57 protein-coding genes and 6 pseudogenes (1 of these 63 cut by a window edge) are annotated in these 55,880 nt (G+C 69.7%); 37 read left to right on the top strand and 26 right to left on the bottom strand.

Features of this window, described 5'->3' with window-relative positions:
• Positions 1–844: the 5' portion of an ISL3 family transposase gene (locus ACFV9H_RS14730; RefSeq protein WP_385397651.1), read on the bottom strand. 737 nt of this gene lie to the left of the window's left edge; 844 of the gene's 1,581 nt are visible here — the first part of the coding sequence; the start codon lies at positions 842–844; its stop codon lies beyond the left edge, outside the window.
• A 136-nt stretch (positions 845–980) separates the two neighbouring features.
• On the opposite strand from ACFV9H_RS14730, the gene ACFV9H_RS14725 reads away from it, so the two are divergent.
• Positions 981–2,603, top strand: coding sequence for an XRE family transcriptional regulator (locus ACFV9H_RS14725; protein ID WP_385397649.1), 1,623 nt, complete (start codon positions 981–983; stop codon positions 2,601–2,603).
• An 847-nt stretch (positions 2,604–3,450) separates the two neighbouring features.
• Positions 3,451–3,654: pseudogene (locus ACFV9H_RS14720) on the top strand (transposase); the annotation flags it as partial.
• Between the two features lie 54 nt (positions 3,655–3,708).
• On the opposite strand, the gene ACFV9H_RS14715 reads toward ACFV9H_RS14720, so the two are convergent.
• The 3 genes from ACFV9H_RS14715 to ACFV9H_RS14705 form a co-directional block, all read right to left on the bottom strand.
• Positions 3,709–4,329, bottom strand: coding sequence for an SMI1/KNR4 family protein (locus ACFV9H_RS14715; RefSeq protein ID WP_385397647.1), 621 nt, complete (start codon positions 4,327–4,329; stop codon positions 3,709–3,711).
• A gap of 210 nt (positions 4,330–4,539) precedes the next feature.
• On the bottom strand, positions 4,540–5,463 hold the full coding sequence (locus tag ACFV9H_RS14710) for a tyrosine-type recombinase/integrase (RefSeq protein ID WP_385397645.1): 924 nt from the start codon (positions 5,461–5,463) through the stop codon (positions 4,540–4,542).
• A gap of 1,246 nt (positions 5,464–6,709) precedes the next feature.
• Complete coding sequence (locus ACFV9H_RS14705) at positions 6,710–7,780, bottom strand: tyrosine-type recombinase/integrase (RefSeq protein ID WP_385397643.1); 1,071 nt, start codon at positions 7,778–7,780, stop codon at positions 6,710–6,712.
• Between the two features lie 74 nt (positions 7,781–7,854).
• Here ACFV9H_RS14705 and ACFV9H_RS14700 point away from each other — a divergent pair.
• From ACFV9H_RS14700 to ACFV9H_RS14685, 4 genes and pseudogenes are all read left to right on the top strand, one after another.
• A pseudogene (locus ACFV9H_RS14700) lies at positions 7,855–8,462 on the top strand (IS5 family transposase); the annotation flags it as partial.
• A gap of 242 nt (positions 8,463–8,704) precedes the next feature.
• Positions 8,705–9,946: an erythromycin esterase family protein gene (locus ACFV9H_RS14695; protein WP_385397641.1), complete on the top strand. Its 1,242-nt coding sequence runs from the start codon at positions 8,705–8,707 to the stop codon at positions 9,944–9,946.
• Between the two features lie 1,188 nt (positions 9,947–11,134).
• Positions 11,135–11,467 carry a DUF6233 domain-containing protein gene (locus ACFV9H_RS14690; protein WP_385397639.1) on the top strand — a complete coding sequence of 111 codons (333 nt, stop codon included), beginning with the start codon at positions 11,135–11,137 and terminating at the stop codon, positions 11,465–11,467.
• A 23-nt stretch (positions 11,468–11,490) separates the two neighbouring features.
• Positions 11,491–11,718, top strand: a complete 228-nt coding sequence (locus ACFV9H_RS14685; RefSeq protein ID WP_385397637.1) for a hypothetical protein — start codon at positions 11,491–11,493, stop codon at positions 11,716–11,718.
• Positions 11,719–11,810: 92 nt separating this feature from the next.
• On the opposite strand, the gene ACFV9H_RS14680 is transcribed toward ACFV9H_RS14685, so the two are convergent.
• The gene (locus ACFV9H_RS14680; RefSeq protein WP_385397635.1) at positions 11,811–11,978 is read right to left on the bottom strand and encodes a hypothetical protein; all 168 of its coding nucleotides are present in this window, start codon (positions 11,976–11,978) and stop codon (positions 11,811–11,813) included.
• A gap of 386 nt (positions 11,979–12,364) precedes the next feature.
• Between ACFV9H_RS14680 and ACFV9H_RS14675 the strand changes: the two genes are divergently transcribed.
• From ACFV9H_RS14675 to ACFV9H_RS14650, 6 genes and pseudogenes are all read left to right on the top strand, one after another.
• Complete coding sequence (locus tag ACFV9H_RS14675) at positions 12,365–13,816, top strand: ELWxxDGT repeat protein (protein WP_385397633.1); 1,452 nt, start codon at positions 12,365–12,367, stop codon at positions 13,814–13,816.
• Positions 13,817–13,996: 180 nt separating this feature from the next.
• Positions 13,997–15,209 (top strand): annotated as a pseudogene (locus tag ACFV9H_RS14670) (transposase); the annotation flags it as partial.
• 237 nt (positions 15,210–15,446) lie between these two features.
• Complete coding sequence (locus tag ACFV9H_RS14665) at positions 15,447–18,143, top strand: OmpL47-type beta-barrel domain-containing protein (protein WP_385397631.1); 2,697 nt, start codon at positions 15,447–15,449, stop codon at positions 18,141–18,143.
• 395 nt (positions 18,144–18,538) lie between these two features.
• Entirely contained in the window at positions 18,539–18,913 is a 375-nt protein-coding gene (locus ACFV9H_RS14660) for a transposase (protein WP_385397629.1), read from the top strand.
• Between the two features lie 258 nt (positions 18,914–19,171).
• Positions 19,172–19,459, top strand: coding sequence for a hypothetical protein (locus ACFV9H_RS14655; RefSeq protein ID WP_385397627.1), 288 nt, complete (start codon positions 19,172–19,174; stop codon positions 19,457–19,459).
• A gap of 128 nt (positions 19,460–19,587) precedes the next feature.
• Positions 19,588–20,028 (top strand): hypothetical protein, encoded by a 441-nt coding sequence (locus ACFV9H_RS14650; protein ID WP_385397625.1) that lies wholly within the window; start codon positions 19,588–19,590, stop codon positions 20,026–20,028.
• A 378-nt stretch (positions 20,029–20,406) separates the two neighbouring features.
• Here the strand turns inward: ACFV9H_RS14650 and ACFV9H_RS14645 are convergent, their stop codons facing one another.
• The gene (locus tag ACFV9H_RS14645; protein ID WP_385397623.1) at positions 20,407–20,688 is read right to left on the bottom strand and encodes a hypothetical protein; all 282 of its coding nucleotides are present in this window, start codon (positions 20,686–20,688) and stop codon (positions 20,407–20,409) included.
• A gap of 305 nt (positions 20,689–20,993) precedes the next feature.
• On the opposite strand from ACFV9H_RS14645, the gene ACFV9H_RS14640 reads away from it, so the two are divergent.
• On the top strand, positions 20,994–21,416 hold the full coding sequence (locus ACFV9H_RS14640) for a hypothetical protein (protein ID WP_385397669.1): 423 nt from the start codon (positions 20,994–20,996) through the stop codon (positions 21,414–21,416).
• A gap of 117 nt (positions 21,417–21,533) precedes the next feature.
• On the opposite strand, the gene ACFV9H_RS14635 is transcribed toward ACFV9H_RS14640, so the two are convergent.
• Positions 21,534–21,854 (bottom strand): hypothetical protein, encoded by a 321-nt coding sequence (locus tag ACFV9H_RS14635; protein WP_385397621.1) that lies wholly within the window; start codon positions 21,852–21,854, stop codon positions 21,534–21,536.
• 230 nt (positions 21,855–22,084) lie between these two features.
• Here ACFV9H_RS14635 and ACFV9H_RS14630 point away from each other — a divergent pair, with 230 nt between their 5' ends.
• The 4 genes and pseudogenes from ACFV9H_RS14630 to ACFV9H_RS14615 all read left to right on the top strand — a co-directional run bounded on the left by ACFV9H_RS14630 (position 22,085) and on the right by ACFV9H_RS14615 (position 23,901).
• Positions 22,085–23,155: an ArsR/SmtB family transcription factor gene (locus ACFV9H_RS14630; protein ID WP_385397619.1), complete on the top strand. Its 1,071-nt coding sequence runs from the start codon at positions 22,085–22,087 to the stop codon at positions 23,153–23,155.
• A complete protein-coding gene (locus ACFV9H_RS14625) occupies positions 23,116–23,496 on the top strand; it encodes a helicase associated domain-containing protein (protein WP_385397665.1) in 381 nt (126 codons plus the stop codon). Before ACFV9H_RS14630 ends, ACFV9H_RS14625 begins: the two co-directional genes overlap by 40 nt.
• A pseudogene (locus ACFV9H_RS14620) lies at positions 23,490–23,555 on the top strand (hypothetical protein); the annotation flags it as partial. The gene ACFV9H_RS14625 and the pseudogene ACFV9H_RS14620, both read left to right, overlap by 7 nt.
• A 25-nt stretch (positions 23,556–23,580) precedes the next feature.
• Positions 23,581–23,901, top strand: coding sequence for a helicase associated domain-containing protein (locus ACFV9H_RS14615; RefSeq protein WP_385397617.1), 321 nt, complete (start codon positions 23,581–23,583; stop codon positions 23,899–23,901).
• An 86-nt stretch (positions 23,902–23,987) separates the two neighbouring features.
• Here ACFV9H_RS14615 and ACFV9H_RS14610 read toward each other — a convergent pair whose 3' ends face one another.
• Positions 23,988–24,173, bottom strand: coding sequence for a hypothetical protein (locus ACFV9H_RS14610; RefSeq protein ID WP_385397615.1), 186 nt, complete (start codon positions 24,171–24,173; stop codon positions 23,988–23,990).
• The gene (locus ACFV9H_RS14605) at positions 24,145–24,744 is read right to left on the bottom strand and encodes a helix-turn-helix domain-containing protein (RefSeq protein WP_385397613.1); all 600 of its coding nucleotides are present in this window, start codon (positions 24,742–24,744) and stop codon (positions 24,145–24,147) included. Before ACFV9H_RS14605 ends, ACFV9H_RS14610 begins: the two co-directional genes overlap by 29 nt.
• 237 nt (positions 24,745–24,981) lie before the next feature.
• Between ACFV9H_RS14605 and ACFV9H_RS14600 the strand changes: the two genes are divergently transcribed.
• Positions 24,982–26,436, top strand: a complete 1,455-nt coding sequence (locus ACFV9H_RS14600; RefSeq protein WP_385397663.1) for an ISL3 family transposase — start codon at positions 24,982–24,984, stop codon at positions 26,434–26,436.
• Between the two features lie 141 nt (positions 26,437–26,577).
• Here ACFV9H_RS14600 and ACFV9H_RS14595 read toward each other — a convergent pair whose 3' ends face one another.
• Genes ACFV9H_RS14595 through ACFV9H_RS14580 form a run of 4 tightly spaced genes read right to left on the bottom strand, consistent with a single transcriptional unit; the run spans position 26,578 to position 31,577 of the window.
• Positions 26,578–27,009 (bottom strand): phage tail protein, encoded by a 432-nt coding sequence (locus ACFV9H_RS14595; RefSeq protein WP_385397611.1) that lies wholly within the window; start codon positions 27,007–27,009, stop codon positions 26,578–26,580.
• Between the two features lie 3 nt (positions 27,010–27,012).
• Entirely contained in the window at positions 27,013–27,663 is a 651-nt protein-coding gene (locus ACFV9H_RS14590; RefSeq protein ID WP_385397609.1) for a tetratricopeptide repeat protein, read from the bottom strand.
• 51 nt (positions 27,664–27,714) lie between these two features.
• Positions 27,715–31,077, bottom strand: a complete 3,363-nt coding sequence (locus ACFV9H_RS14585; RefSeq protein ID WP_385397607.1) for a tetratricopeptide repeat protein — start codon at positions 31,075–31,077, stop codon at positions 27,715–27,717.
• Positions 31,077–31,577 (bottom strand): hypothetical protein, encoded by a 501-nt coding sequence (locus ACFV9H_RS14580; RefSeq protein WP_385397605.1) that lies wholly within the window; start codon positions 31,575–31,577, stop codon positions 31,077–31,079. Before ACFV9H_RS14580 ends, ACFV9H_RS14585 begins: the two co-directional genes overlap by 1 nt.
• Positions 31,578–31,741: 164 nt before the next feature.
• Between ACFV9H_RS14580 and ACFV9H_RS14575 the strand changes: the two genes are divergently transcribed.
• Complete coding sequence (locus ACFV9H_RS14575; RefSeq protein ID WP_385397603.1) at positions 31,742–32,365, top strand: hypothetical protein; 624 nt, start codon at positions 31,742–31,744, stop codon at positions 32,363–32,365.
• A 34-nt stretch (positions 32,366–32,399) separates the two neighbouring features.
• Here the strand turns inward: ACFV9H_RS14575 and ACFV9H_RS14570 are convergent, their stop codons facing one another.
• From ACFV9H_RS14570 to ACFV9H_RS14560, 3 genes are all read right to left on the bottom strand, one after another.
• Positions 32,400–32,792: a hypothetical protein gene (locus tag ACFV9H_RS14570; RefSeq protein WP_385397601.1), complete on the bottom strand. Its 393-nt coding sequence runs from the start codon at positions 32,790–32,792 to the stop codon at positions 32,400–32,402.
• 233 nt (positions 32,793–33,025) lie between these two features.
• On the bottom strand, positions 33,026–33,574 hold the full coding sequence (locus ACFV9H_RS14565) for a DM13 domain-containing protein (RefSeq protein ID WP_385397599.1): 549 nt from the start codon (positions 33,572–33,574) through the stop codon (positions 33,026–33,028).
• 498 nt (positions 33,575–34,072) lie between these two features.
• Positions 34,073–34,480, bottom strand: a complete 408-nt coding sequence (locus ACFV9H_RS14560) for a RidA family protein (RefSeq protein ID WP_385397597.1) — start codon at positions 34,478–34,480, stop codon at positions 34,073–34,075.
• 145 nt (positions 34,481–34,625) lie between these two features.
• Here ACFV9H_RS14560 and ACFV9H_RS14555 point away from each other — a divergent pair, with 145 nt between their 5' ends.
• A complete protein-coding gene (locus ACFV9H_RS14555) occupies positions 34,626–35,006 on the top strand; it encodes a winged helix-turn-helix transcriptional regulator (protein ID WP_385397595.1) in 381 nt (126 codons plus the stop codon).
• Positions 35,007–35,119: 113 nt separating this feature from the next.
• On the opposite strand, the gene ACFV9H_RS14550 is transcribed toward ACFV9H_RS14555, so the two are convergent.
• Positions 35,120–35,326, bottom strand: coding sequence for a hypothetical protein (locus tag ACFV9H_RS14550; RefSeq protein WP_385397593.1), 207 nt, complete (start codon positions 35,324–35,326; stop codon positions 35,120–35,122).
• An 88-nt stretch (positions 35,327–35,414) separates the two neighbouring features.
• Between ACFV9H_RS14550 and ACFV9H_RS14545 the strand changes: the two are divergent.
• The 3 genes and pseudogenes from ACFV9H_RS14545 to ACFV9H_RS14535 all read left to right on the top strand — a co-directional run.
• Positions 35,415–35,726 (top strand): annotated as a pseudogene (locus ACFV9H_RS14545) (MarR family winged helix-turn-helix transcriptional regulator); the annotation flags it as partial.
• 208 nt (positions 35,727–35,934) lie between these two features.
• Complete coding sequence (locus ACFV9H_RS14540; protein WP_385397661.1) at positions 35,935–36,150, top strand: three-helix bundle dimerization domain-containing protein; 216 nt, start codon at positions 35,935–35,937, stop codon at positions 36,148–36,150.
• Positions 36,151–36,371: 221 nt separating this feature from the next.
• On the top strand, positions 36,372–37,592 hold the full coding sequence (locus ACFV9H_RS14535) for a PP2C family protein-serine/threonine phosphatase (RefSeq protein ID WP_385397591.1): 1,221 nt from the start codon (positions 36,372–36,374) through the stop codon (positions 37,590–37,592).
• Between the two features lie 245 nt (positions 37,593–37,837).
• Here the strand turns inward: ACFV9H_RS14535 and ACFV9H_RS14530 are convergent, their stop codons facing one another.
• The 4 genes from ACFV9H_RS14530 to ACFV9H_RS14515 all read right to left on the bottom strand — a co-directional run bounded on the left by ACFV9H_RS14530 (position 37,838) and on the right by ACFV9H_RS14515 (position 41,199).
• Positions 37,838–39,019 carry an MFS transporter gene (locus ACFV9H_RS14530; protein ID WP_385397589.1) on the bottom strand — a complete coding sequence of 394 codons (1,182 nt, stop codon included), beginning with the start codon at positions 39,017–39,019 and terminating at the stop codon, positions 37,838–37,840.
• Positions 39,020–39,131: 112 nt separating this feature from the next.
• The gene (efeU, locus tag ACFV9H_RS14525) at positions 39,132–39,959 is read right to left on the bottom strand and encodes an iron uptake transporter permease EfeU (protein ID WP_385397587.1); all 828 of its coding nucleotides are present in this window, start codon (positions 39,957–39,959) and stop codon (positions 39,132–39,134) included.
• 27 nt (positions 39,960–39,986) lie between these two features.
• Positions 39,987–40,568, bottom strand: a complete 582-nt coding sequence (locus ACFV9H_RS14520; protein WP_385397585.1) for a hypothetical protein — start codon at positions 40,566–40,568, stop codon at positions 39,987–39,989.
• Between the two features lie 4 nt (positions 40,569–40,572).
• A complete protein-coding gene (locus tag ACFV9H_RS14515) occupies positions 40,573–41,199 on the bottom strand; it encodes an iron transporter (protein ID WP_385397583.1) in 627 nt (208 codons plus the stop codon).
• Positions 41,200–41,461: 262 nt separating this feature from the next.
• On the opposite strand from ACFV9H_RS14515, the gene ACFV9H_RS14510 reads away from it, so the two are divergent.
• Complete coding sequence (locus tag ACFV9H_RS14510; protein ID WP_385397581.1) at positions 41,462–41,866, top strand: cupredoxin domain-containing protein; 405 nt, start codon at positions 41,462–41,464, stop codon at positions 41,864–41,866.
• A 642-nt stretch (positions 41,867–42,508) separates the two neighbouring features.
• Here the strand turns inward: ACFV9H_RS14510 and ACFV9H_RS14505 are convergent.
• The 3 genes from ACFV9H_RS14505 to ACFV9H_RS14495 form a co-directional block, all read right to left on the bottom strand.
• Positions 42,509–42,694 (bottom strand): hypothetical protein, encoded by a 186-nt coding sequence (locus tag ACFV9H_RS14505; RefSeq protein WP_385397579.1) that lies wholly within the window; start codon positions 42,692–42,694, stop codon positions 42,509–42,511.
• A gap of 250 nt (positions 42,695–42,944) precedes the next feature.
• A complete protein-coding gene (locus ACFV9H_RS14500; protein WP_385397577.1) occupies positions 42,945–43,187 on the bottom strand; it encodes a hypothetical protein in 243 nt (80 codons plus the stop codon).
• A gap of 183 nt (positions 43,188–43,370) precedes the next feature.
• Positions 43,371–43,688 (bottom strand): hypothetical protein, encoded by a 318-nt coding sequence (locus ACFV9H_RS14495; protein ID WP_385397575.1) that lies wholly within the window; start codon positions 43,686–43,688, stop codon positions 43,371–43,373.
• Positions 43,689–44,193: 505 nt separating this feature from the next.
• Between ACFV9H_RS14495 and ACFV9H_RS14490 the strand changes: the two genes are divergently transcribed.
• From ACFV9H_RS14490 to ACFV9H_RS14455, 8 genes and pseudogenes are all read left to right on the top strand, one after another.
• Complete coding sequence (locus tag ACFV9H_RS14490; protein ID WP_385397573.1) at positions 44,194–45,270, top strand: hypothetical protein; 1,077 nt, start codon at positions 44,194–44,196, stop codon at positions 45,268–45,270.
• A 53-nt stretch (positions 45,271–45,323) separates the two neighbouring features.
• The gene (locus tag ACFV9H_RS14485; protein WP_385397571.1) at positions 45,324–46,415 is read left to right on the top strand and encodes a hypothetical protein; all 1,092 of its coding nucleotides are present in this window, start codon (positions 45,324–45,326) and stop codon (positions 46,413–46,415) included.
• 703 nt (positions 46,416–47,118) lie between these two features.
• Positions 47,119–47,307: a hypothetical protein gene (locus ACFV9H_RS14480; protein ID WP_385397569.1), complete on the top strand. Its 189-nt coding sequence runs from the start codon at positions 47,119–47,121 to the stop codon at positions 47,305–47,307.
• A 598-nt stretch (positions 47,308–47,905) separates the two neighbouring features.
• Complete coding sequence (locus ACFV9H_RS14475; protein WP_385397567.1) at positions 47,906–48,364, top strand: HEAT repeat domain-containing protein; 459 nt, start codon at positions 47,906–47,908, stop codon at positions 48,362–48,364.
• A gap of 89 nt (positions 48,365–48,453) precedes the next feature.
• A pseudogene (locus tag ACFV9H_RS14470) lies at positions 48,454–48,546 on the top strand (HNH endonuclease); the annotation flags it as partial.
• A 120-nt stretch (positions 48,547–48,666) separates the two neighbouring features.
• Positions 48,667–49,452 (top strand): hypothetical protein, encoded by a 786-nt coding sequence (locus ACFV9H_RS14465; RefSeq protein ID WP_385397565.1) that lies wholly within the window; start codon positions 48,667–48,669, stop codon positions 49,450–49,452.
• A gap of 17 nt (positions 49,453–49,469) precedes the next feature.
• Positions 49,470–50,639: a sensor histidine kinase gene (locus tag ACFV9H_RS14460; RefSeq protein ID WP_385397563.1), complete on the top strand. Its 1,170-nt coding sequence runs from the start codon at positions 49,470–49,472 to the stop codon at positions 50,637–50,639.
• On the top strand, positions 50,636–51,334 hold the full coding sequence (locus ACFV9H_RS14455) for a response regulator (RefSeq protein ID WP_385397561.1): 699 nt from the start codon (positions 50,636–50,638) through the stop codon (positions 51,332–51,334). Before ACFV9H_RS14460 ends, ACFV9H_RS14455 begins: the two co-directional genes overlap by 4 nt.
• 130 nt (positions 51,335–51,464) lie before the next feature.
• Here ACFV9H_RS14455 and ACFV9H_RS14450 read toward each other — a convergent pair whose 3' ends face one another.
• Positions 51,465–51,761, bottom strand: coding sequence for a barstar family protein (locus ACFV9H_RS14450; protein WP_385397559.1), 297 nt, complete (start codon positions 51,759–51,761; stop codon positions 51,465–51,467).
• Between the two features lie 210 nt (positions 51,762–51,971).
• On the opposite strand from ACFV9H_RS14450, the gene ACFV9H_RS14445 reads away from it, so the two are divergent.
• The 4 genes from ACFV9H_RS14445 (at position 51,972) to ACFV9H_RS14430 (ending at position 54,585) form a co-directional block, all read left to right on the top strand.
• A complete protein-coding gene (locus ACFV9H_RS14445; RefSeq protein WP_385397557.1) occupies positions 51,972–52,313 on the top strand; it encodes a hypothetical protein in 342 nt (113 codons plus the stop codon).
• A gap of 629 nt (positions 52,314–52,942) precedes the next feature.
• Entirely contained in the window at positions 52,943–53,254 is a 312-nt protein-coding gene (locus tag ACFV9H_RS14440; protein ID WP_385397555.1) for a hypothetical protein, read from the top strand.
• A gap of 2 nt (positions 53,255–53,256) precedes the next feature.
• Positions 53,257–53,907 (top strand): hypothetical protein, encoded by a 651-nt coding sequence (locus ACFV9H_RS14435; protein WP_385397553.1) that lies wholly within the window; start codon positions 53,257–53,259, stop codon positions 53,905–53,907.
• Positions 53,908–53,928: 21 nt separating this feature from the next.
• The gene (locus ACFV9H_RS14430) at positions 53,929–54,585 is read left to right on the top strand and encodes a hypothetical protein (protein WP_385397552.1); all 657 of its coding nucleotides are present in this window, start codon (positions 53,929–53,931) and stop codon (positions 54,583–54,585) included.
• Here ACFV9H_RS14430 and ACFV9H_RS14425 read toward each other — a convergent pair.
• Complete coding sequence (locus ACFV9H_RS14425) at positions 54,567–55,115, bottom strand: hypothetical protein (protein ID WP_385397550.1); 549 nt, start codon at positions 55,113–55,115, stop codon at positions 54,567–54,569. The genes ACFV9H_RS14430 and ACFV9H_RS14425 overlap by 19 nt on opposite strands.
• Positions 55,116–55,471: 356 nt before the next feature.
• On the opposite strand from ACFV9H_RS14425, the gene ACFV9H_RS14420 reads away from it, so the two are divergent.
• Positions 55,472–55,864: a hypothetical protein gene (locus ACFV9H_RS14420; RefSeq protein WP_385397548.1), complete on the top strand. Its 393-nt coding sequence runs from the start codon at positions 55,472–55,474 to the stop codon at positions 55,862–55,864.
• Positions 55,865–55,880: the final 16 nt, after the last annotated feature.

Raw genomic sequence — 55,880 nt, 5'->3', positions numbered from 1 at the left:
GGGTCAAGGCCTGAACGGCTTCGAAAAGCCTTCGGGCGTGGCGCTCGGCTCGCGTGTCCGCGGTGGTGCTCTCGACGGCTTCCTCGACCCGGGCAGAAGCTCCATCGCCGATCGCAGGCAGTGCTGCGGGCAAGCAGCCGCGGTGGGCCGAGGCGATGTCCTGGACTCGGCGGGAGAGGCCCTGCCAAAGGTGAAAACGGTCGCTGACCTGCACGGCATCCGGGGCGCCGGCGGTGATCCCCTGCCGGTAGGCGAGGGAGCCGTCGCGGCAGGCAACCTCAACACCTGGGTGTTCACGGAGCCAGCGGCCGAGCCGTTCCGCGTCGCGTCCTTCCCAGAGGGTGATCGGAAGCCGGGTGGTGGCGTCGACCAGGAGAGTTCCGTAGGTGTCGCCGTAGAGCGCGAAGTCGTCCACCCCCAGCACCCGGGGCGTGACCAGTGGCGGAAGCGGCACCCGCATCAGCTGGGACAGGACCGCGACCCGCGAGAGCCTGATGTTCAGGATCCGAAGCATCCGGGAGCCGCCCCGCCCGGCCAGCACCACCCCGACGTCCTCCACCAGGCCTTGCAGTCGTGGCGTCCGCCGCTGGTAGCGCACGGTCAGCCCCGGCACTTGCTCCGCGAAGGTCACCTTCAGGCACGTCGTGTTCTCGCAGTACAGACGGCGTACGGACAAGTCGATGAGTAGAGGCCGGCCCGCGAGCGTGACGTCGGAAAGGCGCCGTGCATAGCGGCTGTGGCACCACGTGCTGAGCTGTCCGCATCCCGTACATCCCACTGGAACACCGGATGTCGTGCGGGCCCGGACCGCCACCACAGCATCAGAGACCTGTACTGAGACCACAAGCACATCAGACAACTGCGGTAACAGACTGACCAGTTCAACAGGGCACAGTCACAGGCTGCCCGCCGCGCCGGAGGGGAGACCATCTCACCGAGTTGATCTCCGCCTACGAAAATCTTGCCAGAGCCACGTTCACTTGTACGCCGACACCCGCCGGATCACGGTCCGCGCCACCGACCACCGGCCCGTCACCTGCGACCGCTGCTACCGCGGCCCCATCGACGAGTGTGTCGTCTGCGGCCGACGCCGCCACGGGGTCCGGGTCAGCCAGCGGGGATGGGCTTTCCACTGCCGCTCCTGCCAGCCCCGACCGTCCCGTCGTTGTGACGACTGCGGCGCGATCAGACAGGTCAAGGCGATCTGGCCGCTCGGAACCCTCTGCGGCACCTGCCACCAGCGGCGCAAGCGCAACCCCGAACCGTGCTCGCAGTGCAGCACCACCCGCGTCCTGGCCGGCCGCACCCCGGACGGCCACGGCCTCTGCGGGCCTTGCGCCGGCCGGCCGGACATCGACTTTGCCTGTCGTCGATGCGGCTTCCCCGGCGACATCTACGCCGACAGCAACTGCACCCGCTGTGTCGTCACCGATCAGGTTCACGACCTCCTCAGCGTCGAAGACGGCACGATCGCCCCACAACTCCTCCCGCTCGCCGAAGCCCTCATCGCGGTTGAGAACGCCTGGTCGATCCTCGACTGGCTGCGACGGGAGAACTCCGGGGCGAAGACCCTGCCCCAACTCGCCACCCGTCAGGACGAGATCACCCACGACGTCCTGGACTCGCTGCCGCAGGACGCGGTCACCCGCTACGTCCGCGCGGTCCTGGTTGCCACCGCCGTCCTGCCCCGTCGGCAGGAGCACTTCGCCCAGCTGGAACTCTGGCTCGACAGCGTGCTGGAACAACTTCCGACGCACCAGGCCCGGATCATTCGCCCATTCGCCGAGTGGCACGTCGTTCGCGATGCCCGGCGGCGCGCGGAGCGAGGCCGCTACACAGCCGGCTCCGCGTCCGCCGACCGCACCGACGTCCGCGTCGCCATCGAGTTCCTCACCTGGCTCGATGACCACCAGCTTGACCTCGCCACCGTCGCTCAGGAGGACCTCGACCTCTGGCTCACCGCCCATCCCACCCGGCGCCGGGGCCTTTCCTCCTTCATCCGCTGGACGGTCGCGCGCCGCCTCACCGCGAAGCTCTCCGTCCCTCCCAAGCGCAACAGCCTGCCCGCGAACTTCCTCACCGAGGACGAGTACGACAAACAGCTCCGCCGTTGCCTCAACGACGACACGCTGCCGGTCGAAGTACGCATCGTCGGCGCCCTGGTCCGGCTCTATGCCCTGCCCATCACCCGCATCCTCGAGCTGACCACCGACCGGTTCCACCGCGAGGAGGACGGCGCCTACTTCACATTCGACCGGAACCCCGTCCTGCTGCCCCCCAAGCTCGCCCACCTGATCGAGCAACAGATCACCCGGCCTCGCCACACTTCCATGCTCCGCCGGGCCTCGGACGCCGGCCTTCTGCTGCCTGGTCGGCCACCCACCAAGCCTCGAAGCGCCTCCAGCGTCACCAACCTGATGAAGCAGCACGGCCTCCCCGTCCTCGCCGCCCGCAACACGGCCATGCTCGAAGCGGTGAGCGAGCTGCCGCCCATCGTCGTCAGCGACCTGTTCGGCGTCTCCGCCAGCAACGCTCACACCTGGGCCGGCTTCGCACAGGACAGCTGGACCGACTACCTCGCGGCCTGCCAGGAGGACGGATAAGCCCGAGCTCGATCCGTGGGCCTCGTCCGGCCCGGCCACTTCAGATTTCGATGCGTCGTTGCCACCACGGCAGGTGCTGTGGAGCGAACGGGTCGTTGACTGTTCTACGGAGGATGCGGGCGTCGACGGGGGCCAGCGCGGCTCGCAGTTCTCGTCGGCCCCGGGACCGCAGGTTCCAGGCCGCCACTTCGAGCAGCGTGCGGATATGCCCGGTTGGAACATCCGAATACCCGTAGTGCCGCTCTTCAGCACTACGGGGTCGGCCGGCCCGCAGAGCCCAGCGCCGGAACGCGAGTGCGACATCGCCCCTTGGCAAGCCCCGTCCGCGCTCGAATGTGGCGATCTGTCGGTTTGCTGACGCAGACAGTCCCGGTATGACGGTTCGTCTGTCGTGCCTGGTGCCCCGAAGCGGCAGTTGGGACCTGATCTCGCCCGGTGTTCGGCGAGGCATGTGGACTTCCTGAAGATGCCGGTGCTGGCAGGTCCCTGAACGCTAGCCGAGCCCTCAACCATGATCAAGGTCCCACCTGAAGGCAGAGGCTCGAAGGTGCGCTTGTTCCGACCCGTATAGCGCAGGGTCGAAACACTGCCTGTTCCCCAGTCGAGCTCCAAGCCTACGAGGTCGCGGTCATCCGCGAGAAGCTCACCGAGATCCGCCGGTTCATCACCGGCGTCGTCGCCCCGCACGCGGCCCTGCAGCCCAAGGGCCGGTGGATCCGGCACCTGAACACCCAGCTCAACTCCGTCGAGTCCACCCTCGATGTGATCGCCGACTACATCGACGCATGATCCCGGTGGGGGTCGGCCGCGAAGCGGCCGGCCCCCACCCCCGTGAAGGGAGTGGACGTTGGCCCGGCACCGCTGCTACCCCTCGGACACCTACGACGACGAGTGGGCATTGATCGAACCACTCCTGCCGATCCCGGCCTGCGAGACCCCTCGCGGCGGGCGGCCGGAGAAACACCCGCGGCGCGAGATCGTGGACGCAATTCGGTACGTCGTCGACACCGGCTGCAAGTGGAGGGCCCTGCCCAAGGACTATCCGCCCTTTCTGTGGAATCTGTGGTGTCAAGTTCCCACGGCGGCTGAAGCCGCCGTGCCGTGCTCAGCGGGGGAACATGTCGGCGTAGGGGTCCAGTTCGTTAGTGAAGGGGTCCCGGCCGGCTTTCCATCGGATCTGCTGCTCGCGCCAGTGAACAAATCCTGGAGAGGCCTTGCCCCAGAGCGAGGCGTCGCTCAGGGGGCACGTGGCGAGGTCAGCGGTGAAGATCCGCAAGAGGAATCGGGCCATGCCGCAGTCGAACAGGGTCCAGCGCTCGGGGGTGTGCCGACCGCAGACCAGGACCGGCCAGTGGTCGGGGTTCGGGTCAGTGGTGAGCCAGCAGAGGAGATCAGGTCCGGATGTCTGGCCCCAGGGGAGGATGTGAGCCGGGTCGAGGTCGGGGCGCCATTGGGCCGGGGTGTGCTCCCACGTCGAGCGGGCGCCCAAGATCTCGTCCTCAATGGCGCCGGGGTCCCATTGGATGCCGTCCTGATGCAGAGGAAGGAGGACATTGAGCAGGTCGTCGATGCCTCCACCGCCGTAGAGCGACATGAACGCCTTGTAGTCGGTGGGCAGTCGGCAGCTCAGTCGCTCCTCAACCGAGGACCAGTCCAGGGCCTCGTCAATGCCGAAGGTCGGGGCCATGACCTGGGTCAGTGCTGCAATATCCGGATGCTCAGTCATGGGCCTCCCCTTCCAGTCGGTTGGCTCAACCTAGCGGCTTGGGCGGACAGCACGGCTGGCGGGTGCTCTCTTGGGCCCGCGCATCGATCGCAAGGAACGGTAGTAGTACAGCGCCAGGAGGCAGGCCGAGCTCGCGCGGGGTGGGCCCGGCTGGCGTCGGGACGTCGGCAAGCCGCTCAAGCAGCCGGTCGAGGGCAGCTTGGCCGTTGTCTACGGCGGCGCGTTCGTCGTCGGTGAGCGGGATGGCGGCGAGCATCTTCTGCAGGTTCTCCTTGGCCTCCAGGAGCTGGCCCTTGCTGGAGCCTTGGGGGTGTAGAAGTCGCAGCGTGCGCAGGCCATGCGGTGCTGGCAATGCTCGAAGAACGTGTAAGTGCACCAGCCGTGGCTGAGGTCGTAGTACTGCCAGGGGGCGCCGTTCGCGGCGGCGCCGGACGTGACGGCGTCGCGGTCGACGAGGACTTCGACGGTGCGGACGTTGCGGGCGAAGTAGCCAGCGTCGTTGTAGGCCCGGGCGAGCGTGTTCGGGGTGATCTTCGCGTAGTGGGCGGTGGCTTCGGGAGTCCGGTGTCCGAGCCACTCCTGGAGCTCGAACAGGGTCATGGGCTCTTTGGCGTTGTAGAGCTGGCTGGCGATGGTGGAGCGGGCTCGGTGGCTGGTGATGTTGCCGCGGACGTCGGCGGTGGGGACGCCGGCCTTGCGGCAGAGCATCGGGATGATCGTGCCGTTGATGTAGTGCTTGGAGACCCGGCGAGCGCGGAAGGCGAACAGGAAGTCCACGCGCTCGTTGGTCTTCGGGTCGAGGATGGCGGGCTGGTCGGGGCGGACAGCCCGCCAGGCCTCGATCGCCTGCCCCAGCAGCGGGTCAACCGGCTTGGTGAACGCGGTGCCGGTCTTGTGGGTGGGGACGTCGAGCAGGCAGACAGCGTCCCGGGCCAGGACCTCGCCGGAGTCGCCGGGGATGGGCAGGCCGTCGTGCTGCCAACGGATGCACCCGACCCGGAGCCGGGCGACTTCGTCGCTGCGCTGTCCAGCGGGAACAGCCAGGTTAGGGTGATGGCCCGGATCAGCTCGGCCGGGTAGGTTCGGCCGTCCGCGGTCGGTAGGTCGCCGGACTCGACGTTCAGCCCGGCCCACAACAGCTTGGCCCAGATGTCGTCCGCGATCACGCGCGGGTCGGGACCCATGAGGGCCTGGACGCTGCGGGGCGTCCTCAGCGCGTGGGCCGGGTTGAACCGTTGCGGGATCCACTCCCATTCGTGCAGGTCACGGAAGAACGCGCGGGGCACTTTCAAGTAGCCGGACTTCGCCTGCGGGGTGAGCGGCTTGCCGATGCGGCCCTGCGACCGCATGCCCGCCGTCCACTGGGAGTAGTCGCCGACCGTCGTGCGGTCGACCGCGGCGACCCAGGACGCGCAGGTCTGGCGAGTCCAGAGCTCCGGCCCGGTGACCTCTGGATGTTCGGCGGCCGGCCAGCGTCCGATCTTCGCGAGGACACTGCGGTAGCTGCTGCGGACGCCTGGCGTCAGCGTCGAAGTCGCGTGCCAGCGCTCAACCCAGTTGGCCCAGTTGCCCGTTGTACCCTCGATCGCCGTGGGCCCGGGGCCGTGCGGGGGCCGCGGCGGCGGATCGGCGTGGCCGAGAGCAGCAACGGCGCGGTGGATCCCGTGGAGGTCGCTGGCCCACTCGCTCTCCTGCATGGCAGCCGACGCGCGGACCGCGTCCGGGGCCCGAGTGGACAGAGCCTCCAGCCGGGGACTGCGGTTCAGCAGCAGGATCTGGCAGACCGCCGAGGTGAGCCGGCTGGGACGGCGCTGGTAGCCCCAGTCGCCGAGGACCGCAAGAACCTTCCCGACCGCGGCGTCGACCGCGCTCTCGCCGAAGACCCGGTGGGCGAGAGTGGGCCGCTGGAAGCGTCCGACCTGCTCGAACGCGGTAAAGCCGCCGAGGAGGTAGGCGTAGGCGATCACGAACGGGCGGGCGTTCGGGCCGATCTGACCGCCCCACCGACGTCGGAAGTCGGCCCCGGACCGGTCGATCAGGTCGGCCCAGTCCTGGTCGGACCAGCCCCAGTAGCTGCGGCCGAGTTCACCACAGCGGACCAGGACAAGGCCGGCCGCGTCGCGGGCGAACCGTCGTTGGTGGCCGGTGCCTGGAGCCCAGCGGAGGCAGTCCCGGGCGTGGGCCAGCGGCTCGACCAACCGCCTCGGGGCTGCCGCCGGCGTCAGTCCCAGGCGTCTGACCTGCTCGATCCCCAGGGCACCGAGCGCCTTCGACTCGGCATGGGTCAGCAGGGCTCGCCGGTCGTAGCGGGCGAGGTCAAGCGGCCATATCCAGTCCGCTGCATCCGCGCTGCCCGCGGACAACGCCGGGGTCGTCGCCGTCAACGGTTCACCCCGCCCGGATGGCCGGCGCGGGTGAGCATGTCGATGCGCCAGGAGTGGATCTGCTGCATGCCACGGTTCAGCTTCTCCGCGAGGTCCCGTCCGGACAGGTGGATGTAGGTCATGGTCGAGTCGGCGTGGCGGTGTCCGGCGAAGGTCGCGATGGCATGCAGTTCCCAGCCCATCCTGGCCAGGTCGGTCAGGCAGAGGTGGCGGGTTGTGTGGGTCGAGAAGCGCGGCAGATCGGCGGCCAGGGCGACGCGGCGGACCACCTTCGACCAGGTCCACAGGCTCAGCGGCTGACCGTGGTTGCGGCGCGACTCCGACAGGAACAGCGGGCCGCGGGCCCGACTGATCGTCGCCCTGTGCGCGAGGTAGCCGGACAGCAGCACGCCCGTCGGCGCGGAGTACGGGACCACGCGCTCGCGGCGGGTCTTCGTCGTCTCCGCCCTGATCCGAAGCGTTCGGTGGGCTGGATCGACGTCGTCGGTCCGCAGGGAGCACAGTTCCTCGCGTCGCAGAGCGGCGTCGTAGGCCAGGGCGAGCATCACCCGGTTCCGTGCCGACTCCTCGCGTACGACGTCCAGCAGGTCGAGCCACTGCTGTTCGCTGGGGATCCACGGCAGCTTCACCAGGCGCGGCACCAGGCCGCGTTCGTGGCTGCCGAACTTCCGGCCTGGCGTGTAGCGGCCTCGGCCGACCGGGTTCGACTCCCGCAGCCCTTCCTCGATCAGGTAGTCGTAGAACAGGCGGACCGGCACCAACCGCTGCTGCAAGGTCGCGTTCGCCAGACCCACCCCGGAGTCCAGCGCGACCACGTTCGCTCCACGGCGGCTCGGCCGCGTGGACAGGTCCTTCACGAACGCGGCCACGTGCAGCCGGCCCGCCGTGATCGGATCGACGTCCTCCCGCTCGCAGATCAGCAGGTACTCGGCCAGACCTCGCGCGTAGGCGTCGATCGTCCGCGGAGCCCGCCCGAGGTCCGTCCACACCCGCAGCCACTCGGCCGCCCGCTCATGGCGGCTCAGGACCGGCCATTTCTCCTCCAACACCACCGCGCTGCCCAACACGCCTCCTCAGCCCATGGGGACGCCGCAGGATACGAGACGCATCCTGCGGCACGTGATTCCACGTAACTGATAGGCGAACCTGCTACAACTTCATGGCCCGCTGGGCCGCCGCCGGAGTGATCGGGCAGATCCGAGACCAGCTCCGCAAGCGCGTCCGCCGGGACATGGGCCGCTCCCCTGGAGCGGTCGCCACCATCATCGACTCGCAGTCCGTCAAGGCCGCCGAGACCGTCGGCAAGGACTCGCGCGGCTACGACGCGGCGAAGAAAATCAACGGCCGCAAGCGCCACCTGGTGGTCGACACCAAAGGCCTGCCGCTGTTCGTCATGGTCACCCCGGCCGACATGACCGACCGCGACGCGGCCAAGGAAGTCCTGTTCAGACTGCGGCTCATGCACCCCGAGATCACGATCGTCTGGGCCGATTCCGCCTACGCCGGACAGCTCGTCGACTGGGCGCAGAAGCACCTGAACCTGACGCTGAAGACCGTCAGCCGGCCGAAGAACGCGGTCGGGTTCGTCGTCCTGCCCCGCCGCTGGGTGGTCGAGAGGTCGCTGGCCTGGGTCATGCACGCCCGCAGACACGCCCGCGACTACGAACGCCTCATCCAGCACTCCGAATCACTGATCACCTGGGCCGCGATCACCCTCATGACCAGGCGCATCACCCGCCGACAGTCCCGCCGGGCAAGCCAGCCGGAATCCCGCGAACACACCCGAGACTGACCCGTTCACCGCCGCCAACCGAACCCAGTCTCGGCCTGCTTCTGCACTCTGACACGGTGACCCTCCGACCGATCGGCATCCGCCCGGACCTCACCAGAACGAGCGACGCCCTTAGCGGGTGCGCGTCTACAGAAGAGCTTCCTGAGCGCATTCCGACATGGTTGGCTTCAACGGACGTGGCGGCAACAGAGAGGAACCCGTGTCCGATGAGATGACGGGCTGGTTGGCTCAGACCGCTTTACCGTTGAGCTGCCTCACCGCAGGCGTGTCCACTGCTGATCTCCAACCGCTGAAGAACGTCCTCGACGGCGTACGGATCGTAGGAATGGGGGAGGCCACCCACGGGACACGCGAGTTCTTCCAGCTCAAGCACCGCCTGCTGGAGTTCCTGGTAACAGAGCTCGGATTCTCGGCACTGGTCATGGAGGCCAGTGCATCGGCCGGCCCAGCTGTCGACGCCTATGTCCGCCAAGGCGTCGGTGATGCCGCGCAGGTGCTTGCCGGGCTGGGGTTCTGGACATGGCGGACCCACGAGGTGCTCGCCATGATCGAGTGGATGCGCGACTACAACCGAGGGCGGCGGGAAGACCAGAAGGTTCGTTTCATCGGCATAGACCCGCAGCAGTGCGGCAGCTCTCTGGCGTTGATCGATTCCTTCCTTCGCAGGACGGCGCCGGACCGCGTGACCGGACTTCTCTCCACGCTCCGCGTGCTCGCCACGGCGTATCCGGGATCGCAACCCGATCCTCAGCGGCGCCTGGTGCACGAGGCCGAGGAACTGCTGGAGTTCCTCCGCGGACGCGGCCCTGAGGCAGCCCACGCGCTCTGCCATGCCCAAGTACTGGTGCAGGCGGCCGACCTCGTGACGCGCGCCAGGCAGCACAGGGACCCGGAACAGACCGTCTATGCCGCACGGGACCGGTACATGGCCGACGCTGTAGGGACCATCCTCGAAGACCCGTCCGCCAAGATCGCCCTCTGGGCGCACAACGGGCACATCACCAAGAGCCGCCACGGCGGCGCGGTACCCGCGCTGGGACAGCACCTTCACTCACGCTACGGCGACGCCTACTACGCACTCGGCCTCCTGTTCGGCAGCGGATCCTTCCGCGCCCGCCGGACATGGCCCGGCCCATGGTCCCGTCCCCGACCCGGCGCCGTCGTCACCAACCGGATCGGCCCTGCCCGCGCCGGCGCCGTAGAGGTCCAGCTGGCCACCGCCAACCCCGGCAACCACCTCGTGGACTTGCGCAGCGCAGCCGACGCGCCGACGGCCGTACAGGCATGGCTCAACGGCCGGCACGCCATACGAAACTTCGGCGCCATGGTGCCGCGCTGGACCTACCGCTTCAATCTGAGTCCTTCCTCCTTGGCCGAGGAGTACGACGGGCTGGCTTACATCGCGGTCTCGTCCGGCTCCCGGCCTCTCCCAATCCCATAAACGACCCTCTTCCGGAGCAAGATCAAGACTGGTTGACGGAAGTGGTCCAGCTGGCCGTCGCCACACAGCCTTGTCATGAGCGGCTCAGGATCAGGTACTCAGGGAAACCTCATCGGCATGGGCCGGGACAGCCGGCGCGAGGACGGCGAAGGCGGCGGCAGCGGCCGTCAGGCCCCGCCGAAGGTTGTTGATCATGTCGCAGGTTCTACCGGCCGCCCGGCCCCCAGCCGAGACCCACCCCGGCCAACTCACCCCACAGGCGGAGCACGTTCACCGAAGAAACGCCACTTCCACACCCGGTACCGGCGTCGGCATCGTCCATCCGAAGGGCACGACGGACCGTCGGGAGCGCTCATAGGCCCGGGTGCGGCACCGTGACAGCCATGCGCCGCTGGTCCCCGCCTCTGCTCCTCGCCGCCCTGCTCGCGGCCTCCGGATGCGTCACCGTCCACCCCGCCCCTCCCCGACCCGCCGGAGCCACCGCCGGGGTACCGGCGGACCACAAGCAGCCCGCCGAACCGCGCCCCGCATGGCCGGGCACCGGGCCGGCACTGCCCCCTCTCCCGCCTGCCCGACCCCGCGTCCCCCGCCCCGGCGGACACCGTTCCCGAGGCGGACCGTGCAGCCGGCGCCGACCGACCCGCCTCCGCCGCCCGCGAGGCATCCGGGCAGGGCAGGCACGCCGAGCCGGCACCCCGTCGGACGGCCGCGGCACAGCCGCGCAAGGCCAGCCCGCCGAGGCGCGCCGTGCGCCCCACCGCCAAGCCCAAGGCAAAGCCAAAGGTCCGGCCGACCACCCACGCACCCGCACCGCGGCGCCCGGCGCGGCCTGCACCCGGGCCCGGGGCGGGAGCCGCGGACATGGCCGAGCTGTGCCGCGCGGCCCAGGGCGTGACCAGCCCCGCCATCACCGCCCTGTGCCACCAGACATACGGCAGGTGACCCGGCGGGGCACTCGCGCAGAAAATCGAACACATGATGGAATAGAAGGATCCCCGCACCGAGGAGCAGCGCCATGACCTCCCCCGCCCCGGCCCCCACATCCAGACCCCAGGTCGCCACCTGGTCCCCCTCGCAGACTGGCCCCTGTGCGTCCTGCCACGCTCCCTGTGCAAGGTACGGGGCCCCTGCCAACCCCTTGTGCGATGCATGTAGGGCCGCGCGGCGGGCGCAGTACAGGAACTGAACGTGTCCGTCCTGCCGCCCGACCTGCCTCGGCTGCGGACTCTGGTCACCTACCTCCGCGGTGAACTCGGCCGGGCCGAACAGGCCCTTGCCACGGCCGAGGAGCGCGAGGCCCTCGCCGCGTCCCGGCGGCCGCCGAAGGAGCCGCCCGCGTGGCTGGTCGAGCGCGGGATCGGCGTCGGCCGGCTCCCGGCCCGCCTCCACACCGGGGACTGCTGGGACACCGGCAAGCGCTGCGTCCCCGCGGCTGCCGAGCAGATCCGCCGGCTCCTGGCCGGGGGCGTGCCCGCCTGTATCCACTGCCGCCCCGACACCGCCTTGGGAGTGCTGGAGTGACCGGCTACCGGCACGGTGGAGAGATGAGCCCGCAGCTGCGCATCGTCGTGTATCCGCCCGACGCCGAGGGCGGGCGCCGCGTCCGCGTCGACGGCGAGATCCTCGGCCGCGCCCTCGGCCCCGGCGATCTACTGGAGTTCCTGCGGCGGGCCGGCCTCGACCCTGACGACGTCCGCCTCGACGATGCGCTGCTGATCGAGTGGCGCGGCGGCGGGCCGGCCGTGTGGAGCCCGGAAACCGGCGAGGCGTGAGCACTGCGGGCGTCCACCCGGGGAGGGTGGACGCCCGCACTGCTGCGCCGGTCGGTGGCGCCGCCGAGCGCGGCCCCGGCGGCGGCCGGGGGTCAGACGGTGGGCGAGCCGGTGTAGTCGTGGCGCCCATAGCCACGGCCGTCACCGTGCCAGTCCAGGAACAGAACCGAGTCGGCCAACGCTCCGGACCCGGCACGGTGGCTGATCGTCGGCGTCCGATAGCTGCCGTCATAGTCCCCGCTGGACGTACTGTCCTCCATCCGCCGTTCAAGCTCAGCTTGCCGTTTAACGTCCGGCTTCGAACAGGCGGACCTGCAGGTGGCGTGATCGACGTCGTTTATCGCGCGGACCGAACCTGTTCGGCGTTTCCCCAGTTCACCGGACGGGTCACGGGCGCCTGATCCTGTGGCAGGGTGACGGCGGCACGGAGGCCGTCTGCCCCGGGCTCACGTCCCGACGGACCTCGTACTCGGGCGCAGCCCAGGACTGCGGCAGTGAGGGCGCTCGCACTGCACCACGCTCAGCGTGCTGCCCCCGCCACCCGGTCAGCCGCGTGGCTGATCCCTGTAGGCACGTACGGGTGACAGCGTCGCCTGAGCGGGCACGCCGTAGCGCCTGCGCTCGTACCGGTGCTTGATATGGGCACATGAAGATCCTGCGCTGGCTGCTCGTCGCGGTGATGACAGCCCTGCTCGCTCCGACGGCCACACTCGCGCGCGCCCTGGACGCCGGTGTGCCTGCCGCGCCTGATGCCGTGGTCCTGGCCAAGGACATCAACCCCGGCCCCGGAGACGCCGTGTTCGGGTCCGGGGTTGATGTCAACGGCACCCTGTACTTCAGCGCCTACGACCCGACCCATGGGCACGCCCTGTGGAAGAGCACCACGAGAGGCAAGAAGACCACGAGCCTGGTCAAGGACATCAACCCCGCCACTGAGCTGGGCGAAGGGGATCTGGGGAACCTGACGGCTGTCGGCGGCACGCTGTTCTTCACCATCGACGACGGCGTCCACGGGATCGAGCTGTGGAGGAGCGACGGCACCGCCGCGGGCACCGTCCTGGTCAAGGAGATCTACCCGGGCGCGGACAGCCCCTTCCCCCCAGCTGGGCTGACCAACATCAACGGCACGCTGTTCTTCACCGCCGAAGACGGGGTCCACGGGTACGAGCTGTGGAAGAGCGACGGCACGGCCGCCGGTACCGTGCTGGTCAAGGACATCAACCCGGGTCCCAGGCCGAACGGCTCGGCCCCACAGGGCCTGATCGATGTCGACGGCACCGTCTTCTTTTCGGCGTTCCTGCCGGAAACCGGGTACGAGCTGTGGAAGAGCGACGGCACCGCCGCGGGCACCGTACTGGTCAAGGACATCAACCCCGGTCCGGGCGACTTGGACGTCGCTCGCTTTCCGCAGAGCCAGACTGCTGTCAACGGCACTCTCTTCTTCGTCGCCACCGACGGCGCCAAGGGGCGTGAGCTGTGGAAGAGCGACGGCACCTCCGCAGGTACAGCCCTCGTCAAGGACATCAACCCCGGCGCCGAAGGCTCGCACCCGTTCTGGGTCACCCATGCGAACGGCACTCTCTTCTTCACTGCCGTCGACGGAGTCCACGGGAACGAGTTGTGGAAGAGCGACGGCACCGCCGCGGGCACCGTACTGGTCAAGGACAACAACCCCGGCCCCGGCTCGGGCGCGTTCAGACTGACCACCGTGAACCGCACGGTCTTCTTCAGCGGCACCAACGGCATCAGCGGGACAGAGCTGTTCAAGAGCGACGGAACGACCGCCGGCACCGTCCTGGTGAAGGACATCAATCCCGGCCCGGACGGCTCAGGCCCGCTGAATCTGACCAGTGTCAACGGCGTCGCCTTCTTCTGGGCATTCAGCCCCGCCACCGGGACCGAACCGTGGAGGAGCGACGGAACGGCTGCCGGCACCGTCCTGGTCAGGGACATCAAGCCCGGCCCGGAGGCCTCGATCCCGGACGCATTGGGCTCACCGCTGTTCGACGTCAACGGCACCCTGTTCTTCACCGCCGATGACGGCACCCACGGATTCGAACTGTGGAAGTCACGGCACCCCATCCGTAAGCGCACGTAGCCGTTGGTCCTGCGGCCCGGGAGGCCGGGGGCCTTCGATCGCTCGGGGCTGAGCTTGACGTCTATGGTCCGCCGTCGAGCGAGGGTCGAACTTGGTCTGGGTTTCCCCAGTTCATCGGACGTGCCAGGGGTCGGCGCCTGATCCTGTGGGCAGGGTCGCTGCGGCACGGAGGCCGGGATCGTGGAACTGGTCGGGCACGAGGGTCAACGAGGCGAGCTGACGGCGGTGACCGAGTTCCGTTCGGAGTTGTACTCGTGCCTGGTCTCCCGGAGCGACGCCCTGTTCGAGCTGTGCGACGCCTTGCTGTGTACCGACGCTCCGGTCCGCACCCTCGTGGATCTGGCCCTCGCCCCCAAGCACCGACGTGGCCATGGTGCCTTGTACTCCGGGCTGAACCGGGGCCGGATCGACGCGGCCCGGCTGAGGCGGGCCCTGGCCAGTGTGGCGTTGCCTCGGGCCGCCGATGGGCGCCTGGTGTTGGCGGTGGACGTCTCCCCGTGACTGCGGCCGGACGTCGACACGTCCTCGGACCGCTCGTTCTGTCACACCTTCGGCCGCGGCCTGGGGAAGCACCAGATGGTGCCCGGCTGGCCGTACTCGATCGTCGCCGCGCTGGAGACCGGCCGGACCTCGTGGACCGCGCTGCCGGACGCGATCCGGCTAGAGCCCGGCGCCGGCTTGGTCGCGGTCACCGCCGACCAAGCCAGAGACGTCGTCCAACGTCTCGTGGACGCCGGCCAGTGGCGCGACGGGGACCCGAAGGTCTTGGTCGTGCTGGACGCGGGTTACGACGGGCCCCGCATCGCCCACCTCCTGGCCGACCTGCCCGTGGAGGTCCTGGGCAGGCTCCGCTCGGACCGGGTGATACGCAAGCCCGTTCCGGTGCCGTGGATCTGCCCGCCGCAGGGTGGCCGCCCGCCCAAGCACGGTGGTGAGTTCGTCTTCGGTCGGCCCGAGACCTGGGGCGACGCTGCCGTGGTGACCGTGACCGCCAGCGAGCGGTACGGAACCGCGACCGCGCAGGCGTGGGACCGGCTCCACCCCCGGCTGACCCGCAGGGCTGCGTGGGGGGATCACGAGGGGCCCCTGCCGATCATCGAGGGCACCGTGATCCGGTTGACCGTGACGAAGGTTCGACGTGGAGCACACGTTCCGCCTGCTCAAGCAGACCCTCGGCTGGACCCGGCCCAAGCTCCGCGACTCCGCCGCAGCCGACCGCTGAACATGGCTCGTCCTGGCCGCGCACGCCCAACTCCGACTCGCCCGACCACTGGCGCGGGATCTACGTCGGCCGTGGGAGCGGCCGGGGGAACCGAACAGGCTGACACCGGCCCGTGTCCGCCGGGGGTTCAGGAACCTGCGCGCGAAGACGGGCACGCCAGCTCGTGCACCGCCGACCGGGGGAAAACGAGGGTGAACCGGCGGCACCCGCGACGTGGACAGAGGCCGGTGAGCAGCCTCTTCCGCTAGACACCGGGGCCATGATCTTTGGCAACTGCACCGGATCGGCAGCCTGCCGTCGATCCGCGCACCGGGCGGGCTGCTGTCCGTCGCGAGCGGGAGGGGGTAGCCCATGTCGTCGAGACCGGGTCTCCGAGTGAGACGACTGAACCCGCGTGTGCTGCGCGCAGTGCGTGGGTGGTCACGTACCGCGGTCGTCGCGCTCACCGTCACCCTGACCGTCGCCGCTTCTGCCGTCGGGGTGACCGCCGAGCCGCAGCCCAGCGTCCCGCCCACCACGAGCAATTCCTCGGCGCCCGCTGTCGGGGGGAACGGCAGCCGGGTCGAACCGGACGGCCGGGTGGACACGCGGAAGCTGCCCAGGCCCGGGCGCGGCGCCGGTCAGGAGCCGAAGCGTTTCCTGCCTGCCCCGCAGTTCCGGCGCGCGGAGCACAGGGCGCCCAGTACGCCGGTCACGACCTCGGGCGTGGTCCCGAAGGCGGCCCCGAGCCCCGTGTCCCCGAAGGCGGTGCCGGCCTCGGCAGTGCTGGAGCGGCTGAAGACCTTCACGACGCTCGGGAACGTGGACAGCCGTATCCCCTCCGACACGCAGATTGCGGTGGGTCCCTGGCACGTCATCCAGATGATCAACCGTAGCGGTCAGATCTACGACAAGGCCGGCAACGCCCAGGGCGGTCCCTTCGACCTGGGTGCCTTCTTCGGCTTCGCGGCGAACTCGGGCACCGACCCGCGGGTGCACTACGACGCCGGGGTCGGCCGTTTCTACGCCTGCTACGAGTCGAACGTGGCCGGCGGCGACGAGATCCAGCTCGCGGTCAGCGACGACGACGATCCGAACGGCAACTGGACCCGGTACAACGTCGGCAGCAACAACACGAACATTCAGCACGACCAGCCCAAGCTCGGCTACAGCAACAACAAGGTGACGCTGAGCTGGAACAACTACGACAAGGCCCATACCGGGGATCCGGACAACGGGTTCCGGGGCGTGGTGACCGTGGTCGTCAACAAGGCGCAGCTGGTGGCGCAGGGCGTGGTCGACTTGACGACCTTCGCTGCGGACACGGGCAAGTTCCAGGTCGTCCCCGCCGTCTCGCTGTCAGGCATCGACAACCAGCTCGCGATGTGGCACGGCGAGAACAGCACGGAAGTACGGGTGGTCACGATCACCGGTGTGCCCGGTGTTCCCTCGCAGCCGGTCGCACAGACCGAGAACACCCTCTCCATCGGGGCCGACGCGCCGCCACCGGATGGCGTGCAGCCGTCAGGTGGCGCGGCCATCGAGACCAACGACTCCCGGATGCTGTCGGTCGCCTGGCAGAACAACCGCCTCTGGGGCGTCTTCAACGTCTCGTGCACTCCTCCCGGAGACAGCACCGTCCGTGCCTGCCAGCGCTACCTCCAGGTGTCGACCGGCGGGACACAGACCCTGACGACCAATCACAACCTCGGTCTCGTGGGCGGGGACATCTACTACGGGTCGCTCGTGATGAACGACGAGGACGACCTGTTCTCGGGCTTCACCGCCTCCTCGTCCAGCATCTTTCCCACGGCTGTCGCCATCGGTGTGCCGGGCGGCAACTTCCCGGCGGTGCTGACCGGCGACTTCTACGCCGCGGGCACCCAGGTCTACACCGCCGGGGCGCGCTGGGGCGACTACTCGGGTACCGCCCGTGACCCTGGCAACCCCAAGGACGTGTGGACGAGCCAGCAGATCGGCGGTCTGGCCGGCGGCGACTGGGGCAGCGCCACGGACCGCGTCACGCTGTCCCCGCCCGTGGTCACCGGGGTCGAACCCAACCACGCGCCCGAGCTCACGTCGTGCGTGAGCAACGTGACGGTGCGCGGAAGGGAGTTCCCCACAAGCGAAACCACCGTCAAGTTCGGCTCCGTGACCGCCTCGAACGTGAACGTCATCGGGCCGGAGGAGCTGACGGTCGACGTGCCGCCGCTGTCGCGCCGCACGGTGGACGTCACCGTGACCACCCCCAACGGCACCAGCCCGGTCACCGACGCCGACAAGTTCACGTTCGACGCGGACACCGTCGACCCGACCGTCGAGGCGACCATCTCTCCCGCTGCGAACAGCGCCGGCTGGTACACCACCAGCCCGACGACGGTCAGTATCACCGCGAGCGACGGCGCGTGCGGTTCGGGCGTTTCGCATATCAACGTCAGTGTGAACGGCGATGCGACACACCGCCTGCCCAATGCGACTGCTTTGACCCTCACGCAGCAGGGCGAGAACGTCGTGGTTTTCAGCGCCACCGACAACGCCGGGAACACCTCGTCGGCGCACTCGGTCACAGTGCGGCTCGACTCGGTCGCCCCTTCGATCGGCATCACCAGCCCGACGGCGGGCCCGTATCTGCTCGACCAGCCGGTGAACGCCCTGTACTCGTGCTCCGACGCCACCTCCGGGGTGGCGACGTGCGCCGGGCCGGTGCCTTCGGGAAGCCCGGTCGACACCTCGACGGTCGGCCCGCACACCTTCACGGTCAACGCGACGGACCGGGCCACGAACCCGGCAAGCAAGAGCGTCACGTACACCGTCGCCTACCGGATCTGCCTGCTCTACGACCCGCTCAACCCGCCCCGCGGCGGCAACAGCACCATCCCGATCAGGCTGCGGCTCTGCGACGCAAACGGTGTCAACCTGTCCAGCCCGGACATCACGCTGACGCCGAGCGCGATCGCCGGTCCGACGGCGGTGCCGTTCACGACACCGTTCCGGTACGACGCGAGGCTGCGCGGCTACATCGTCAATGTCCCTACGCGCGGCCTGCCGGCCGGTAGTTACAACCTGCGGTTCACCATCAGCGGGGCGGACAGCACGACCCACGTGGCCCCGTTCACCGTGCGCTGACACCCTGACCGCCTGACAGGCGCGTACCGCACCCCACACCGGCCCGGACCCGACCTCGGGTCCGGGCCTCCCTACGCCCTCTGCCGGAACGCCCCACTCACGTCGGGCGATTGCCCGGCATCTGGGCCGGGGCCTCAACACCGTGCTCCGGTACGCGAATGCCCCACGCCGGCAGGACACCTTCCGCGATAACCGGCCCCGACCTAGCAGGCTGGACCCCTACAAGCCCTACTTGGAGCGGCGATTCGCCGAGGGATGCACCAGCGTCACCCGGCTGCACGGCGAAGCTGGTTGCCGAGCGCGCTCTTGTCACCTACGGCATGGTCCGTGCGTACATTGCCACTTTGCGCGGGGTCCCATCCGGGGCACCGCCCCGGCCGCCGACAGTGCGGCAGGTGACCGGCTGGATCACCCGTCACCCCGCGACCCTGATGGAGGAAGCCCGGGCCGGCCTGAAGGAGGTCCTGGCACGCTGCCCCGAACTGGACACGGCAGCCGGACATGTCCGCGACTTCGGCGAGATACTCACCGACCGCCTCGGCTCCCCGCTCCCCATCTGGATCGATGCAGTCGACGCCAGCCAGCTACCCGGTCTCACCGGCTTCGCGCTCCATCTGCTCCGAGATCTCGACGCCGTGACTGCCGGGCTCACTCTCGACTGGAGCTCCGGCAGCATCGAGGGCGCCGTCAACCGCATCAAGAAGATCAAGCGGCAGCTCTACGGCCGAGCCGGATTCGGGCTGCTCCGCAAGATGGTCCTGCTCCAGTGACACTCCGAGACGCCCCCAAGACCTGTACAGAACCGAGAAGTAGGAACATTTGCCGGCGGGTGTGTGAACCGGGGGTCCACCCAGGTGCCCAGCCGTGGCAGGATGGCCTGATGTTGATCCGAAAGGGCGATGCCGCGTAGGCGTCCCAAGGCCGTCCGCGCAGAGCGGTGGCGGCCACGATGGCAGTATCCGGTCCTGAGGGTCCGCGGTGTCTCCGCGCGGACTCGTGCAGCGATCCGCCGGGTCGAAGACCAGGAGATGTGGCCCAACGCGATCGCGAATGCGCTCTCTCGCTTCGAGTGGGCCTTCAAGCAACCTGGCCGCTACCTGAACGCCTCCGAGGCCTGCTCGCCTGGGATAGAGGTGGAAGACGCTCGTGACGATCTGGAGCGGGCGATGCTGCACCTTCCTCCCGGAGCCGAACGAGACTTGGGTCGACTGATCACGCGCATCGATGAGGAATTCGAGCGCCGCACCTTGCCGGAGCCCAACTACCTCGAGTGGGCAATGGACGGCTGGTGGTGGACCAGGATGCGTGAACGCTGACGGACCCGGCCTCGTGCCCCTTCCCTGTAATCGAACGACACGGTTACCCTCCGCGGCCGCTCCCCAAGATCTGTGCCAGAACCGACTTACGATCTCCCATCGTGGCCTGACAGAAAGGGTGATCATGAATGATCGCGGACCATTTCCTCGGGCAGCTGCTCGACAGGGTTCCCGAGACGAGGGCCGGCCTAAAAAGGATGTACGAGGACGCAGACGGGAACGGGGGCGCGCCGATCGAGGCGCTGCCGGCCTCGGACACCGACCTGGACCTCTACGGGATCCTGCTCGACGGGCTGGTCAGGCCCGTCCTCCAGCCCGCCCTGGCAGCGCCGGAGCGGGACGAGGACCTGCTGAGGCGGTGTTTCGGCTTCGTCGAAGAGGTCTACGAAGTGGACACCGAGTACACCCGTGGCGCGGTGTACTTCCAGGTCCTGGAGAGCCTCCTCGACGCCCGTGAGTACCTGGACAACGCGGTCCCGTTCCTCCGGGGAAACCTCAGGGAGCCCGTCTCCAAGATGCTCAGGAACTATGAGGTCGAGGGCTACGAGGACGGCCTGCCGCCCCTCTGACCAGGAGCGGTAGCGGTAGCGGTACGGAAGGAAAACGCCGAAGTGACGCCCGGTTCCCACCGGGCGCCACTTCGGCGTTCCGCGTCGTGCGAGCCGGTCGGTCGAGGTCGAACCGCTCGAGGTGTTTCAGCCGGTGGTCAACACGCCCGCTCGAAGGCAAGCCTCGCGGGCAACGGACTCTGTCGCTGATCTAAACCCAGCCCTGAAAGCCCCGTCGTCAACCACTGCAAATCACACGTCGCCCATCAGGTCGGCGAAGGCGATGTCCGCGGGATCGGTCCATGCCCAGACGGGGTGGTAGAGCGGGATGACCTGCTGAACCTCCTCCAGAGTGAGTGCTACTCGGCGCGGGGTTCACTTGTGCTTCGGCGCCAACCTTCAGCTCAGGATCGTCACAAAGGCTTCAGTCACCCAGCCCTCTCGCCAACAAAGCTGCAGGTCAAAGGGGTCGACGCCCAACTGCAGCCAATACACCAAACCACTGAAGAAGAGCCGCCGAGTAGCAGCCAGGGCGGTCTTCAAGAGGCGGTCGAACTCGCTGGGGTGGCGGGGTGGCTCACCGGGCAGGCGCAGTGTCTCGAAGAGCTCGTAGCGGACCGCGCGGGCGGTCGGCCGGGCGCGGAAAGTGACCCGGCGGACTTCCTCATCAGCCGCATCCACACCTGACCCGCAACCGACCGCCCCGGCCGCGATACCCCAAAGCGGCCCGGGGCAGCATCCCGACGCGAAGATCTATTACCACCTGATCCCGTGAACGGGGCCCGGGCAGTCGACGGCCCGAACCCGAGATCGGGTCCGGGCCGCTGTGGGCCGATGGGTGTCAGCGCACCCTGAACGGTGCCACGTGGGTGGTGGTGTCCGCCCCGCTAATGGTGAACCGCAGGTTGTAGTCACCGGCCGTCAGGCCCCGTGTGGGGACGTTGACGATGTAGCCGCGCAGCCTCGGGTCGTACCGGAACAGCGTCGTGAACGGTACCGTGCTCGGGCCGACGATCGCGCTCAATATCAACGTGATGTTCGGGCTGGAGAGGTTGGCGCCGTTCACATCGCAGATCCGGAGCCTGATCGGGATCGTGCTGTTCCCGCCGCGGGGCAGCTCGCCGGCCTCGGAGTGGACCGGGCGCGGTACCGAGCAACAGCCACCGGCGCACCTGCACCGGTTCGCGGCTCCCCGTGATCCGGCGCTGATCGCGAAGTGGATCAGCTACACGGTCATCAACACCGAGCGGCAGGACTGGCGTCGCGGGGCCGAGGCCGCCTTCCGGTACCGGCTACTTCGCCCTCGACGGCACCGACTACAAGGAGCAGTGCAGCATGATCCGCCCCTACATCATCTGGCGGAACAAGCACGCCTACGCGAAGTCGTCGACAGGGCGAACGTTGTCTGATGCGGCGCTAGCGCCGCGGCCGCCCCCGTCGCCCGCCGTACTCGCGAGCCGCACCACCACGGCCTTGCCAGTCAGCCTGACACCCGTCGGCGGTCGGCTTACCCAGGAGAGCCGCCGTCAGCAGTACACGACATCGTCGTAGCTGGCGAAGGAGTTGTCTGCGCCGAACCGCCTGGTCTCTCCGAACTGAAGCGTGGTGCAGGAGGAGTCGTGCCCCCAGTCCCACAGGACGCGCACCCTGATCGGCCCCGAACAGCGGTTGTTGACCTCGACCCAGGAGACGCCCCCGTTGGGGTAATAGCCGCTGGCCGTGAGGACCGTGCAAGGGGTGCTCGCCGCGGCAGGGGCCGCGGTCAGCGCGACTCCGCCCATACCGAGCGTGAGTGCGGCCACGGCCGAGGTCACCCAACGGGTCGTCTTGCTGCGCGATGTTTTCAACGAAATTCTCCTCTGTCTGCGAAGTCGGTTGGTCCGATGCCCGAACCGTAGGACGACAAGTCGTAGTGCGCACCACCCTTCAATCCTGGCTAAAACCCCTGTTCAACGAGTTGTCAGGCACCACACCCGCGACCGCGGCACATCGCCGGCAGGGCATTGACGAGGCCGTGGAGGTATCGCAGACTGCCCGCTGATCGGTACGCCCCTCCGGGGGCACGAAGGGGCGGCACATGCTCAGGATCCACTTCACCGCAGACGACCTCGCTCGCACGAGGGTGGTCGAAACGATCGGCGTCGCCGCTGAGACCTACCTCAGCCTCGGATTCCTCCGCCGAAGCCACACCATGAAGCCCTTCCACATCTGGCAGACATCGATACAGCGAGGCTTAGACCCGCGGGTGCGACCGCTCAACGCGATCTTCCCCCGCCGTGGACCGGCCATGGATCTGCACGCCCTCACTGGAGGTACAGCCTCCATAGAAGAGGCAGCCGACAGGCTGCGCACCGTGACCAAATCCCAAATGCGCTCGGAGCTGCACAACGTGGCGCTCGAACCAGCGTCGAAGGCATGGGCCACAAGCTTGTGCGACACCGATCCCCACGCTGTACGAGCGCTGTCCGAGTCGCTGACCGCCAGCTACGACATGACCGTCCAACCCCACTGGGCGAAAATGCGGACGCACCTGGGTACGGTGCGCAGCACCTACGCGCACGCCGTCCTGGACGGCGGAATCGAGCAACTACTGTCCACCATGTACGTTCCAAGCGTCCGATGGAACGCGCCCGTCCTGAAGGTCGACTCCCCCCAGGACGCAGACCTCCATCTCAAAGGTCGCGGCCTGACCCTGGCACCGGTGATCTTCGCGTGGCGACAATGCCAACTTCTGTTGAATCCACTGGATGACACCGCAAGCCCCATCCTGACCATACCGACAGTGCACGACCACTCCACCGCGGCTGGACTCTGGGGCGCCGAAGGGACCTCGCAGCCGTCACTCGCAGCCTTGGTTGGGCGGACCAGGGCAGCCGCGCTGGAAATCACCGCAACCGGCTGCAGCACCACCGACCTGGCGCGTCGGCTGAACGTCTCCGCGGGAGCAGCAAGCCAGCACGCCACCATACTTCGCAACGCCCACCTCATCACCACCGTCCGTCGCGGGGGTGCGGTGCTGCACCAAGCCACGCCGTTGGGCCTCGAGCTCCTCAACCGGACCACAGCGCAGCCCGCCACACCGAGGGGACGTACCCGCTCGGACGGTGGATCTCCGACCAGCGCCGGACCTACCGCGCCAGGCAGATGAGCGGCGAGCGGGCGGCCGAGCTGGAGGAGCTCGGGATCGTGTGGGACACCGCGGACGCCGCCTTCGAAGAGAACCTCGCCGCCGCCCGCGCCTACTACGAGCTCCACGGCACCGTGGAGGCCCCGCGGGGCGCAGCCATCCTCGACGTGGCCGTCGGGCAGTGGCTCACGAACGTCCGCAGGCCCGGCGGACTCGGCAAGGACCCGGGCCGCGCCCGCCGGCGAGCCGCCGAGCTCACCCAGGTCGATCCCGACTGGAACCCGCGCGAGCAGGGTGGACGGTGGACTGGCAGCGCCACTATGCCTACCTCGCACAGCTCCTCGCCGAGGGCGCGCGCCTGAAGGACGTGGTGCCCGGGGTGACCCGGCACGGCGACGACATCGGACGCTGGCTCACCGCACAGCGCCGGGACTGGAACCGGCTGGATGACGAACAGCGGCGCCGTCTCGGCGAGCTGGGCATCAAGGCGCCCGTACAAGCCCGGAAAGCCGCCGCGAAGGCAGGTACGGTGCCCACCGTCCGGACGCGGCGCGGAAGCCTTCCAGAAAGGCGTCCAGGCCCTCGCGCAGTACACCGAGCGGGAAGGCGGCGGCGTGCCGGGGCGGGCCCACGTCGAGCAGTTCCCGGACGGCACCGAGCACCGGACCGGGGTGTGGATCGCCAACCAGCGGGCCCGCCGCGACCGGCTCGACGCCGACCAGCTCCGGGCACTCACCGAACTCGGAGTGCAGTGGGCCACCGTGTGATTGCCCCGCAATCACCCCAAGCCCGTCCACCACTACCGGCAGCAGTGGACGGGCTTTCCGGGGCATCTCGGGCACGCGCAGCCTCGTCAGGCCGCCACGGCGCTGCCCTTGGACGTGGCGAGGGCGTGCGCAGTCAACTCATCCGGCACCTTGTTCCGCCGCAGCCAGTGCTCGAAAAGCATCCTGCTTTGAGCATCCGGGATCGTCCCATCGCTGCGGGGGGACAGCTTGATGCGCACGGGCTCATCGCCCGACATCAGCACGTCGATCATCCTGCTCGTCTGGTCGTGGCCGCCGCCCGTCCTGCCGCCACCGGGTGACCTCCTCGAACGCCTCCCCCCAGCGCTCCACCACACGGCCGGCAAGGCCGCAGGCGCTGAGGAAGGCGACGCACTGCTGCCGGCTGACGGGCAGGGCCTGACGGTTCACGATCCGGGCGGCACTGCTGACCGGCAGCAGATGCGTACCGCCCGCACGCCGAGCGAGCAGTCGCAGCGAGGGCGCACCGGCCTTCTCGTAGAAGTACTGCAGCGCCACGCTCAGCTCAGCTCGGCTCGGCTCGGCTCGGCTCGGCTCGGCTCGGCTCGGCTCGGCTCGGCTGGTGATCAACTCCGGAGCGGCCGGACGGCTCAGCTGGGCCAGGAGTCCCCGGTCCGCTGCCCTGGCCGCACGCCACAGCGCGCCGATCCTGGTCAGATTGCCGTCGCAAGCGGCGGCCATCGCCTGGGCCGTCTCCAGACGGGGGACGACCTTGCCTGAGGAGGCGCGCTTGAGCGTGGCCGCCGACAAGCCGGTCTTCACCGCCAGTTCGTCGTAGGTCAGACCGGCCCACTGACGCAGCACTCGCAGCCTCCTGTGATGACGCTCTTTGAAATCGGCTGTGGCCCACATTTCGTGACGATCACTTTCGCTCAACGTGGGTGCCAAGGGCTGCTCGCCCGTCAGCGTTGTTTGGGTGGGGGTCGAGTGCAGGTTCCGGGAGTTGATCTGGCCGGAGGTCGAAGACCTCGTGGTTGACAGAGTGGAAGCCGATGGCGAAGCAGTCCGGATCGAGGCCCGCAGCGACCGCCGCGACGTTGCCTGTCCAAGCTGCGGGTCAACCGGTACGAGGGTTCACAGCAGTACCGACGCCGGCTCGCGGACCGTCCGCTGGGCGGCCGACGCGTCGTGCTGCGACTGCTCGTCCGCCGGTTCTTCTGTGACAACGCGAGCTGCCTCCGACGGACACACGTCGAGCAGATCGACTCACTGACCAGGCGTAATGCCCGCCGGACTCAAGCTGTGGCCCGCATGCTTCAGGCGATCGGGCTCGCTGTGGGCGGCCGGGCTGGCGCTCGGCTCGCGCCGCGGCTTGGAATGCGGACCACACGGGCGTCGATCCTGCGTCAGGTTCGTTTGCCGCCGGATCCACCCGTGGGAACGATTCGGGTCCTGGGTGTGGACGAGTTCGCGTTCCGCAAGGGCCGCACCTACGGGACCGTGCTCATCGACGTCGAGACCGGGCGCCCTGTCGATCTGCTGCCGGACAGAGCCTCGGACACCCTCGCCGCCTGGCTGCGGAAGCACCCTGGCGTCGAGATCGTCTGCCGGGACCGCTACAGCCCGTTCAGCGAGGCCACCAAACGAGCCGCCCCCGACGCGATCCAGGTCGCGGACCGGTGGCATCTGCTCCACAGCCTGGCCCGCGCAGTCGAACGCACCGCCCACGCGCATCGGCCCTGCCTGCGCAAAGATGCTGATGCCGCATCCCCTGACGCGCTTCTCGCGCGCATCGAGCCCATGCCGCCAGCGATTGACCCGCCGGACAGCCAGATTCTCGCCCGGGTCCGGCAGCGCTACAAAGACGTCCACGACCGGCTCCTTCGTGGTGACAACCTCAGCGCCATCAGCCGCGATCTCCGCCTCGACCGCAAGACCGTCCGCCGCTACGCGAACATCGAGCTCGACGACCTGCTGGCCTCCGCCCGCGACCGCCGGCCCGAAATCCTGACCCGGTTCAAGCCCTACATCCAGCAGCGATACCGAACTGGAGGCACCAACGCGGCCCAGCTCTTCCGAGAAGTGCGTGAACAGGGATACCCAGGCAGCAAGATCTCCGTCCGCAGGTACGTCGCGACCCTGCGAGCCGGCACCGCCATCGACGAACCCGTGCTCGTCCCGAGCCCCCGCCAGATCACCAGCTGGATCATGCGCCGCCCTGAGAGCTTGACCAGCAGCGAGAGCACCCAGCTGGACCACGTCTTGGAGGCCTGCCCCGATCTGAGCACTGCCCGCGAGCTCGCGCACGCCTTCAACGCCATAGCCCGCGAGCGGCGAGGCTCCGAACTCGTTCAATGGATGACTCGGGCCCTGAGCGACGGGCCAAAGCAGATCCAGTCCTTCGCCACATTCCTCCAACACGACTGGGATGCGGTCGTTAACGGGCGGCCCGGTGGCCGTCCAGCTTCTGCTCGTAGGCCACCCCTGCGCGCAGCACACCAGGGCCCGGCACCGACTCCGCGGCCTGCGCCAGCATCGGCTCAACCGGCGGTCTGAGCACCATCCCCGGGGCCTCCCTCACGGCTCGCCCCCTTCCAGGGTCGCCCGGCCGCGGCCGCGTGTACGCGAGAGTCCGGGCCCGGATCGGGCCAACGCGTTACAGGCAGGGCCGGGCACCCAGGCCCGGCCCACCCGCTGCTACTCGACGGCGATGCCCTCGTAGACGAGCGTGACCTTCTCCACCGCCGGCTCCGTGGCGGTGAGGCCGGGACCAGGGCCGGGGTTGTCCCAGCGGGTGGCCCTGGCACTGGTGAGCGTGACCCTGTGCGCCGACCGCCCCTGTTCGTCGTACTGGGTGACAGTCACGTCCGGGTGTTCCTCGTCAGGCTTCTGCTCGGCCAAGGTCTTCCGCACCCAGTCGGTGAAGACCTGGCTCCTGTCCTGCCCCCGGACGACGGTGACGTCCGCAAGGCGTTGCCAGCCGACTTGCTGATGATCGTCTGACCGTTCTTGGCGACCTGCTTGCTCTCGACGGTGGCCACCCGCTACGACAAGCGAGGCTACGTCTACCTGGGCACCGCAACCGCCGCAGCCCTCACTATCTGGCTCCGAACATGATCGGCCGGACAAGTCCTAGCCGGCCGCCGCGGCCTCGCGGGCCCGGGTGTGGTGGGACTGGGCCGTGTGTTCGAGGGTGGTGTGGCCGCTGTAGTGGAAGATCTGGGCGGCGTAGTCGCCCGCGCTCGCCGCTTCGGCGTACTTCCCAAGTGCCAGCAGCGTCGAGCTCAGGTCGAGTACGGCGAGGCCCTCGCGGTGGCGGTCGCCGAGCTCGCGCCAGAAGTAGCAGCAGCCGCGCTGGAGGTGGAGAGCCTGCTCCGGACGGCCCTTGGCCAGGTGGCGCCGGGCCCGGACGGCCAGGCGGCGGGCGTACGCGGCGCGCAGCCGGTCGGCCACGGTGTGGACACGGCGCCGAACGGGGCGGGTCAGCCGAAGGTTGTACCGGGTCACCCGGACCCGCTCCGTGTTCCCGACGGCCCGGTAGAGCTCGACCGCCTCCGCAAGGACCCGAGCCGCCTCCTCGTAGGCGCCCGTCTCGCGCAGGGTGGTGCCGAGGTTGTTGAGCGCGCCGGCCAGTTGCTCGGGCGGTCCCTCCGCCCGGCTGAGCTCGATCTCCGCATGGTGCCTACGCAGTGCCTCCTCGTACTCCCCCAGGTGACGCAGGGCGAGCCCGAGGGTGCTCAGCGCGATGCGCTGGCCCTCCCTGTAGCCCTCCCCCCGGCACAACCGCAGCGCCTCGCGGGAGCTGCCGACGGCCGCCTCGTACAGGTGGTCCTGCTACTGGACGACGCCGAGTTCGGCCAGGGTGTGGCCCTCGCCGGTGCGCTCGCCGAGCTCGTGGCAGATGTCCACCGCTTGGCGGAGCGCCTCCTGGGCGCGGATCAGTTGCCCGGCGGAGCGCAGGATGCGGCCCAGGGCGAAGAGGCTGTCGGCCCGGCGGCGCTGCGCGCCCAGCCGGGCGAAGGTCTCCGCGACCGCGTGCAGGAACGTGGCGGCCTCCGAGGTCTGCCCGAGGTCGGCCCGGACCATCGCCGCCTTGAAGAGCATCTCGGCGGACTCGGCCTCGTCGCCGCTCTCCTCGTACAGATCGGCCGCGGCCTCGTATACGGCCGCCGCTTCGGCGTTCTCCCCCTGTGCCCACATGGTCCGGGCGCCGCGGGCGAACACTTGGGCGCGCCGGTGCCGGTCGTGGAGCTCGTCGCACAGCTCCACGTTGAGCTCGTCGGTATCCAGGGCCTCCTCGTAGCGTCCCTGGTCGTGGAGGGCGTCGGACAGGACGATCAGTGCCTCCGACTCGCGGTGGCGGTCGTCGATGGCCCGGTAGCACTCCACCGCCTGCCTGGCGGCCGCTTCCCCCTCCCGGGAGTGGTCCGCGTCGAGCAGGGCGCGGGCCAGGTTGGCGAGGGCGATGCCCTCGTTCTCGGGGTCGCCCAGCGCCCGGTGCTGGTCGGCCGCGCCCCGCAGGATGCGGATGGCTTCGGTGAGCCGGCCGGCGTCGCGCAGGGCGCTGCCGAGATTGCCCCGGGCCGAGGCGAGAGCGCCCGGATGGCCCAGGGCGCGGACGGCGTCGACGGCTTCACGGCAGGCGGCGACCGCCTCCTCGCTGCGGCCCAGCCGACGGTGGAGGCTGCCCATGCCGCTGAGCAGCGCGGCCTCGGCGGCCCGGTCGCCGTGGGCCCGGGCGTACGCCAGGGCCCGCCGATGGGTCTCCAGGGCCTGCAGTTCTTCCGTGCGGCGGAAGCCGTCGGCGCGGAGTGCGGCCAGGGTGGGCAGCAGTGCGGCGGGGCGGTCCGGAGGCCGGCGCTGGGGTGCCAGTGCCCGGCGTGCCCGGCGTGCCCAGCGCGTCCGGGCGCCGGCCGGCCGTACCCGGCTCGCGGCCTCGATCTCGTCCCGCAGCGCCTCCGTCCGCTCCAACTCGGCCCGATACGCAAGGGGGTTGACGGTGGTGAGCCGACGGCGGACCGCGACGGCCTCCTCGATCAGCGCGCGGGCCTCGTCGAGCACACCGATCTGCAGCAGCCACAGCGCCGTGTTGTGCAGGGAGTTGGCGAGCCACGGCAGGTGGATGTCCGGATCCTCCTCGGCGAGCCCGCGCCGGATCTCCAGGGCCTCGGCGGCGGGCAGCACGGCGTCGGGAAACGAGCCCAGGTCGCTCAGCCGCAGGCCGAGATTGTCCAGCGACTTGGCCAGGTGCGGCGGTACGTCCCCGAGGTTGACGGTGTCCATGTTGATGCTGGCCGTGCGGAGGCGGCCGACCTGGCGCACCTGGAAGCCGGGCGCGGCGGCGAGCCGACGGCGGATGTCCACCCCTTCGCGGGTGGCGGCCAGGGCCTCCTGGGCGCGCCCGGCCAGGGCGAGGAAGTTGCCCAGATTGTCCACGGCGGGGGCGAGGACGCGCAGCTCCCGGTGTTTGCCCAGGGCCCGGCTCAGCGGGCGCAGGATGGCCACCGCCTCCTCCGTGGCAGCGATGGCCTCCTCGAGCCGGTCCGCCTCGAACAGGGCGTTCCCCAGGCCGATGAGTGCCCCGGCCAGTTCCCCGCGGTCCTCCGGCTCGTTGCCGACGAGATCCCTCAGGAGGTCCACCGCGTCCTGGAGGGCCCGGGCGCCCTCCTGGGGCTGCCCCGACCTGAGGCAGGCGATGCCGAGCTCCTGGTTCCAGTGGGCGAGGGTCATCGGGTCGGTGGTGGTGGCCCGGGCGTGCTCGGCGAGGCGGCGGGTGACGGCGGCTGCGGGGAGGTCGAGGGTGAGGTGCTTGTCGCCCGGCAGGAGGTCGTGCAGGGTCTCCAGGGTGCCCAGGAGGTGGGGCCAGCGCTCGGCGGCGGCGTTGAGGTACGTCAGGAGGCGGGGGGCGTGTGGCGGGTGCGGGGCGCGGTGATCCGGGGCGAAGAGCAGCTGGGGGATGTCGGTGGACCAGGGGTCCGGCTGGTAGTCGGGGTGGTCGTGGCCGGTGATCGTCAGGGCGAGGAAGTCCTCCGCGAGACGGTCGGGCAGGAGCGGTTCGAGGAGGTCGGCACGGTCGGGGTCGGTGGCCGGATAGCAGCGTCCGTGGTCGGCGAGCGCCCGGTCCGCGGGTACGTCGGGCAGGACTCGGCGTACGAGATCGGCGGCGCCCGCGGGCTGCTGGGGGCCGGTCAGCACGGCGGTGAACACGAGGCGGGACATGGTCCGGTCGGGGGTGGTGAAGTCCAGGCCGGCGGCCTCGTTCTCGTAGAGCTGCCGCCAGTTCTCGTGCTCGCGGTCCAGCAGGTGGATCGTGAGGCCGAGGACGTCGGTGGGGGCCGCCCGGGCGCCGGCCGACCGGCCGTCCACAGTGGCGAGGGCGGCCATCTGCACGGCCAGCGCCTGCCCGAAGTCGGGATGACGCAGGGACGGGGGCGGTGCGAGGGCCCGTACGGCGGCCGGGTCGATCGCCGGGTAGTGCGCGGCGAAGTCGTCCCGGGCGGCGGTGAACAGGGCCGCCCGGGTGCCGTCGTCGGGCGGGAGGTCGGCGAGCGCGTGGGTGGAGGTCTCGACTCCGGTACGCCCCCTGGCGAGCTTGCCGCGTACGGCGGGCCAGGTCTGCGTGGAGCGGGCGAGGAGCAGCACCCGGACCGGGACCCGCTGGCGCAGCAGCCGGTTCTGGAAGAGCCAGCTCAGGTAACTGACCGGCCAGCGGTCGGCGTAGTCGACCAGCAGCAGTACGCCGGTGGCGTCCCGGATCCGCAGGTCCTGCGTGTCCTCGGCGGGCGGATGGGCGTCGGTGCCCTGGACGGCGTCGACCACCAGCCAGCCGGCGGCTTCGCCGAGGCCGGCGAAGTGCCGGGCAAGCCGGGTCTTGCCCTGCCCGCCGGGGCCGTGCAGCCAGCGGACGGCGAACCTCGGCGGCCCGTCGCGCCAGGCGGTCAGGGCGGCGAGGTCCTGCTCCCGGCCGGTGAAGGAGACGACCTCCGCGCGGGCGTCGAGCATCCGGCTGGGCTGTGCGGTGAGCCAGTCGGAGGGGTGGGTGGGGGCGGCTCGGTGACGGAAGAGCAGGTAGACCGGCGTGCCGTTGCCGAAGACGTGGATGTCCGCGCCGATGGCCCCGTACGCCGTGCCGGCCTCGACCCGGACGGTCTGCTGCATGGACTGCCGGACGACGTCCGGCTCGTCGTCCGGAGCCATCAGGGCGCCGTCGGGGGGAGCTGCCCGTCGGGGGTCGGGTGGTAGTGGAGGTCACCGCCCTGGACGGCGAAGAGGGTGGCGTTGTCGCGGGCGGTATTCGATTGGAGCCACACCTGCCGCTCGGCCGGCAGTGCCGACCGCAGGCGCTCGACCAGCTCCCGCAACTCGGGCTCGGAGTCGGGGTGTTCCGCGAGCAGACGGGTCAGCCGGCGGCGCCAGAGGGGGACGAGCTCCCGGCGCACCAGGTCCGCTTCGGCAGGCTCGGCGCCCGCGACGAGCGCGGCGTCCTCGTCGAGCCGGTCCCCGACCGCGTCGGCCCGGCCCGCGGCTCCGGTGTCACCGGCGTCCGCAAGGTGCTCGGCACCCGCACCGTCCGGTTCGCCCCGGCGGAACAGCCGGACCACCCCGTCGCGGGCTCCTTGCCACAGGTCGGTGGCCATCGCCCCGATCACCGCCACGGCGCCCGCCTGCGCGAGTGCCGCCAATGCCTCGGCCGGCATCCGTGCCCCCTGAGATCCGGTCGGGTGCCCCGAGGTACCCGGTTTGCGAACTCACCTTGCTGGACACCTACGTTAGAGCTCCGGGCGCGTGGTGTCAGCGGTCTTGTGCCGTAGGCCGTGTGTCGAAAGAACATGGACTTCGGAACTCGACTGTGGGGGCGATCATGAGCTGGTCCTTCATCCTTCAGATCACCGATTGCGCTAGCGGCCGGCCCGTCGACGGCGCGACCGTCCACGTCAAGGGCTACTACGAATATGAAGACCAGGTCCCGGCCGAGAGCTGGACCGCCATTGCGGACGGCCAGGGGCGGTTGGCCATCGAGGCCATGGACAGCGTGATCGTGGTCGACGCGCTCGTCGGCAAGGCGGGATACGTCGCCGGGCTGCTCCGCGTGGAGCCGGACGCGGAGGGCGACGTCGTCCGAAAATGTCTTCAACCTGCGGCCGCATCGAGCGGCACCAGGCGGCCCGAGGCGCTGCGCGTGACCGGCTGGGGCGAGGCCCATGTCGACATCGAGTGGTGGAACCCCGAGCCGTACCGGGAAATCCTGGTCGGCTGGTCGGATGCGACAGTGTCGACGTTGCGGCCGCTGTTGCGCAGTACACAGCGCCCCGGCGAGTGGTCGGCCACGAGCCCGTTGTGGATCAACGCGAGGATCTCCCCTACCGGCCCTGCTGACGACGCCCGTCCACCGGCTCCGGCCGCACGCCGCTGCCTGGGGCCGGAGTGCGGCCGCCATCCATCAGCCGCGTGCCGCGGAGCGGCCGCGAACCACTTGAACCGGTAGGTCCGGCTCCCGCCCACCAGGCGGGGGCGCCCCGTCACGTACGGCGATCGCTCGCGCCGTGTCGGTGCCGCGATCTCCACCGGGCGAGGAGTTCACCGGGTGTGCGGGCTGGTGGTGTCCGTTCCGGCGGCCTTCGCTCCTGCCCGGTGAGAGCGATGTGGGGCATCAGGTAGCGGTCGCCGTCCGTCTCCAGCACGCACAAGGGGACATCTCCCGAGTCGTCGAGGTGGCCGATGCGAATGACCATCCGCCTCGGCGGAAGGGTGGGGATCTCACCGTCCAGGACCGTGGCCAGGTGCCGCGGAGTGCGAGCGGCGGCGACGGTCTTGCCGTCGACCCAGACTTCCGCACGCCGACGCCGCGGGTCATGGACCACAGTGATCGAGTGACCGTCCTGATCCAGGTGGTAACGGTGGTGGCCTGCCATGCCAGCCTCCCCGATGTTCCTGCCACCAGCGTAGAGCGCCGAGCCGGCCCGCCCTTGCCGTGGAGCATGGCCCGGGAACTCGATGGGGGCGGCTCACCCCTCTTCGTCTCTGCTGATCGCACCGGTGCAGAGCGTGAGGCGGACCTGGTTTCCCTGATGCGCGGCATTGCACCCGGCACGATCACCGCGACAGCCTGCGACGCTGTCCCTTCACGAGGTTCCGTGGGAGCGGATCACGTCCGGCTGAGTTCTGCGGCGCCGAAGGACACATCGAAGCGGTCGCACCAGATCGTCACGCTCGTGTAGTCCTCAAGCCGGACGTCACCTGGAATCGGGTAGTTCTGGTCGCCCTTGTTTGCCTTGAGCTTGCCGAGACTGACGTACTTCCCGTCGTCGAACACCCGCCAGCCTGCGACGCCTTCCTTCACCGGAGCATCGGTGAGCCAGACCCGCAGGTCGGGGCCATTGCTGGTGACCAGGTTCTCCAGCCGGAGCGTCCGGGATCCGTCGGGGAGCTCGAGGACCTTCACCGAGCCTGTCGTGGTGTGCTCGTGGCTGATCAGCCCGCCGCCGGCAACCGTACGCAGACCGGCCGACCCGGCCGGGCGCGCGCCGGAGACCGCGCCGGCCGAAGGGGCGGGCGCCAGTGGGAGTGCGTCGTTGACCTCGTCATCCGTCCACAGCTTCCAGGGCTGGAACCAGTAGACCCCGACACCCGCCAAGACCGCCACGACCAGCACCGCACCGAGCACCACAGTCCGCCGTCTGCCGTTCCTCGCCACCACAACACCCTCCCGCCGGGACCTCTTTGATCCACCTCGATTCAACCCTGCACGCCGTCCCGTATTCCACAGCCTCCCGATGCCGAAGGACCCGGCTACCGCCAGCACGTGCCTTCACCCCACTTCCGGCAGGGACGTGGACGAGGGCGGGTGTGCTTCCTCCCAGACAGACACGGCGGCTTCGGCGGCGCGCATCATGCTGGGCGCCCCTTGTGGGGTGTGAACTCTTGGCCCTGAGCCACGAGGCGGCCTCCAGTCTCGCCCGTTGCCCCGGGCCTTTACGCCTCGACGGCACGCATCCTTTACAGTTCAACCGGTGCCCCGTCCATACGGCCTGCGCGCGAACGCCGAGCCGTCCCGGGTGCCCCGCACACCACGGCCGCCGACACACCGCCCCCGGTGCGCGCCGGCCCCCGCCCCCACTTCAACGGCGCCCGGACCGCCGGCCCGTCGATGGAAGTCGGAGGACAGGACAGACCCAGGGTGGGGAGTACCTGTTCAGTCGAGGACGGCGGTGGCTTCGACCTCGACGAGGTGGGCGGGTACGTCCAGTGCCGCGACGCCGAGCAGCGTGGCGGGGGGTGTCGCGGTGAGGCCGAGCTTCTCGGCCGCCCGACCGAGCCCCTCCATCAGCAGCGGCATCTTGTCGGGGGTCCAGTCGACGACGTGGACGGTCAGTTTCGCCACGTCGTCGAAGGAGGCGCCGACCCCGGTCAGGGCGGTGGCGATGTTGTGGTAGCACTGCTCGACCTGAGCGGCGAGGTCACCCTCGCCGACGGTGACACCGTCGCCATCCCAGGCGACCTGTCCGGCGACGAAGACAAGCTTCGACCCGGTCGCGATCGACACCTGCCGGTAGGCGTCGATCATCGGCAATCCGTTGGGGTTCACCAGGGTGATGGCCATGCTGCCCGCCTCCATTGCGCCTCGAGCGCCCGTGGGCTCGCTTCCATCAAGCCAGGGCACGTTCGCTCTCTTGTGGTTACTCAGGAACCGTAGGAGAGTGGCCGCTGGCATGGAAGAACGCACTTTTCGGTGACTGGGGAACCTCATGGTGACCAAGCAGTTCACGGGCTCGCCCGACGAAGCAGACCTGAGGCGCGCGGACTCCCTGGCGCGGGAGATCTTCTCGGACGTCGCCAACAAATGGGCACTCCTGATCATCGAGGCCCTCGGGGAGCACACCCTGCGCTTCGGCGAGCTGCGGGACGAGGTCGAGGGCATCAGCCACAAGATGCTCACCCAGAACCTGCGCATGCTGGAGCGCTACGGCCTGGTCGAGCGGACGGTGCACCCCGTCGTACCGCCCCGGGTCGAGTACACCCTCACCGAGCCGGGCCAAGCCCTGCGGGTGACGATCGACGGACTATGCGACTGGACCCACCGGTACCTCGGTCACATCGAGGCCTCCCGCCACCGCTTCGACACCTGACAGGTGAAGAACCCGCACGCGCAGCCATTGGCCGGGCCCTACTCGCGCGGTTCGATGGACTGCGCGGGTGACGAAGCGGGAGATCGAACGGGTGCGGACGAAGCCGAAGCACCTCAATGGGAGGCGTAACGGATCCAGGCGTCGGTCAGGTTCTGCAGTGTCGTTCGCGTGGCACCGCCGCCCTCCAGGTGATCGGTGAAGGTCTGCAGCCGGTCCGGGCCTTCGAGCCAGTCCGGATCCGCGGCGGCCCTCCTGGCGAGCTCTCCCATCGCGCCTTGATCCGTCACGTGTCGCAGCAGCCACGCCGTGAACCCCTCCATCGGGCCATCCCCATCTCCGAAGTCGCCGCACTCGGCCAGTACAGCATCAGACCCGGTGAACCTTTCCGGTCACAGCACTACTAGGCGTACGGCTCTGGCGCAGTGGGACGCCCTGCGCGCGATCAGCCGAGCGCCCGGGGTGCCCGCGCGTGCACTGGCTGCGGCGACGTTCCAGAGCGAGCAGGCCTTCGGCACGCTCGCCGGCCGACTGACGGCCCTGGGTCTGATCGACCGCAGACCGGGCGTCGGCCGGCGCATCGAGCACTATCTCACCCCCTCCGGCGAAGAGGTCCTGAGCGCAGGACACCAAATCGCCGACGAGGTACTCGCCGCGTGCCACTCAAGCCTGTCCCCCGCCGACCGCACCACGCTGCTCGACCTGCTCCCACGCATCGACGGAGGCGCGGGCGCGCAGTCCGACTCGTTACGACAGCCGCCCCGGAAACCCGATACTCGGTCACCACTGATCGCCACACCAGGTGCAACATGTTCCAGCCGGAAGGTGCTGCCGGCGGCCACGCACAGCGGCGAAAGATCGACTTCCGAGCCGAACGGCGCTCCGCGAAACTAGGGATAAGGCGATCCCCGAAGGAAGGCTGAGGCTCGTGATGGCGGAATCGGACGATGCCCTCACCATCCGCCACGTCGCCGAGCGGCTGATGAAGGCGCATCCCCAACTGGACGCCGGCCTGGTGCAAAGCTCAGTACAGACGGCGTACGAAGAACTCCGGTACGCACGCGTGCGTACCTACCTCCCGGTCCTGATGGAGCGCAGAGCCAAGGACCTGCTGCCCCACGACGAGCAGATGGAACGCAAATCCTGACCCCCGACGCGTGACCGACCCCGGCTTGCAGGGCACCCGGGGCCCCCGGGCACCCCGAACCGGAGCCTTCCCGCCCGAGGTGTGAGCAGCGCACCCAGACAGGTTGGAGTGGCCTCGATCGGGGCAAGGGCACGCCCCGCGTTGGTCACCGAAAGGGCTGGGGCTGATGGAATGCCTTCCTCGTCGGGCTCCCTGGGGCGACCAGGGGTTATGGAGGCGCCGTGCCGGAACAGGAAGGCGTGGAGGCACGCCTGCGCGCGATGGAAGAGGCTCTCGAGCGCGTCGGGACGTCCTTCGACGAGCGGGCGACCTGGCAGGAGCTGACGGCATTCGCATTCCGGACTCTGTGCGACGCCGCGGCCGTGGACGTGATCGGCCACGGCGGCAGGACTGAGCGTGTGGCCTCGGCCGGAGCGAAGGACCTTCTGGACGGTCTCGCCACGGAGAGCACCCCTGCGGTCCGGGCCCTGGACGAGGGACATCCCGTGCACGCGTACACGTGCAGTGGGACGGAAGGATCCGTGCACCTCGTCTCGGTGCCGCTGATCGGCCGGCGCGAGCTCTACGGAAGGCTGCTAGCGGTCCGGACACACGGCGACTTCAGCGACCACGAGATGGCTACGCTGCACTTCGCCGCACGAATCGCATGCGTGCACATCGCACACGCACGGCGCCTGGCGGCAACGGAGAAGATCGCACTCGACCTCCAGCGCGCCCTGGTGGCCGAACCGGGCCGGCCACACCCCAACCTGGAAGTCGCCAGCCGCTACCTGCCGGCCGGATCCCGCGCCCTCGTCGGCGGCGACTGGTTCGAGACCGTGCGGCTGCACTTCGGCCGGACCCTGCTGGTGGTCGGTGACGTCATGGGCCACGGCCTGGAAGCCGCCGTCGACATGAACGCCTACCGCTCCCTCCTGCGCGACGTCGCCTCCACCGATCTCGCCCCGCACCGCGTGCTCCGCCAGCTCGATGCCCTGGCCGCGGCGGACGAGAACCGTCGTCCCGCGACCTGCCTCATCGTGCGCGTCGATCCCGCCCGCGGCCTGGCCGTGTACGCCAGCGCCGGACATCTGCCACCCGCCGCCTTCACCGCCGACGGCCCGGGCGAACTGCTGAACATTCCCGTCGGCCCTCCGCTGGGCACCGGCATCGGCGGATACGAAGCCGTCGCCCTGCCGATCACCGCCGATCAGACCATCCTGCTCTACACCGACGGCCTCGTGGAACGCCGCGGCGAAGACATCGACACCTCCCTGGCCCGACTCGCGGCGCTCCGCATGACCACGGGAGCAGGCGTCTCGGAAGTCGTGGACGCGGTCTGCGACGGACTCGACGCACAACACGCCGAAGACGACGTCGCCGTCCTCGCCGCCCGCCTTCGTCCCCGGCCACCCCACGACCCCACCAGCAATGCCCTTGACGCCGCCGTGCCTCCGTCATGAAGCCGTCCGCTCTGGGGATCATCCGGATACGAGCGAGTGGGATGGACCTGGCAACTGGGCGTGAGCCCGTGTGGCGGACATGGCCGGCACCCCCAGACGGCAGATGTGGCTGCCCATGACGGAGCCGACTGCGTTCCTGCTGCTCGGCCGGGTGACCCCGAACCTCTCTTCGAGCAGACTCTGGGAGTCCTGGCCCCCTTTGGAACAACGGCCGGATGACGCACCGTTGACCGGTTTGGTCGCCGTCAGATCCTGGTGGCGCGGTGCCTGGTGGCGAGGGCGAGCAGTGGGCCGACAGCGATCAGGATCGCCAAGGCCATGTAGCCGTAGGTGAGTGTGGTGACCGTTGCGAAGCCCGCGACGAGGAGGGGTCCGCCGGCGTCGCCGAGTTCACGGCCGAGTTCGGCGGAGCCCATGGTCTGGCCCATCCGCTCCTCCGGGGTGCTCGCCGCCAGGGCGGCGAAGCCCAGCGGAGTGATCAGACCGGTGCCGACTCCGATCAGGGCGGCCGCGGTCAGTACGCCGAGCAGGCCCGGGAGCGTCGCGCAGCCGAGGCCCGCGGCGGTGATCAGCAGGCCGGCCGTGAGCCCGGTACGGGTGGTCAGGCGTCCGGCATCCAGGGCGCGACCGGCCCTCGGCTGAACGACGGCGGCGGTGGCGGCGAGTACGGAGACGGCCGCGCCGGTGGCGATGGTGCCGAGCCCGGCCGCCGCCCCGGAGACCGGGAGGAAGCCGACGCCGACGGAGAGGGCGGCGGTGGCTGCGGCGAGCGCGCCGGTCGGGGCGAGGAAGGAGCGGTCGGCGAGGCGCCGTACGAGATCGGCGACGGTCTGCCGGGACTTGGGCAGCGGCGCCACGGCGGGCACGGCGAGGGCGGCCCACACCGCGACGGCAGCGCCACATCCGGCCGTGACCAGGAACAGCAGGCGCAACCCGCCCGCCCAGACCAGGACTCCACCGAGCAGCGGACCAAGGGTGTAGCCGATGGACTTGTAGAAGCCGTAACTGCCGAACGCGCGTCCGCGCTTGGCAGCCGGGTTGAGCCGGGCGACCAGGGCCGAGGCGGACGGGGAGAACGCGGAGGCACCGGCACCCTGGCCGAGGCGGGCCGCCCACAACCAGCCGGGGCTGTCGGCGATCACGTACAGCGCGGAGGCGGCCGCGAAGGCGACGAGCCCACCCAGCAGGACCGGTTTGGCGCCGATCCGGTCGGCCAAGGTGCCGAACACCGGCTTGAGGATCACCTCGGCGCCGTCGTACAGCGCCAGCAGACCACCCAGGACGAGCAGCGAGGTGACGGCATCCTCGGAGAACCCGCCAAGGTTGGCGGCGACGCCATGCGCGCCGAAGGCGGTGGTGAACCCGGCCGCGTACAGCGGCCACATGCGGTGGGCGGAAGCCGCCTGGGCAGGGGCGGTACGGGTCATCGGTTCTCCTCCGGTGCTCCCTTGAGCCGGGCGGTGGCTTCGGCGGCTTCCGGGACGCCGAAGAATGCTGCGACCAATCTGGCCGCACGCGGTCAGTACTGGAAGCGGTTCTTCAGCCGGTTGCCGGTTCGGTTTCCTGCGCCCGGCTGGGCCGACGCAGGAAGAGGTAGAGGGCGGGGATGAGGTACAGGGCCCAGAAGGCGGCCTGGAGGGTGCTGGGGTTGGGCTGGAAGTTGAAGATGCCCTTGAAGAGGGTGCCGTACCAGCTGTCCGGGGGGATGGTGGCGCTGATGTCGAAGAGACGGTTGTCCAGGCCGGGAAGGATGTCGGCTTCCTGGAGGTCGTGGATGCCGTACGCGAGGACGCCGGCGGCGACGATGACGAGCAGGGCGCCGGTCCAGGTGAAGAACTTGGCCAGGTTGATCCGCAGGGCGCCTCGGTAGAACAGCCAGCCGAGGGCGACGGCGGTGAGCAGGCCGAGTACGGCTCCGGTCAGCGGGCGGGCGCCGTCACCGGATGCCTGGACGGCGGACCAGACGAACAGGGCGGTTTCCAGACCTTCGCGGCCGACGGCGAGGAAGGCGGTGGCGATGAGCGCGCCGGTGCCGATGGCGAGGGCCTGGTCCAGTTTTCCGTGGAGTTCGGCCTTCAGGTGGCGGGCGGTGCGGCGCATCCAGAAGACCATCCAGGTGACCAGGGACACGGCGAGGATGGACAGGCCGCCGCCGAGCATCTCCTGGGCTTCGAAGCTCAGCTGGGTGGAGCCGAACTGCAGGATGGCCCCGACGCCGAGGCTGAGTGTGGCGGCGATCCCCACGCCGGTCCAGATCGCCGGGAGTCCTCTGCGGTTGCCGGTCTTGACCAGGTACGCGATGAGGATGCAGACGACGAGGCTGGCCTCGAGGCCTTCCCGCAGGCCGATGAGGTAGTTGGCGAACACGTGCTCTCCGAAAGGGGCGGGGACGGGTCAGGACTGGCTGTTGAGGAAGCCGATGAACGTGGCGCCCCACCAGCCGGTCTGGCTCACGGTGGCGGCCAGAGCGGACCGGATCAGCAGCCTGCGCGGGACTGGGGAGTTCTGGTAGCGGTCCAGGCGCTGGCCGAGCCAGTGGGCGTACAGGCCGTTGACGGTGACGGCGAGCACGAGGCCGAGCTTGACCTGGGTCAGCGGCGAGCTCAGGTTCGGGTGCAGAAGGAGACCGGTGGCCATAAGACCGGCCAGCCCGAGCCAGATGGGGACCTGCAGAGCGCACGCGGTGCCGGTGATGTCGGACAGGCGGCGCCGTCCGAGCAGCCACAGGACGGCGAACCAGTCGACGGCCAGGACCGCGCCGAGGCCGACGACGAGAGCCGCGACATGGATGAAGCGGGCCACCGTCTGGAGCGTGGTGTCGGCGTGGACGTGGCCGGACATCCAGCACGCGCCGGCCAGGACGGCCGAGCTCAGGATGCCGAGCAGGACCAGCACCCAGGCCGGCGTGGACCGCTCCGTCCTGGTGGCGGGCACCACCGGGACGGAGGCGAGGGGTGTGTCTGCGGTGAGGGCCACGGGATCAGTTCTCGGTCTTCAGTTCCACGTTCGCGAACGTGGCGGTGACCGGCTCGCTCAGGGCGGGCTTCTCACCGCTGGCCCCGTGCCGCAGGAACGTCGGCGGCTGGAGCGTGGCGCGCAGGGTGTACTCCCCCGCGGTGGGGATGGAGAAGTTGTTGGCGTAGTGGAAGAACTCGGCGTGGTAGAAGTTCAGGTCCTGGGCCTGCACGACCTGGCCCTGGGCATCGACGACCTCAAGGCGGATCGGGACGTTCGGGACGATGCGGCCGGTGGCTGCCTCCATCGGGATGATCTCGATGTGGTGCGTCTCGTCCTTGGCCGGCTCGCGGTTGACCAGATTTCCGTGCCCGGCATGACCGCCCTGTCCGCCCTGCTCCGCCTGGAACCACGGCTCGGCCGCCTCGACGATGTAGCCGACCCGGTAATCCCCGGCCTTGGTCTCCCCGCCGTTCGCCGCGATCTCCGCCTCCAGCACCGTGTGCTGGTGAGCCACCCCGGCCGGCGCCGTCTCCTTCGGCACGGGCTTGGCACCCTCGGCCTTCCCGGAGTCGCCGGACGAGCCACAGGCCGTCAGGGCAAGCGCGAGGGGAGCTGCGACCAGGAGGGAACGCAGGGCGGGTCTGGGCATGGCTGAAATCCTTCGAATCGGGGGTTAGGTAAGGCGTACCTAAGAGGTTCCTGTGGATGTTCGTCAAGTCGTCTCATGATCCGAACATCACCACAAAACGGGCACATGGGGTCGACTTTCAAAATACAGAAGGAAGTTGAATGTCTGTCACTCACATCAAGTGGCCGTGGCGGCAGTCGCGAGGGTCGACATTTGGACAACCGGGCTGCCCTTCGGCCTAGACTGCGCGCCGCCCAGACCCCTCGCACCCCCGGAGTCAGTCGTGTCTGCCCACCCCTATCGCTCCGTCGTCACGACCTTGCTCGCCGTCGGCACCCTGATCACGCTCACCGCCTGCACCGAGAAGTCCGCCGAGGGTGGCGACGCAAAGTCCGGAGTCATCGCCGTCCGAGCCGCAGACGATGCCTGCGAGCTCTCCCGGACCTCCGCGCCGACCGGATCCATCTCCTTCGAGGTCACCAACGAAGGCGACAAGATCACCGAGTTCTACCTCTACAGCCCGGCGGGCAAGGTGGTCAGCGAGGTCGAGGGCATCGGCCCCGGCACCTCCCGCACCATGACGGTCAAGGTGGCCGAGGCCGGCGCGTACACCACCGCGTGCAAGCCCGGCATGGTCGGCAAGGGCATCCGCGGCGCATTCACCGTGACCGCCCATCCCACCGGATGACGCACCCATCCCACACGGAGCACCCAGCCTGATTCCACCTTCGCCCAGCACTGACATTGAGCCGTCATCGGCGAGACCGACCGGCCAGCGGGCCAGCCCCACCCCGCCATGTTCTGCGGGACCAGCAGCAACTCGGCTACCACCACCCCACCGACAGCCCGAAAAACCCCGCCCCCGAAAGCACGCCACATACCGCGAATCACTGAAACTGCGCACTGCTCAACCACCCTGCACAGTCGCACCCAGGCCGACCAACACCGCAGGCCAGGCGACTAACAAGCCCGGACTCTGCTCAGATCCAGTGAGCCAACACAGCCGCCAACCCGCTCAGCCGACCTGCACAACCCCAGGTCAGCAGCATGACGACTGCTCAGTTTCACTGATCAGCGACAGAGTGCGGTGTCGACGATCAGTGAAACTGCGCAGCGACCCCAATCAACCTGAGCAACCGCACCTGACTGTCCCTCATAACCCATGTCGACTGCGGCCTTACAGGTGAGGGTCACTGGCAGCCAGGTGACGCCGACTGGTGAAGACAGGTGACGATTCACCCTCGCGCTGTCGTGTTCCTTTGGCACCCCCGCGGCCCGTGCCACGCCTCCTGTCCGGATGGGGAAGGCCCCGGTAGCCGACCACAGCTGATCAGGAGCTCGGGTAGTCGTGGCCGTGAGGCGGGTACTCCTGGCCGGGAAGGTCGGTCACCCCGTAGAGCACGATCTGCTCGAACGTCACCACCTCCTCAGCGAGCGCGTCAATCCCCTCGTCCGTGTCGAAGGCCTGGCCGGCAGCGGCCAGCAGCCGCACCGAACGCTCCCGATCGGCCCGCACCCGACGCCCCACCGCCCGGCTCGGACACGGTGACCCTGCCGACAGGCGAAACGCTCCCGCCCTCCACACGCCGACCAGCACGACCACCCCGGCCAAGAAGCTCACGACCACGCCCGCAACCCCATACTCGGCACGGTCCGCGTACCAGCCACACCCCGCCAGAACCGCACCCGCAACGCAACCGCCGCACACACGCCGCTCCCTGCCGGTCAACACCACCGCACCACGCCCTCCCTTGCGTCCCCTCCGGTCAGGCCCCAGACCCAGCACCGGCCTCGCGGGCGGCATGCCGCCGTACTTCCTCCGACGGCGTCACCAGCGGACCGACAGGACCCGCCGCGGCGTCCGGCCGGTACACGGCCGCCCGGAAGAAAGTGGCCAGCATCGCCAACAGCGTCAGCAACGTCAGGGCGTAGTCCACCTGCACAAAGCCGACCTGCCCGGCCCGCCAGGCGGCCGCCTGCAAACCAGCGGCGAGCAGCAGGCCCTCCACGGCGATCCGGTCCCTGCCGCCCAAAGCCCACCAGGCCGCCCGCGCCCGCCCCGCCCATGCCCGAACACCCGACCCGCGCCCGCCGCTTCCCGGAGCGGGAGCCTGCGCCGTCACCGGGCCCGCCCCGTGCCTTGGCAGGCGCGGTCTGTTGCCGGTGGGCGGGCGCCGACGGCGGCGTCGTCGTCAGGGAGTGCAAGGTCGCGTGGCGGCCCACCAGGGCGGAGCCCTGCCCCTCCTTTTCCAGGAGGTGTCGTTGCCCAGGCGGCACAAGTGCTGGCCGACCGCCGCAGGGCCGCCGCTCTCGCCGATCTTCTGCATCCGGGCGGCCAGCAGCGGCCACTGACGGGCACCAACCAGCAAACCCGCCTCCTGCTCCGGCAGGACTCCCTTGACCATCACCACCATCTGACTGTGCGCGGCCTCGGGCACCTTCAGCTGCTGCACGGCGCGGGCCCGGTCGCCGAGGTCGAGATCTCGGGGGACGGTCAGGCCCTCGGTCAACGGTCCCCAAGCGCGCTTCGCGTCCGTGCTCGCGGGCGCAGCCCACGGATCGCCCGCCCCACCCATCCGCGCGGCCAGCATCAACTGCGGGGGCAGGAACGGGGGCTGGGGCGCTTCGTTGCCGGCGGCCAGGCGGCGAAGTCGGCTTGGTCCTGCTCAACAGCCTCGGGGCCTCACCCAGGGGCGTTTCCCTGTCTCCGCATCTGCTACTTGAAAGTACAAACCTTCTAGGTAGATGCAAGGCCAGAGGGCTGATAGAGTCCGCATGCGCTACTCGGGACAGGGTGGCGAGATGGCCGGTCCAAACCCCTGGTCTGCCCCTGAGCGGCGTACATCCGCGAGGCAGGCAGACGATGTGGTGCCATGGCAATTCCGCACTGCTGACGCCCGTGCCCCTCTTCCGGACACCCCTCCGCACCGCGCCATGCCGCCGTTGAGGCCTAATCGCCTGCCCATCGCCCGCTCACCGCTCGTCGCTTATCGCCCGTCAGATGGGGAGATCCACATGAACGCAGGACTTCTGCGCCGCTTCGTCACAGGCAGGACGTTGCTCCTGGGTGCCGTTCTGGCTGTGGCCGTGCCAGGAACCGCCTACGCCAACACGGTGAGCGTGACCGTGAAGACCCCCGGGGCCACCAGCGGTCCCGCCACGTCGAACTCCGAGATTTCGACCCACGGCGACTGTGCCGCCGGCTTTGTCTCCGGCGGTGGCATCAACCAGGCCATCGGCACCGGCGCCGGCGTGAACGGAAACCACGTCAACGGCACCTCGCCCAGTTCCGACGGCACCACCGAGTACACCGGCTCCACCGGTGTCGTCGGCACCGACGTGACGTACTGGCTCGCCATCGGCGGCAGCGGGGGCCAGGTCAACGCCTCCTTCTCCACCACCCCGTACGCCATGTGCTTCACCAGCAACCTGATCAACCACACCCAGGTCGTCATGAACAAGGCCAACACCCCCACCACCGGGGCGACCGTCGGCCGCGTCACGGCCACCTGCCCGGCCAACACCCGCCTCCTCGGCGGCGGCGCCCGTACCACCCCGGGCAACACGGGCACCTTCAAGACGATCGCAAGCTTCCCCACGTTCAACGACTCCGCGCACAGCTTCGGCGCGAAGGCCGCGGCGGACGGCGAGACGAACCCCGACTCCTGGTCGGCCGTCGGCTGGGACAACAGCACCAACAGCGCCAACTACACCTACGCCTACGCGATCTGCAGCGGAAGCGGCATCAACGTCAGCGGCGCCACGGTGAAGGTCCGCCACACCGAGGTGAGCGGCCCGACCTCCGGCAGCACCGGCCAGACGGCGACCGTGGGCTGCGGCCAGAACGACGGGACGCTGGTCAGCGGCGGCGCGGCGATCAGCGGGGGCAGCGTGACCACCACGAACTTCACCGGTCCGGGCTCGGGCGGCGACCACCTCAACGGCAGCTTCCCCAGCACCTCCGGCGGCGCCGCGGTCAGCGACGGGACCACCACGGCGGCGTACTGGACGGCCTCCGCCCACACCGGAGGACAGTCCTCGCCCGGCACCTACACCGACGCCTGGGCGCTGTGCGCGGACGATGGCGTTTGAGTCGGCGGCCCGGGACAACCGTCCACGCACGAGGGAACAAGAGAGAGAATCCCATGAGCACGAAACTCCGGCGGAGCTCCGCCACGGCCAAGGCACTGCTCCTGGCCGGCCTGCTGACCGCCGCGGTGCCGGGAGCCGCGTACGCCAAGACCGCCGACGTCACCGTCGTCACCCCCGGGGCCACCATGGGTCCCGCGACCCCCTTCACCGGGGTCACCTCGCACGCCGACTGCCCCGACGGCCTCATCTCCGGCGGCGGCGCCGACCAGGCCATCGGCAACGACGAGATGTCCAACGGCAACCACGTGATGGGCATGGTGCCCAGCGCCGACGGCACCACCGAGTACATCGACACCCCCGGGGTCGTTGGCACCGACCCCACGCACTGGATGGCGTTCGGCGGAAGCGGCAGCCGCAGCAGCGAATACTTCTCCACCACCCCGTACGCGATCTGCCTGCAGTCCAACCTGATCAGGCACACCCAGGTCGTCATGAACAAGGCCCCCGGCCCCTCCGTCGGGCTGTCGGCCCGCATCGTGACGGCGACCTGCCCGGCCAACACTGTCCTGATCGGCGGCGGAGCCCGCACCACCCCGGCCAGCGTCGGCAGCCTCAAGCCGGTCGCCGGCTTCCCCACCTTCAACGACGCCGAGCACCACTTCGGCAAGATCGCCGCAGGCGAGGGCGAGACCAACCCCGACTCCTGGACGGCCGTCGGCGGGATCGGCGGCGGACGCGACCAGAACAACATGACCTACGCCTACGCGATCTGCAGCACGGACGACATCAGCCTCAAGCACGTCTCGACAACGGTCCGCTTCCGTGAGGTGAGCGGCCCGAACACGGGCTCCACGGGACAGACCGCGACGGTCGGCTGCTCCCGCGAGGACGGGCAGTTGGTCAGCGGAGGCGCCGCCATCAGCGGAGGCAACGTGACCACGACCGACTTCACCAAGGCGACCTCGGGCGGGCCCCACCTCAACGGCAGCTTCCCCAGCGACGCCGCCGGCACCCCCTTCGGCGACGGGAGCTCCAACCCGGCGTACTGGACGGCAGCCACCCACAGCGGGGGCTCTCCCTCCCCGGGCAGCTATTCCGACGTCTGGGCGCTGTGCCTGGACGTGCGACACGGGCACAAGCGGTAGCTCCCCGCGATACCGGCCCCCGAGCGGACCCTCCTGCTCCCCTCGGGGGTACCACCAGGCCCCCGGCCATCGACGGGTGCGCACCTCTGGTGCGGTCGGGGCGTACCGGCCGACACGGAGGGGTGGATGGTGCGGGCACCATCGTCCGCGGTGCCGCCGGGCGGGGCGCGCAGTGTCACGCCGAACTGCCCGATCGGGGCCGAATCCTGCAATCACATGCCCCCTTGGCCGCTACCTGGACCAACTCCCGAATGTGTGTCAGGTCACATGGATTCGGGACGCGGGCGGCACCGAGGCGCTGAACTCCGGCCCCGCGGGTGCGTCCTGCCGGGCTGGCCGGTGCGTGCACCTGACGCGGCCGGTGTGCATCCACGCGCGGCCCTCGCCGCGCCCGATTGGTCCAACGCCCTTGTTAGGACCTCTAAGCCCCCGTTCGTGATTCCCGGGCCGCAGCGAAATCGGCCGGGCGGCTGGTACGAAGCTGCCTGGGACGGCACCAGCTCCGGCTGCTCCCAGTTCCAGCCCAAGCCGACATCGCAGAGCGACCCCCTCTGCCCCCGCCGCACTGTCGCCGACGTCGCCGCGGTCGCCAGCCCGGGCACCGGCCTCGCCGTGTACGACACCTTCGGGGCCGGAGATCCCGGCTGGAAAGCGGTCGGCGGTACCAGCCCTCGCCACGCCGCTGATCGCTTCCATGTACGCCTTGGCCAGCAACCCGGGCCCGAACGACCGTCCCAACTCCTACCCCTACGCCAACCGCCGGGCCTTCTGGGACATCGACCTGGGCTCCACCGGCTCGTGCGGCGGCACCTACCTGTGCACCGCAGTACTCGGCTACGACGGCCCCACCGGCATCGGCACCCCACGCGGAATCCGCGGCCTGCGGCGCTGACCACAAGCCGAACGGACGGGCCACACGGCGGTCGGCCAGGACAATACCTGGCCGACCGCCGACGTATACCTCGCCCCGGCTCATCAGTGCCGGTGGAACGACCCGCGGAAGGTGTAAGGCGCCCGAGCGCCACGCCCCGGCCGGCCGCCACCCCGCCCCCGGCCAACAGGCTCAGCAGCAGGCCCGCGGTCCCAGACCCGGACCAGCCGGCCCACCAGCCGCCCGCCGCCCGCCGCCCGCCGCCCGCCGCCAACACCGTGCCTGCCAGCACACTGCCGCCGACACGGCGCTGCCTGCCCGTCATCACCACCACACCCCTCCTCCCTCGCCGGTCATGTTCCGGGCTCGGCGCCCGCCTCGCGGGCGGCATGCCGCTGTCGGGCCGCGCGTTGGCCCACGCCGACCGCGAGGACCACACCGCCTGGGGGACTGTCACCATCCTGCTGGCCGGCCGGCGCGACCAGGCGACCTGGACGGCTGCCGCGGCGCTGCGCACGCAGCCGGACCCGTCCCGTCGATTGTTCTGTGCCGAGGTGCTACGGCTGACTCATCTCTCGATGACAGCGACGAGGACGCGTTCGCCGGTCCTGTCCTGGACATGTTCAGCGATTGGTCGGCCGAGGAGACCGACCTCGCCGTGCTCACCGAGGTGTTGGTCGCTCTGGGAGAACACGTCGACCCGCGCGCGGAGGCGGCCCTTCTGCCCTACGCCGGCCATCCCGATGCCCGAGTACGGCGTGCGGTGGCGCAGGGGCTCATCGGTTGGTCCTCGCCGCCGGCCGTTTCCAGCGAGGCCCGCACGGCGTTGCTGCAGCTGATGACCGATCCGGACGCAGTGGTATGGAAGACCGCCTGCCGCACGCGTGGCGAGGGCAGGGTCAACGATCCCGTCCTCATGCACGCCCTGGCTGCTGTGCTGGACGACACGGACCGCCGGGTACGGGTCGTCGCCGTGTACGGACTCGCCCTCCACCACGACGAGCGGTGTGTGGAAGCGGCCCGCCGCCTCGGTCCGCCACAGCCGTGGCGTTACGAGCGGCGTCGCGACGGCCGCTGACGTTACCGCCAGGGCCTGTCATCAAACGTTCATGAGTCAGGAATATCGCACGGTTCGAATGACGCTCCCCGCCGGCTGAGCAGGTTCCGTGGTCGGCGGCACGGCGGGAGGCCTACGCGAACGACCAGAACAGTCCGGAAACCCTGATCGCGGTCTCTGCGGCCTCCAACAGGAGCAAGAGCTATCGGACCACGGTCTGATGCCGAAGGCGCGGGAACCGGGAGGGTCGGACTGGGGGCTGATACGAGAAGCGGACCGTGCTCCGACGCGAACGGGCTCGTCCGGGCGGGATCGTTCAAGGCATGACGACAACACGGAGCACACCCCTCGTACACGACGCCGCCACCCCGGCGAAGGCCCGACTGCTGCCGGTGGCATGGGGCGGCGATGCGCCCTTCCCCGGGCGCTGGGTGGGCGGGGTCTCGCTGGTGGCAGCCCCTGTGCTGCTGACGGCCGGAGTGCTGCTGCGGATGCCCTTTCACTTCTTCTTCCCGGAGCAGCTCGCCGCCCGCCTCGAGCACCCCGGCCTGATCGCGGCCTCCTACGGCGCCTTCGCGGCCGGGACCGTCCTGCTATGGCCTGCCCTCGCCGTTCTGGCGGCGCGGATCGGCCGCCGCAGCCCCGGACTGGCCCTGTGGGGCGGGGTCCTGGCCGTCCTCGGGCTGTTCGCCCGGACGTTCCACGCCGGTGTGGACCACCTCGCCTTCCAGCTCGCCGAGCGGCAGGGCGCGCAGGCCGCGGCCCGGTTCGTCGGCGAGACGTACGGGGCCTTCCACATCTTCAGCGCCCTCAACCTCGCGATCATGGGCGGCTGGCTGCTCCTGGCCGTCGGTGCTTGGCGGGCGCGGGTGCTGGGCCCGGTCCGAGCGCTCGCCTTGGCGCTGACCGCCGCGCTGCCGCTCGGCGTACTCAAGGGCACCACCCCACTGTCCGTCGTGGCCGTCGCGGGCCTCTGCCTCGCCCTCGTCCCGCTGGGCATCACCGTGCTGCGCGACGGCCCGGCACCCGGCCGCGGCACGGTCCTGCGCTGGAGTGTGGTGGTCACCGTCACGCTGATCCTCATGGCCCTGATCGGGCAAGCCGGTTGACGATGTACGGTCGCACCATGCGTCTTCCCCGGCGGCCACACGACGGTCATCTCCTCGCGCTCGACCTGACCGCCGCACTGCTGATCGCCTTCGCCTACGCCGGCTTCGCCCGGATGTCGGGCAGCGGGACCCAGCCCGCCTACACCGGACCGGTGTGGGTGGGCGTTCTCGTGGCCGCGGCGGTCGGCCTCCCGGTCGCGGTCCGCCGGCTGCGGCCCATACCGGCAGCGGTGACGGCCCTCGCCGGAGCTGTCGTCGCCACCCTCCTGGACATCACGCGTGAGCCGTGGACCGGGCTCGGCCTCACCCTCTACGCGGTCGCCCTCATCACGCCCCCGCGGCGCTCGGTACCGGTGCTCGCCGCCGTCCTCGCCTCCTCGGCAGCCGCCGTCCTCATCGCCGAGGCCGTGGTCACCCCGGCCGAGACCTGGAGCGGTGCGGTCGGCGTCGCCGCCATCGTCTGGCTGGTCCTCGGCGGCGGCTGGGCGGCGGGCTTCGCGGTCCGCGCCCACCGGGCCCGGGAAGCAGACCGCGCGACACGGCGCACCGAACATGCCATTTCCGAGGAACGACTGCGCATCGCACGGGAATTGCACGACATCGTGTCGCACAGCCTCAGCCTGATCGCGGTGAAGGCAGGCGTCGCCGGGCACGTGGCCCAACGCCGCCCCGAGGAGGCCGTGGACGCGCTGCGCCTCATCGAACAGACCAGCCGGGCCGCCATGACCGAGATGCGCCGCACCCTGGGCGTGCTGCGCACCGACACGGCCGCCGCCCCACTGGGCCCGGCGCCCGGCATCGACGCCCTCGACCAACTGGCTGAACAGGCACGGCAGGCCGGCGTGGAAGTCGACTTGAGGGTCCGGGTCCCGGACGGCGCTCTGCCCGCCGGAATCGCCCTGGCCGTGCACCGGATCGTCCAGGAGTCCCTCACCAACGCTGTGAAGCACGCGGCCCCCGCACGCTGCCGGGTGACGATCGAGGGCGACTTGCGCGAGGTGCGAATCGATGTCACGGACAACGGCACACGGGGCGCCGACCACGAACGGCCGGACGGCCACGGCCTGGCCGGCATGCGGGAACGGGCGATGATGTACGGCGGGACGTTCAGCGCGGGCCCGCGCCCCGAGGGAGGCTTCGCGGTCTCCGCCCGACTGCCGCAGGACGGAGTGAGGAAGACCCCATGACAGACGCGACCCGGGTACTGGTCGTCGACGACCAGGTGTTGCTGCGCGGCTCCTTCCGGATCCTCGTCGAGAACGAACCCGGCCTCACCGCCGTCGCAGAGGCCGGTGACGGGGCAGAGGCCGTCGAGCTGGCCCGCCTGCACCGGCCGGACGTGGTGCTGATGGACGTCCGGATGCCAGTGATGGACGGGATCGAGGCGACCCGGCAGATCTGCGGGTCCCCGCAGACCGCAGGCGTTCGGGTGCTGATCCTGACCACCTTCGACCTCGACGAGTACGTCTACGCGGCGCTGCGGGCCGGCGCTGCGGGCTTCCTCCTCAAAGACACCCCGCCCGCGGAGGTGCTGGCCGCCATCCGGGTCGTCACCAGGGGCGACTCCCTGCTGGCTCCGTCCGTGACCCGTCGCCTCATCGAGGCGTTCACCCGCCGCCCGGATCCGGCCGCGGGGCACAGACCGTCACCCACGCTGGCGGGGGTGACGGAGCGGGAGCGCGAGGTCCTGGAGCTGATCGCGCGGGGACTGTCGAACGACGAGATCACGGCGCGGCTGCACCTGAGCATGGGCACCGTGAAGACCCACATCGGCCGGCTCCTGGCAAAACTGGCCGCCCGCGACCGCGCCCAACTGGTGATCGCGGCGTACGAGTCGGGAGTGGTGTCGGCCTCCGACGGCGGCCTGGGCGGAACGGCCTGAAGCAGCCGCCCCTACGGCCGGCCCGCCACCTCGTCGAAGAACGACAAGCCCGCCATCGCCTTCCAAGCCGCACTCCATCTCGCTGCCATCACGATATGGACGCGTGACCAGGCACATGGGAGTCGAATCGTCAGCCCGACCTGTGGATGACCAGCCGGTTCTGCTCTCCGTCGAAGACCTCTGCCAAGGCAACGCCGACCTGGTTGCCTTCATTGAAGAGTCCCTGCTGGTCAACGTGCACGACGAGAAGATCGTGGCTGTCGATCACCTCCGAGATGCCGCGGCTGTGAATCGTGTCGGACCAGGCATCCAGATTCCGGCCGTGCCATTCAGGCAGCCCGCACGGCTCAGCCACGACCCTGAAGAAGTCCCTGAGCGTCTCGATCCGCCGACCCCGCAGGTCAACCATCAACTCCTTGTCAGCCATCGCAGCAGGGTAACCGGCGGGAGCGATCAGTCGTCCGACCAAAGAGTTTGGACGTTCGCGTAATTCGGCTCTGTCGGGGATCTTGTGATGTCACAGGGTCCTGCGGCGGGGAGTACGTGTTGGCCTAGGAGGTCGATGTTTGGCTCCCAGGATCGCGTCCTGGAGGCCAGGCCGAAGGGGATGTCGGTGCGGGATGAGAGCGTTTCCCGTATGGCCGACACAGACGAAGCAGAAACCGACGTTGAGCATGCCGTCATTGCTCACTACCGACTAGCGGACGCCGGCCTTGGCGATCCAAGCCGACGGGAGGCCGTCCGCCAGGCTCAGTCCCTACTGACCGAGGCGATCGAGCAAGCTGACGTCGGCGAGTTCGACGGAAACGAGTACGGAGGTGGCGAGGTGGTCCTCTACGCCTACGGACCGGACGCCGACGCACTCTTCGCTGTCATGGCACCCATCCTGAACGACCTGCCGTTCCGACCAGCGCATGTCGTCCTGCGCTACGGCTCCGTCGATGACCCATCGGCTGCGGAGCGTCGCGTTGACCTCTGACGAGACGAGTCACCAGCTCCCAGCCAGACGGCCCCTGGGGCAAATCGGACGCTGCCTGGAATCGTGTGCTGCCGCCGGGCTATGGGCCGAGGAGTACCCGTTGGCGTAGGAGGTCGAGGTTGGCTCGGCCGTAGCCCATGCGCTTTAGCAGCTTGACCCGGGTGACTGTTGCCGCATCTGTCCGGTGTTGTCGTCGACCTGCGCCGCGCCGCCCGCACCCACACACCGGCCCCTGCAGAACGGAACGCAGCATGAGCGAGCAGGCGGCTGCGGGCGATCTACGACCGAGGATGCTGCCCCGTCAGAGGCACTGCATACCCAGACGTTGGGTTTGACGTAGACAGCGTAGTCATGGACCGTCGCGGCTGAGACCAGGACACCCCTCTGGTCACACATGGCTGACCGACATCACACATCCAACTTCGGTAGCTGGCTGCATCCCGATCCCCTGCGTCCCCGAGTGCGCCATCCAGGAGGGTTGCGCACATCGGTCAGCCCGCAGCGCGCATCGGCGTCGAGGAAATCGGAGCACGTCAGCCGTCCGGACGTAACGTCGGACCCTGGCATGGTGCTTACGGTGTGTGATGCTCGAATCTCCGAGACGTGCTGCGAATGGAGAGGCTAAGCATATGAAAAAGACCAAGGGTGACGCCGTGGTCCTCGCGGACGCCGAGGGTTACTACTACGTCCTGCCCAGGGAGGTGATCGACGTGTCGCGGATCGAGGAGGCGGCACAGGACCGCGTCGACGAACTGCTGGCCTCGGGCGGATCCGACCATTTCTCCTACCGTGGGGCGATCACGCTGCCCTCCGACAGCGAGTGGACGCACTTCACCCCGAACGTGGCATGGCCGAACAGCGCCGCGACGTCCGGCGGGCAGCACCCCAACCAGATGGTGATGATGGACAAGCCGGTCATCCGCGCCGCAGGAGCCAAGTAGACATGCTCCTCGGATCGGCCGCAGCCGGCGCACGCGGACGGAACCCGTCGGTCCCCGACGAGTTCGTCGGTCTGCCGGCTGTGGCCGGCATCCACCGGGAATCCCTCGCCCGGCAGGGATTCGCGGCGTTCGGCGAACTCTGGAACGACGCGACCGCCGAGGCGATCGCCAAGGAAGCGGCCGCGTTGTTCCCGACCGCCGAAGCGACCGCGCGCCGGTCCGGCGGGCTGATCCAGGCGACCGCGTCCGACGGCCCGCTGCTGACGCAACTGCACTTCGCCTTGGTGCCCTTGGCGAGAGCCCTCACCAGTCGCCTGCTCGTTCCGTCGTACGGCTGGTACAACTTCTACCCGAGCGACGACGCGATCTGGCTGCACGTCGACGTCGAGAAGTCCGACCTGGCGATCCTGGCCACCGCGCTCGGCGACGTCGGTCCACTGCATGTCCACCCCGAACTGGCCGGTCGGAACCAGGCGGAACTGGACCGGCTACAGACCGGTCCCTCCTGGGACGCCGACAGCGGATGCCGCATCGCCTACCCCCGGCACGGCGTCCTCGCCCTGCGCGGGCGGTCCGTGCCCCACCATCGGCCAGGGCGCCCGCTGCCGACCCTGGGTGCGGTCGCAGCCCTGCACTTCACGTCGCTGCTGTAGCCACACCCGAGAGGACGGCTGATGCCCCAGCTCGTATCCGAGATCGCCCCGCTCGATGCCTCGGACCTCCTGCCCTTCGTACCGACAGCGGCCGATCTCCGGTCCTTCCGGACACTCGGCTACGCGCACCTCGACGGCTTGTGGGAAACGGGTTTCCACGACAGGCTCGCCGACGAAGCACGCGAACGTCACGCGCATGCCCGGGTCCCGGACGCGGGCCCCCGCACCCCCGTGGAAGAGCGCAGACGAGTCCGCAAGCCGACCCCGGCCGCCACGGGGCAGCTCCTGTCCCGGCTCCACGTCTCGATGACCGGCGTCGCCCGTGCCCTGTCCGGCCGCCTCCTCGTCCCCACGTTCTCGTCCTACGGCTACTACGAGGACGACGACGATGTGTTGCTCCACCTGGACACGGACGACTGTGACGTCACCCTGCTGACCACGGCGTTGGGCCGGGTCGGGCCCCTGCACTTGCGGCCCGAACTGCGCGGCCGCGCCATGGCCGAACTGGGGCGGCTCGAGGACGACGTGACGTGGAACCGGCACGGCGGGATCACCGTCGACTACCCATGCCTCGGGCTCACGGCCCTGGCCGGCAACACGGTGCCGCACAATCGGCCGGGCCGGCCCACGGCCGCGGTGAGCGCCGTCGCCGCACTCTGCTACCGCGCGCTCTTCTGACATGCGGGACGTGTCCGAAGCCAGTACGAGCGGGCCGTGATGACCAAGGCGACGCCGTAGACGGCGAAGGCGGCCATGCCGGTCCAACCGACCAGCAACGCGTCGCCCGGGGAGTGGAAGTCGCCGCGCCGCATCGTCGTCACTCCGGACGTGGCCTGGGCCAGGTAGCCGATTCCGACGACGCCGTACGGGGCGAGCGTGGCGGCGCCGAGCAGGGCCGGGGCGAGCGGGAGCCGGCGCGGCACCTGTCGGCCGCGTAGGAACAGCGTCCAGCGGGGGGAGGCCTGCCCCCACGGGCATACGAGGCCCCACAGCAGGAATACACCGAGCGCGGCCAGGAGTGCGGTGGGATCCAAGCCCCAGGGCTCCACGGTGAGGAAGTCCGCGCCCTTCATCAGCTCGGCCAGAACGTCCTCACTCAGCACGCCGCGCAGCTGGTCGGCCGACCAGCCCGGCGCCATCTCCTCGGCGTCCTCGCCGAGCTCCGCCTCCTTGCCCGTCAGCCGGTTCTGGGTGGCGTCCTGGATCAAGCCGTAGCGGAATAGGCCCACCTGCCGGGGCCCGCTCCGCCCGGCGACGGTCCTCGTCCTCACTCAGTGACATGGGCAACCCACCTCAGTCTCGAACAGAGCCCGCCCCTTCGCAGGCGGACATGATCAAGACTCCCGACACCTCCTCATCCGCCCAAGGCGGCCCGTGTTGATCAAATAGCGATAGACGGCGAAATCAGCACCCTCCGCGGCCCACGATGTGCTCAGCTCCGAGCACGGACGAAGCACCGCCAGCCTGCCCAAACGCCAAAGGATCACGTTGCTCAAGTCGTCATTGGCCTTGGACGTCGGAGGTCAGTGAAGGCTCGTGATCCGTGCTCTGGCACGCTGTCCCGGTGGACGATCTCATCGGCACTCAAGTACCTCGTCAGCGACTGACTGATCCGGCCTCCGCGGTCGCCGCCCTGGAACAGGCCGTCCCCGGCCTCGCCCTCCTCCGACGCACGGCTCCAGCCGGCATCGACTGGGCACTGGTCGAGGAATGCCTGAACACGAAGCTGCCCTCCGACTACAAGCTGCTTGCCAACAGCTACCCCGAGGAGTCCGCCGCCGACACCGCTGACGAGCTTGTTGCCCGCGGCCGGCGGCTGGGCCGACGCGCCGAGGACGCTGTTGAGCACGCTGGCCGTGTCGGCCTACTTGTCGGTCAGCGCGTGGCGGGCCATGGCGATGAACCCGTCGTGGGCGCCCGGCGGGTAGAACTTCTATTGACATCCTCCCCGGCCTAACTGATCGTTTCAGATT

The sequence above is a fragment of the Streptomyces sp. NPDC059874 genome (assembly GCF_042731135.1).
GTDB lineage: Bacteria > Actinomycetota > Actinomycetes > Streptomycetales > Streptomycetaceae > Streptomyces.
The sequence above is the reverse complement of the archived record's forward strand: the minus strand, read 5'-3'. Positions and strand labels throughout refer to the sequence as shown.

Excerpts from the sequence above, each read along its gene's own strand:
- ACFV9H_RS14715 (WP_385397647.1), bottom strand. The coding sequence starts at position 4,329 with ATGACTGAGCATCCGGATATTGCAGCACTGACCCAGGTCATGGCCCCG.
- ACFV9H_RS14685 (WP_385397637.1), top strand. The coding sequence starts at position 11,491 with ATGAGCCCGCAGCTGCGCATCGTCGTGTATCCGCCCGACGCCGAGGGC.
- ACFV9H_RS14680 (WP_385397635.1), bottom strand. The coding sequence starts at position 11,978 with ATGGAGGACAGTACGTCCAGCGGGGACTATGACGGCAGCTATCGGACG.
- ACFV9H_RS14675 (WP_385397633.1), top strand. The coding sequence starts at position 12,365 with ATGAAGATCCTGCGCTGGCTGCTCGTCGCGGTGATGACAGCCCTGCTC.
- ACFV9H_RS14655 (WP_385397627.1), top strand. The coding sequence starts at position 19,172 with ATGTGGCCCAACGCGATCGCGAATGCGCTCTCTCGCTTCGAGTGGGCC.
- ACFV9H_RS14650 (WP_385397625.1), top strand. The coding sequence starts at position 19,588 with ATGATCGCGGACCATTTCCTCGGGCAGCTGCTCGACAGGGTTCCCGAG.
- ACFV9H_RS14630 (WP_385397619.1), top strand. The coding sequence starts at position 22,085 with ATGCTCAGGATCCACTTCACCGCAGACGACCTCGCTCGCACGAGGGTG.
- ACFV9H_RS14615 (WP_385397617.1), top strand. The coding sequence starts at position 23,581 with ATGACGAACAGCGGCGCCGTCTCGGCGAGCTGGGCATCAAGGCGCCCG.
- ACFV9H_RS14610 (WP_385397615.1), bottom strand. The coding sequence starts at position 24,173 with ATGATCGACGTGCTGATGTCGGGCGATGAGCCCGTGCGCATCAAGCTG.
- ACFV9H_RS14585 (WP_385397607.1), bottom strand. The coding sequence starts at position 31,077 with ATGGCTCCGGACGACGAGCCGGACGTCGTCCGGCAGTCCATGCAGCAG.
- ACFV9H_RS14580 (WP_385397605.1), bottom strand. The coding sequence starts at position 31,577 with ATGCCGGCCGAGGCATTGGCGGCACTCGCGCAGGCGGGCGCCGTGGCG.
- ACFV9H_RS14575 (WP_385397603.1), top strand. The coding sequence starts at position 31,742 with ATGAGCTGGTCCTTCATCCTTCAGATCACCGATTGCGCTAGCGGCCGG.
- ACFV9H_RS14570 (WP_385397601.1), bottom strand. The coding sequence starts at position 32,792 with ATGGCAGGCCACCACCGTTACCACCTGGATCAGGACGGTCACTCGATC.
- ACFV9H_RS14560 (WP_385397597.1), bottom strand. The coding sequence starts at position 34,480 with ATGGCCATCACCCTGGTGAACCCCAACGGATTGCCGATGATCGACGCC.
- ACFV9H_RS14555 (WP_385397595.1), top strand. The coding sequence starts at position 34,626 with ATGGTGACCAAGCAGTTCACGGGCTCGCCCGACGAAGCAGACCTGAGG.
- ACFV9H_RS14550 (WP_385397593.1), bottom strand. The coding sequence starts at position 35,326 with ATGGAGGGGTTCACGGCGTGGCTGCTGCGACACGTGACGGATCAAGGC.
- ACFV9H_RS14540 (WP_385397661.1), top strand. The coding sequence starts at position 35,935 with ATGGCGGAATCGGACGATGCCCTCACCATCCGCCACGTCGCCGAGCGG.
- ACFV9H_RS14530 (WP_385397589.1), bottom strand. The coding sequence starts at position 39,019 with ATGACCCGTACCGCCCCTGCCCAGGCGGCTTCCGCCCACCGCATGTGG.
- ACFV9H_RS14515 (WP_385397583.1), bottom strand. The coding sequence starts at position 41,199 with ATGCCCAGACCCGCCCTGCGTTCCCTCCTGGTCGCAGCTCCCCTCGCG.
- ACFV9H_RS14490 (WP_385397573.1), top strand. The coding sequence starts at position 44,194 with ATGAACGCAGGACTTCTGCGCCGCTTCGTCACAGGCAGGACGTTGCTC.
- ACFV9H_RS14485 (WP_385397571.1), top strand. The coding sequence starts at position 45,324 with ATGAGCACGAAACTCCGGCGGAGCTCCGCCACGGCCAAGGCACTGCTC.
- ACFV9H_RS14475 (WP_385397567.1), top strand. The coding sequence starts at position 47,906 with ATGTTCAGCGATTGGTCGGCCGAGGAGACCGACCTCGCCGTGCTCACC.
- ACFV9H_RS14465 (WP_385397565.1), top strand. The coding sequence starts at position 48,667 with ATGACGACAACACGGAGCACACCCCTCGTACACGACGCCGCCACCCCG.
- ACFV9H_RS14460 (WP_385397563.1), top strand. The coding sequence starts at position 49,470 with ATGCGTCTTCCCCGGCGGCCACACGACGGTCATCTCCTCGCGCTCGAC.
- ACFV9H_RS14455 (WP_385397561.1), top strand. The coding sequence starts at position 50,636 with ATGACAGACGCGACCCGGGTACTGGTCGTCGACGACCAGGTGTTGCTG.
- ACFV9H_RS14450 (WP_385397559.1), bottom strand. The coding sequence starts at position 51,761 with ATGGCTGACAAGGAGTTGATGGTTGACCTGCGGGGTCGGCGGATCGAG.
- ACFV9H_RS14445 (WP_385397557.1), top strand. The coding sequence starts at position 51,972 with ATGGCCGACACAGACGAAGCAGAAACCGACGTTGAGCATGCCGTCATT.
- ACFV9H_RS14440 (WP_385397555.1), top strand. The coding sequence starts at position 52,943 with ATGAAAAAGACCAAGGGTGACGCCGTGGTCCTCGCGGACGCCGAGGGT.
- ACFV9H_RS14435 (WP_385397553.1), top strand. The coding sequence starts at position 53,257 with ATGCTCCTCGGATCGGCCGCAGCCGGCGCACGCGGACGGAACCCGTCG.
- ACFV9H_RS14430 (WP_385397552.1), top strand. The coding sequence starts at position 53,929 with ATGCCCCAGCTCGTATCCGAGATCGCCCCGCTCGATGCCTCGGACCTC.